This is a genomic window from Pseudoxanthomonas sp. SE1 (genome assembly GCF_029542205.1).
Lineage (GTDB): Bacteria > Pseudomonadota > Gammaproteobacteria > Xanthomonadales > Xanthomonadaceae > Pseudoxanthomonas_A.
Genome location: NZ_CP113783.1, coordinates 167,371 through 224,570, shown reverse-complemented (window position 1 = coordinate 224,570; position 57,200 = coordinate 167,371). Strand labels below are relative to the sequence as shown.

Genomic DNA, 57,200 nt, shown 5'->3' with positions numbered 1-57,200 from the left:
CCCAGCGAGGCGGCGATGTGGCGGTGCACCTGCTCACGCCACGCCTTGTGCGTCTCGAATGGCCGGATGTCGCTGGCCGCGTGCGAAGCGGCTTCGTTGACCGCGCCCGGCCACGCGGCGCGGCCATAGCAGGTGGGCCAGTCGGGGCAGCTCAGGCCGGCATCGGACAGGCGCACGAAGGCGCCGAACACCACGACGCACAGCGTCAGGGCCACCGCCAGCCAGGCGATTCTATGGAAATGTCGGTAGATCACGGGACGTGCGACAGCGTTCATCATCATCTGCAGTTCGGGCGAGCGCTCAGATGAGCTTGATCAGTTTCGAGACATCCGTGCGCAGGCCGGCCGGGTCGAAGCCCGGGGCGTAGCGCAGGATCACGAAACCGTGCGGGTCGATCACGTACACAGGCGTGCCGGCCGGATCGTCCACCTGCGGCAGCAGGCCACGCAACGGGCCATCCGCGCGAACCAGGCGCAGCGCACCATGCCGCGGCGCTCCGTCCGGATAGTCGCCGATCCACAGGATGTCGACTTCGTCAGCGTTGTGGCCGAACAATTGCCATACCTTGTCCAGGTCCTGCGCCAGTTTCAGGCAGACCTCCGCGCACCCCGGTGCCGGCGCGGCGACGATGCGCCAGCGGCGTTCGCCCGGCCGCCAGTCGTAGGCGCTGCCATCGGCGAGCATCGGCACGATGCCTCGCGCATCCGCAGGCGGCTGCAACATCAGGCCATGGTTCTTGTGCGCCGCCGGCTGCCAGCCGGAGAACCGCAGGATGCCGGCACCGAACACGGTACCGAAGAACAGGGCGAACAGGGCGACGAGCATCCACCGCCCGCGACGCCGCTGGGCGGGATCGAATGGTTTTGGGTCCATGGCCGCATTTTCTCACGCCCGGGCGATCATTGCCCCTATGGCAACGCTGGGCTCTATGCCGCCCAGCGACCAAAGCCCCTTGCATGGCGTTCAAAGCCTCTTGAATGCCGTTCGTGGTGAGCCTGTCGCACCACGCTTTTCACGCCGAGGGGGGCCGTTGTGACGGGTCGATCCATCGCAAAGAACGTGGTTCGACAGGCGCACCACGACCGGATCGGGTATCCAGCGCGTTCCTGCAAGGCGTGTCCAGAGGACGCCTATCTGCTCTTCCGACGGCTGCGCCAGGTCAGGATCAGCGCGGTGACGAACACCGCGCCTGCCAGTCCGAACCATTGCACGGCATAGCCGATGTGACGCTCCGGCGGCAGCGTGTTGGGCAGGACGTCCAGGTCGCGCGCGTAACCGAGCGGCAGGTCGGGGTCCAACTTCAGGACGCGCGGCGACAACGCAGGCAGCGCAAGCGCCTTGGCCAGCGCATCCGGCTGCAGCGCGATCACCAGCAGGCTGCCATCCGGTTGCGCGGCAGCGGCGGCGCTGGCAATACCTTCCGAGGGCGGCGGTACCAGCAGCCCCGCCATGTGTTGGCGACCCGGCAACGGCGGCACCGCCGGCATGGTGCGGTCACCGGGCACGGCCTGCCAGCCAAGCTCCACCAGCAGTGGCACACCGCCCTCGATGGGCTGAAACACCCGATAGACACGGACACCGGGCTGCCGCTCGCGCGTCTGGTTGTCCAGCAGGATCGCGCGGGCAGGCAGGAATTCACCCTCGCCCGCCACCCAGTCGTACGCCTGCGCCCGCGCGGCATCGGCTGCCACCGCCAGCGACTGGGCCTGTCGTTCGGCCAGCACGCGCGCTGTCTCGGCCAGCAGGGCTTCCTTCTGTTCCGCCCGCCCCCACTGCCAGGCGCCCAGGCTGCCGAACAAGGACATGGCCAGCACGGCCAGCGTCCAACCGACCGGCAGCGGCATGCGCCGGCTCACGGCATGCGTCCGAATGTCGCACCCACCATCGGCTCACGCCACCGGGGCGATAATGCGCGCCTCACTGCCGGCCCCGTCGAGGACGCCATGAACGATTCGCTGAAAACCCTGCTGATCATCGCCTTCCTCATCCTCATCGTGTGGAACCTCGGCGCAGGCCTGTACTACATGCTGGTGGACAAGGGCGGGAGCAAGCGCACCGTCAACGCGCTGACACGCCGCATCGCGCTGTCCGTGGGCCTGATCCTGCTGGTGGTGCTGGCCATCAAGATGGGCTGGATCCAGCCGCATGGCATCAATCCGGGCTGAGCGGGCATTGTCCCGCGCGCGGCCCGCCGCGCCAACCGGGCAAAAGAAAAGGGCCGGCATTGCCGGCCCTTTCTTCGCTACGGTGTCGCCCGCGCTTTACAGCACGTAGACGAACAGGAACAGGCCCAGCCACACCACGTCGACGAAATGCCAGTACCACGCCACGGCTTCGAAACCGAAGTGGTCGTCCTTGGTGAAGTGGCCCTTGGCGCAGCGGAACCAGATGATCGCCAGCATCAACGTGCCCAGCGTCACGTGCAGGCCGTGGAAGCCGGTCAGCATGAAGAACGTGGAACCGTAGATGCCGGAACCCAGCGTCAGGTTCAGCTCCTTGTAGGCGTGGATGTACTCTTCGGCCTGGTAGTACAGGAACGTGCAGCCGAGCAGCACCGTGGCACCCAGCCAGATCAGCAGCTGCTTGCGGTCGCCGGCCTTCAGCGCATGGTGCGCGATGGTGATGGTGACGCCCGAGGTCAGCAGGATCAGCGTGTTGATCAGCGGCAGGCCCCATGCCGGGATGGTCTGGAACTGACCGCCCACCTGGCCCGGACCGGCGCTCGGCCATGCCGCCGAGAAACCTTCCCACAGCAGGCTGTTGGTCATCACGCCATCGCCTTCGCCCCCCAGCCACGGCAACGCGAGCGTGCGGGCATAGAACAGCGCGCCGAAGAAGGCTGCGAAGAACATCACTTCCGAGAAGATGAACCACACCATGCCCATGCGGAACGACACGTCCACCTGGCGGTTGTAATGGCCGCTCACCGATTCGCGGATCACGTCGCCGAACCACATGAACAGCGTCGCGCTCAGCATCACCAGGCCGGCATAGAAGACCCACATGCCCCAGGCCGCGTCATTGAGCCAGCTGGCCACGCCCACCATGGTGACGAACATGGCGATGGAACCCACGAACGGCCACTTGGAGCTGTGCGGCACGAAGTAGATGTTGGCGTCTGGCGAATGGGTTTGTCCCATGGCGTGGCTTCCGGTTGCTAAGCGTGATCAGGGTGCCGCGAGCGGCGAGGGCGATGCATTGCCCGTGCCGATCTGCGCGGTCAGTGCATCGTTCTTGAAGAAGGTATACGACAGGGTGATGGTCTTCACTTCCGCCGGCAGGTCCGGGTCCACGATGAAGCGGACCGGCATGTCGCGGCTTTCGCCGGCCTGCAGGGTCTGGGCCGTGAAGCAGAAGCACTCGGTCTTGGTGAAATAGCCCGAGGCTCGCGCCGGCGCGACGGACGGCACCGCGCTGCCGACGACGGCCCGCTCGCTGTCGTTGCGGGCGAAATACTTCGCCTCGTACAGCTCGCCGGGCACCACTTCCATGGTCAGCTGTTCCGGCTGGAACGCCCACGGCAACTTGGAATTGACACCACCATCGAACTGCACGGTCACCGTGCGCGCAACCTTGGCTGCCGCGACCGCAGCCGCCTGGCCGGGCCCTTGCTCCAGGCGGATGCCGAACACCTTCTCGCAGGCGATGCGGTACAGCGGCACCAGCGAGAACGTCAGCACGAATACCGCCACCGCCACGCCCACCAGCTTGAACAGCCCGGCCGAGTTGGACTTGGCCGCGCTCATGCGCTCAGCACCGCGCGGCCGATGAAGGCCACGAAGATCGCGAGCGCGATGCCGCCGATCACCCACGCCGTCCGCAGCACCGCCTTGCGGCGGCGCGCGAGTTCCTCGGGGGTCAGCACGGGGGCGTTCATGGTGCGATGCTCAGCCGTTTCAGTGCGTCACGTCACCGTGCGCCAGGTCGCCGTCCTTGATGACCGGCGGCGTGGTGAACGTGTGGTGCGGCGCCGGCGACGGCACGGTCCATTCCAGGCCCCTGGCGTTTTCCCAGGCGCGCGCTTCGGCCTTCTTGCCGTTGCGCAGTGAGGCCCACAGGATCGCGGCCATCATGAACGGCGTCAGGAACATGCCGAACGCGCCGATCGAACTGATGAGGTTCCAGTCCGCGAACACCGGGTTGTAGTCCGGGATGCGGCGCGGCATGCCGGCCAGGCCCAGGAAGTGCTGCGGGAAGAACAGCAGGTTGACGAACACGATCGTCCACCAGAAATGGAACTTGCCCCAGAACTCGCTGTACATGCGGCCGGTCCACTTCGGCCACCAGTAGTAGGTCGCCGCGATGATGGAGAACAGCGCGCCGGTCACCAGCACGTAGTGGAAGTGCGCCACCACGAAGTAGGTGTCGTGGTACTGGAAGTCCGCCGGCACGATGGCCAGCATCAGGCCGGAGAAGCCGCCGATGGTGAACAGGATGACGAAGCCCACCGCCCACAGCATCGGGGTTTCGAAGCTCAGCGAGCCCCGCCACATCGTGCTGACCCAGTTGAACACCTTCACGCCGGTCGGGATGGCGATCAGCATGGTGGCGAACATGAAGTAGATCTCGCCGCCCAGCGGCATGCCCACCGTGAACATGTGGTGCGCCCACACGATGAACGACAGGAACGCGATCGAGGCGGTCGCGTACACCATGGCCTGGTAACCGAACAGCGGCTTGCGGCTGAAGGTCGGGATGATTTCCGACACCACGCCGAACGCCGGCAGGATCATGATGTAGACCTCGGGGTGTCCGAAGAACCAGAAGATGTGCTGGTACATCACCGGGTCGCCGCCGCCGGCCGCGTTGAAGAAGCTGGTGCCGAAGAACTTGTCGGTCAGCAGCATGGTCACCGCGCCCGCCAGCACCGGCATCACCGCGATCAGCAGGAACGCGGTGATCAGCCAGGTCCAGCAGAAGATCGGCATCTTCAGCAGGTCGATGCCCGGTGCGCGCATGTTGAGCACGGTGGCGATGATGTTGATCGCGCCCATGATGGAGCTGATGCCCATCATGTGGATGGCGAAGATGGTCAGTGCCACGTTCGCGCCGCCCTGCAGCGACAGCGGCGGGTACAGCGTCCAGCCACCGGCCGGCGCGCCGCCCGGCAGGAACAACGAGCTGAGCAGCAGGGTGAAGGCGAACGGCATGATCCAGAAGGACCAGTTGTTCATGCGCGGCAGCGCCATGTCCGGTGCGCCCACCTGCAGCGGGATCATCCAGTTGGCCAGGCCGACGAAGGCCGGCATCACGCCACCGAAGATCATGACCAGCGCATGCACCGTGGTCATCTGGTTGAAGAACTCGGGGCTGACCAGCTGCAGGCCCGGCACCATCAGCTCGGCACGGATCACCACCGACATGCCCGCGCCGATGATGAACATGATGAAGCTGAAGATCAGGTAGAGCGTACCGATGTCCTTGTGGTTCGTGGAGAAGAACCACCGCTCGATGAAGCTCTGCTGGTGACCGTGGTGATCGTCATGATGATCGACGGCGGTGTTGGCCATGTGCGTAATCTCTTGCAGCTGATGCGGGCGGTCGATCAACCCTGCGCCGACGGCGCGGGGGTCTCGGCGGTGGGGGCGGCTTCAACGGCCGGGGCCGTCGTGGCGTCGGCCGGCGCGGCCTCTTCCACCGGCGCGGCCGGAGCGGGTGCGGCGGCCGGGGCGGGCTTCTTCGAGGCCAGCCACTGCTCGTACTCGGCCTTCGGCACCGCCTTCACGACGATCGGCATGAAGCCGTGGTCCTTGCCGCACAGCTCGGCGCACTGGCCGCGGTAGATGCCCGGTTCCTTGATGTCGGTCCAGGCCTCGTTGACGATGCCCGGGATGGCGTCCTGCTTCCAGCCCAGCGCCGGGACCCACCACGCGTGGATGACGTCGTCGGCGGTGATCACGAAGCGGATCTTGGTGTTGGTGGGCAGCACCAGCTGGTTGTCGACGTCCAGCAGGTAGTGCGGGTGCGCCTTGATCTCTTCCTGCGTCGTCGCCTTGTTCTGGCGCAGGCGGTCGGATTCGCGGTCCAGGCGGCTGGTGAACTCCACGCCCTCGCCCAGGTATTCGTACTTCCACATCCACTGGTAGCCGGTGACCTTGACGGTCATCTCGGAGTCGCGGGTGTCGTACATGGCGATCAGCTTGGCGGTCGCCGGCCAGGCCATGACCACCAGGATCAGCACCGGGATGACGGTCCAGATGATCTCGGCCGTGGTGTTGTGGCTGAACTGCGCCGGCACCGCGCCCTTGGAGTGGCGGAACTTGAACATCGCGTAGCCCATCGCACCGAACACGATGACGCCGATCACGATGCAGACCCACAGCGCGATCATGTGCGCGTCATAGGCATGCTGGGAGGACGCAGTCACGCCCTTGCCCATGTTGAGCTGCCACGGCTTCGGGTCCGCCGACTGCGCCCAAGCCAGCGCCGGCATCGCCAGCAGCGTGCACGCCGTCACCAACCGCTTCCACATCCCATTCACTTGCGTCATTGCCTAGACCCCAATGCGTCATCGGTTGCGGCCACTCGCGGCCGCCAGTAAATCCTGCAATCTGTCCGCCAGCTCCCGGCGTTCGGCCGGTCCCAGGAAGTTGCCAACCTGGACCTGCCTGCCGCTGGAGGCCAGCGAAATCCTTTCGCCATCCCGCTCGATGCACAGGCGCACCCAATAGGGATGCGCCCGGAACACCGCCCCAGACACGGAGGTGGTGACCTCCACCGCGTCGGGGCCGATGCTGATGTCTTCCCTCCGGTCGCCACTGCGCCACAACGCGCGCAGCGCCGTGGCCACGATGGCCGAATGGAGGAATGCAAAGGCTGGCGCGAAGGCATTGCCTCCCCACCAGCCCAGCATGGCGACGATCCACATCGCGCCCGACAGCACCACGAACAACATCACGAACTGGCGGCGCGTCAGCGCCCGCGGCGGCCGCAGCCTGAGCCGCGCGCCGTGTCCGTCCCACGATGACGGCACCATTTCGATCATGTCGCCCGCCACACGATCCGGGCTGCGGAAAACCGTTAAATGGTAGCTCCCGGCACACTTTGCGGCAAGTTTCATTGATCCTGCACAAGGCGCGCGGGACACCCGCTCAGGCCGCACCGCGTCTTCGCGGGGCGATTCCGCGACCGCCGTCACCGCTCCGCCGACGCGCTCCACCGACACCCTCTGATCCGGCGCGGCAGGCATACCCGGCCTGCCCGCACGGCCCTAAACTAGTGGACTGCCTTTGGACTGCCCTGCCGTCATGTCGACTCCTTCACCCGCTCCGTCGCCCGCCGCTCCGCCGGCCGGCAGCATCGTCGCCCCCGAACTCCCGGCACCGCCATCGCCGCTGCGCGCCGCCATCACGGCCGCCTGGCTGCGCGACGAGACCGGACATGTCCGCGAACTGCTGGAGCACGCGCGCCTGCCGGCCAACGAGCAGATCCAGGCCCAGAAGCTGGCCATGGACCTGGTCAAGCGGGTCCGCGCCCGCGCCCAGGACCAGGGCGCCATCGAAGCCTTCATGCGCCAGTACGACCTCGGCAGCGAGGAGGGCGTGCTGCTGATGTGCGTGGCCGAGGCGCTGCTGCGCATCCCCGACCAGGAGACCGCCGACAAGCTGATCCGCGACAAGCTGGGCGATGCGGACTGGGAAAGGCACCTGGGCCAGAGCGACTCCGTGCTGGTCAATGCCTCCACCTGGGGCCTGATGCTGACCGGCAAGCTGGTCAACCTGAACGACCTGACCCGGGCCGACGTGCCGGGCGCCTTCAAGCGCCTGGTCGGTCGCGTGGGCGAGCCCGTCATCCGCCTGGCCGTGCGCCAGGCCATGCGGATCATGGGCCACCAGTTCGTCATGGGCCGCACCATCGACGAGGCGCTGGCCCGCAGCCGCAAGGGCGAGAACGCCGACTACCGCTATTCCTTCGACATGCTGGGCGAAGGCGCGCTGACCACGAAGGACGCCGCCCGCTACCTGGAGGCCTACCGGCAGGCGATCCATGCCATTGGCCGCACCGGTCCCTTCGCCGACGTGCTGGCGGCACCGAGCATCTCGATCAAGCTGTCCGCGCTGCACCCGCGCTATGAGCACGCCAAGCGCGCCCGCGTGATGCGCGAGCTGGCGCCGGCCATCCTGGAGCTGGCCCAGCTGGCCAAGTCCTACGGCATCGGCTTCACCATCGACGCCGAAGAAGCCGACCGGCTGGAGCTGTCGCTCGACCTGATCGAGGCGACCTTCTCCGACGCCTCGCTCGACGGCTGGGAAGGCTACGGCCTGGCCGTGCAGGCTTATCAGAAGCGCACGCCGTACGTGATCAACTTCCTGGCAGACCTGGCCCGCCGCGTCGGCCGCCGCATGCCGGTGCGCCTGGTGAAGGGTGCGTACTGGGACGCCGAAATCAAGCGCGCGCAGATCGACGGCCACCCGGGCTACCCGGTGTTCACGCGCAAGCCGAACACCGACGTCTCGTACCTTGCCAATGCGCGACGCATGCTCGACCACGGCGACGCGCTGTATCCGATGTTCGCCACCCACAATGCGCAGACCATCGCGGCGATCCGCTTCATCGCCAACGGCCGTCCATACGAGCACCAGAAGCTGCACGGCATGGGCGACGACCTGTATGCCGAGGTGGTGCCGAAGCATCGACTGGACATCCCGTGCCGCGTCTACGCGCCGGTCGGTTCACACGAGGACCTGCTGCCCTATCTGGTCCGCCGCCTGCTCGAGAACGGCGCCAACAGCAGCTTCGTCAACCGCATCACCGACGAGAACGTCGCCATCGAGGATTTGGTGCGCGACCCGGTGCAGACGGTGTCCGAGTTCGAATCCATCCCGCACCCGCGCATCCCGCTGCCGGTCGATCTTTTCCGGAGCCAGCCGGCTCCCATCGCCTCTTCTGACAGGAACAACTCCATGGGCGCCAACCTCGCCAACGACAACGACCTGCGCGCGCTGGCCGAGCGCATCAACGCGGCGGTCAAGCCGTGGCGCGCCGCGCCGCTGGTGCCGGGCGCCGTCGTGTCCAGCGCTGCGTTGCCGGTGACCAACCCGGCCGACCGCCGCCAGACAGTGGGCGAATGGCAACCGGCCGACAGCGGCACCGTCGAGAAGGCGCTGGCGAATGCGGTGGCCGCGCAGCCGGCCTGGGACCGCACGCCGGCCGCCAGCCGCGCCGCCATCCTCGAGCACGCCGCGAACCTGCTGGAACAGCGCCTGCCCGACTACATCGCGCTGTGCGTGAAGGAAGCGGGCAAGACCATCCCCGACAGCGTGGCCGAAGTGCGCGAAGCGGTCGACTTCCTGCGCTACTACGCCGCGCAGGCGCGCGCGCAGTTCGGCGCGCCCGAACAGCTGCCCGGCCCGACCGGCGAATCCAACCAGCTGCAGCTGCAGGGCCGTGGCGTGTTCGTCTGCATCAGCCCGTGGAATTTCCCGCTGGCGATCTTCCTGGGCCAGGTCAGCGCCGCGCTGGCCGCCGGCAACAGCGTGATCGCCAAGCCGGCCGAACAGACCAACCTGATCGGCCACGCCGCGGTGAAACTGCTGCACGAAGCCGGCATTCCCGAAGCCGTGCTGCAGTTCCTGCCCGGCGACGGCGCCACTGTCGGCGCGGCGCTGACGAAGGATCCCCGCGTGGCCGGCGTGGCCTTCACCGGCTCCACCGAGACCGCGCGCGCGATCAACCGCGCGCTCGCCGGCCGCGAGAGCGGCCCGATCGCGACGCTGATCGCCGAGACCGGCGGCCAGAACGCCTTCATCGCCGACTCGTCCGCGCTGCCGGAGCAGCTGGTGAAGGACGCGATGGGTTCCGCGTTCACCTCGGCGGGCCAGCGCTGCTCGGCGGCGCGTGTGCTGTTCGTGCAGGACGACATCGCCGACAAGGTGATGACGATGCTGGCCGGCGCGATGGACGAACTGAAGATCGGCGACCCGGGCCTGCTGTCGACCGACGTCGGTCCGGTGATCGATGCCGATGCGCTGAAGATCCTCGACGATCACGCGACCCGCATGGCGAACGAGGCGCGCCTCATCAAGCAGGCCAACGCAGGCGAGGACACCGCGCACGGCACGTTCTTCGCGCCGCGTGCGTGGGAACTGAAGTCGCTCGACCAGTTGCACAAGGAAATCTTCGGACCGGCGCTGCACGTCGTACGCTGGAAGGCCGATGACCTGGACAAGGTCATCGACGCGATCAACGCCACCGGTTACGGCCTGACGCTGGGCGTGCATTCCCGCATCGACGAGACCATCGACCGCATCGCCGCACGGGTGAAGGTGGGCAACGTCTACGTCAACCGCAACCAGATCGGTGCGGTCGTCGGCGTGCAGCCATTCGGCGGCCAGGGGCTGTCCGGCACCGGACCCAAGGCTGGCGGCCCGCATTACCTTCCGCGTTTCGCCACCGAAAAGACGGTCACCGTCAACACGACGGCCGCCGGTGGCAACGCCTCGCTGCTGACACTCGGCGACTGAATCCGGGTGCTGCCGCGCATCGGCAGCCCTCGGCGTCGCACGCACAGCCCCGCTCCGGCGGGGCTTTTCGTTGGGCATGACCCACGGCACTGACGACGCCCGCTGCACGCGGCGATCCTGCGGGCTCCGCGGTTGCCGTCGCTGAACTGCCTCGGCGGTTGCGCGGCCCCCGTATCGCTCCCATGCCGGATTGCGCCTTATTCTGCGTTCTGGCATCGACAGGGAGCTCCAGCGCCAGCAGGGCGACGACGACGCATGACGACCGATTTCTACAACCTGCTGCTCAGCGACTGCGCGCTCGCCGCCGTGTTGCTGGCGCTGTTCTTCTACGTGGGCAAGGTATCGCGGGGCGTCCGTGGCATTGCAACGTGGGGCGTCGCGCATTTCCTGTACTCGCTGGGCGCGGCGATGCTGGACGGCACGGCACAGACACTGGTGCGGGCAGGCGATGAATCGCTTGCCGCCGGCATTGCCGGCGCAGGGGGCCTGTTGGCATGCGCCGGCCTGGTGGGGCTGGCGTGGTCGATCATCCAGTTCGTGCAGCAGCGCGCGCTGGCGTTGTGGGAACGCGCGCTGTTGCCGCTGTGCCTCGCTTTCTCGCTGGTCGGCGTGGTCCTGGGCGGCGGCGTGGATGCGCAGGGCGCGGCTATGAGCGCGACCGAAGTGATCGTGCTGCTGGTGATGCTGCGCCACCTGTTGGCGCTGCGCAGTGCACCGGACCACGTTCCGGCACGCCTGATGATCGTGGGCTGCCTGGTGCTGCTGTGGCTGTACGGTGGCGACCTGCTGGCGGCCCTGAGCGGCCGCTATGGCCCCAACCCGATGTGGGTGAACCTGGACCTGTCGATCTGGTTCCTGCTCAATTTCTGCATGCTGATGCTGGCCAGCTTCCGCGCCGCGGAGCCACTGCGGCGCAGCGCGCTGTTCGATCCGCTCACCGGCGCACTCAACCGTCGCGGCCTGGACAACGAACTGCAGGCCCGCGGCGGACGGCAGGGCGCCGAACACGGCCTGGCCGTGATCGCGCTGGACCTGGACCACTTCAAGGCCGTCAACGACGACCATGGCCATGAAGCCGGCGACCTGGTGCTGCAACGGTTCTCCGACGTGGTGCGCGGCTGCATCCGCGGCGACGACCTGTTCGCACGCCTGGGCGGAGAGGAGTTCATGCTGGTCCTGCGCGACACGCAGGCCGAGACCGCGCAGGCCCTGGCGGAACGCATCCGGCAGCAGGTGATGGGGCTGGAGTTCGCTCCGTCCGGTGCGGGAATCCACGTCACCGTCAGCCTGGGTGTTTCCTTCGCCGCCGACCGCAACGCGCCCTACGACACCCTGATGCGGCTCGCGGACGAGGCGCTCTACGCAGCCAAGCACAAAGGCCGCAACCGGATCGAGGTACGCTGGCTGCCCGCCTGACCCGAGGACCGCCATGCCGCGTTGCCGCCGCCTTGCCCTTGCCCTGCTTGCCAGCTTCGCTGCTCCGCTGGCCCACGCATCGGCCCATGCCTCCGTCTGCCCGGCCGATTCCGGGCGTGCGCCCACCGGCGACCTCACGGCCACACGAGTGTCTGCTGCGCGCGTGGACGACAGCGAAGATCGCCTCTACGAAGGCCCGGTGTGGCGCGATGGTGCGCTGTACCTGTCGGACTTCGTGCACAGCGGGACGTTTCCGTCGCGCATTCGCCGCTTCACCCCGCCGGATCGCTGGGAGACCGTGGTGGAAGACAGTGGCAGCAACGGGCTGACGCTGGACCTGGACGGCCATCTGCTCGCCGCCACCCACGACCGCAAGCAGATCGCGCGCGTGAGACTGGAAGACGGCACGCGCATGCCCCTGGTGTCGACGTTCGACGGCCTGCCGTTCAATTCCCCCAACGACCTGGTGATGGGCACCGACGGCAGCCTCTACTTCACCGATCCCGACTACCAGCGCAAGGCCGCGCCCGGCGGCCAGCCCCTCACCCGCGTGTATCGCCACCATGAAGGCGTGACTACGGTGGTCGACGACAGCCTGCGCAATCCCAATGGGATCGCCCTGTCGCCGGATGGCGACACGTTGTACGTGGCGGGTGGAACCGGCGATGGCGATGTATTGCGCACCTATCCGTTGCGCGAAGGCGTGCCCGGCGCAAGCCGCGACCTGGCGCGCATCACAGGCGGTGACGGCCTGACGCTGGATTGCCTGGGCAACATCTACGTCACCGAACACGGCCAGCAGCGCGTACGCGTGTTTTCCCCTGCGGGTGACGTGCTGGCCACGATCCACGTGGACGCCAACATCACCAATGCCGCGTTCGGCGGCAATGACCGGCGTACCCTGTTCCTGACCGGCGCCGCCAGCCTGTGGTCGATCGAACTGCCGGTCGCCGGCCTGCCGTATTGACCGAACAGGGCAGGAGGGGCTTCAGCCCCGATGCCGTTCGCGCAGAAGCCTCGGGGCTGAAGCCCTCCTGCAAGAGCGCCGACAACAAAAAACCCCGCCGAGGCGGGGTTTTTCGTGGTTCCGATGCGCGGGGCGATCAGAACTTGTATTGCATCGACACGCCGTACAGGTCGGCGCCGCCGTCGAACTCGCCGACCAGGCGCGCGCGGGTGCTGGTGGTCAGGTCGATTTCGGGCGTGTCGACGATGTCGATCTTCACGTAGCTGGCGTTGAGTTCCAGGTGCTCCGACAGCGCCCAGGTCAGGCCCAGCGAATACCACATGCGGTCCTGGTCGGGCAGGCGCGGGGTACGGTACGGACGGCTCACCGGGGAGTCGTCGCGCGCCACGCCGGCGCGGAAGGTGAACGCATCGCTGAACTTGTATTCGCCGCCGATCGAGTAGAACCAGTTGTCGCCCCAGTTGTACTCCTCGGCCGAATCCGGCTGGCCGGGGTTGTCGAACTCGATGCGGATTTCCTGCAGCGAGGTCCAGTCGGTGCGGCTGGCTTCGGCCATGACGGTGAAGCGGTCGGTGGCGTAGTAGGTCGCACTGAAGGTGTCCACGGCTGGCGTGGTCAGCTTGGCCAGCGCGCCGCCGTCCAGGAACAGCGGACGGGTCAGCGGGTTGGCGTCGAACGCGGTGCGCACGGCCGGCGGCACGGTGAAGTCGCCTTCGCCTTCCAGCTCGTGGTCGATCTCGGAACGGTGCGAATAACCCAGCGACAGCTTGTCGGTCGGGCGCCAGTTCACGCCAACGATCCAGCCGAAGCCGTTGTCGGTCCCGTTGATGTGGGCGATGCCGTCGTTGCGCTGCGGACCATAGGGCGAGCCCGGCGTGAGGCAGGCGGTCGGGTTCTGGCCGCAGATGACGGTGCCGAAGTCGACCGCATTGGACAGCGTGACGTCGGCGTGCTCATAGACCAGGCCGGCACCGACGGAGAAGCGCTCACCCAGCTCCAGCGAGGCCGCCAGCGTCAGGTCGATGATCTTCACGTCCGATTCCAGCGCGTGGTAGCGACCCACCCAACCCGCGTCGTAGTCGGTCTTCAGGCCGAACGGCGCGCTGATCATCATGCCCAGCGTGACGTATTCGAAGTCGCCGCTCAGCGGCAGGACGAACGAGGCGGCCGGCACGGCGGCCACGTCACCGGCGTCGCCGCCGTTGCCGCCGGTCAGCGGCTGCTGGAACGGGGTGCCGGTGGCGGCAGTGCCGCTGCCGCTGAACTCGTAGGACAGGTCGATCGCGGTGACGTCGGCCTGCAGGGTGCGCTCGGTGAAGGTGGACATGACGGCCGGGTTGTTGACCACGACCGAGGCGTCGCCCTTGGCGGAGGCCGCACCGGCCATCGCACGGCCCTGGGCCTTGACGCTGTTTTCCTTCAGCTGGAAGGCGGCGGCGTGCACATCGCCATAGGCGAGCACGCCTGCGATGCCGAGCGCCAGCGCGGACACGCGGGTGATGTTCTTTGCAAATTCCATGAATGGTTTCTCCGGAGACGTGGGTAAAAGCGCCTGCGTCGTCCATGGCCGCGGGTGTTGTGGTCCACCCGTTCGGCCTGCCGGAAGCCCCTCCCGACATACGACGCCGTATGCAGTATACCCGCTAACTAAACTCTAACAATCCGCCGTAAGTCATTGCCCCTATTCAGTTTCGCCGCATCGCACCATGGGCAGTCAGGCAGCGAGCGGGTACAGTGCCGGCGCATGTTCGTTTCCCTCCCGTCACGCCGGAAACCGCCCGTCCGCTGGGCCACGCCGACCCTGCTGGTGTTGCTGTCCGCCGCCTTTTGCTGGGCGTTGACCCTGGGGAACGCGGCCCAGAGCCACCTGCTGACCCAATGGGGGGCGCTGACCGGCGGCATGGTGGCGCCCGAGGTATGGCTGGCGTCATTGCAACGCGGCACGGTGCTGCGCCTGTTCACCGCCTTGTTCCTGCATGCGGACTGGGCCCACCTGCTGGGCAACCTGGTGTTCCTGCTGATCTTCGGCCTGCCCGCGGAGCGGGCGATGGGGCCTTGGCGTTTCCTGTTGCTGTTCCTGGTAGGCGGCGCGGTGGCGAACGTCGCCGCCGTGCTCAGCATCGGGACACCCGACCGCGTCATCATCGGCGCCAGCGGCGCCATCTCCGCCGTCATCGGCGCCTACCTGGCCCTGTTCCCTACCGCAAAGCTTGGCGTGGTGCTGCCGCTGGGCCTGTTCCTCGAATTCGTGAAGGCACCGGCCTCGCTCCTGATCGGCATCTGGGCACTGCTGCAGGTGGTCTTCGCCTACACGGGCCCCGCGTTCGGCACCGTGGCGTGGTCGGCGCACATCGCCGGCTTCCTGTTCGGCGTGGTGTTCGCGCTGTTCGTGCGCGCCGCGATCGCACGGCGGATGCGCAAGCGGCAAGGATATTGAAGGCAGGAGTGAGCGGGGAGGCGTGAGGAGTGAGCGACGGCCGCGGCTTCTACTCACTCCTCACGCCTCTCCACGCACTCCTATAATCGGCGCATGAAGAAGACGCTCTACAAGATCACCTTCCACAACCACACCAAGGTCTACGAGCTGTACGCACACAAGGTGGCGGCCAGTGGACTGTGGGGCTTCACTGAAGTCGCCGACCTGGTCTTCGACGTGCACGAGGGACTGGTAGTCGATCCCACCGAAGAGCGACTGCGCGACGAGTTCGGCAACACCAAGGTCCTGCACCTGCCGATGCAGAGCATCATCCGGGTGGAAGAGGTGGAGCGGAAAGGCCAGTCGGCCATCCGCGATGCGGCCACCGGCGAAAAGGTGGTGACGCCCTTCCCGATGCCGGCGAAGCCGCGCTAGGCGAACCGATCGCGCTTGCGGCAGCGACGTCAGCCGCTATCCGGCCGGTCGCGCCCGACGCTGCTCCCCGCACCTGCCAACGCTCAACGCCGCTGTGGGTTCAACGGCGCCCGCGCTGTCGCGACCACCTTCTTCAGTTCGACCAGCGCCGCCGTGATCGGCGCATCACCGTCGAGCACGTCACCGGGCGTGTAGCCGGCCGCACCTTCTTCGTCGCCGCGCAGGTGCCCGGGCAGCGTGGCCTCGGTGATGTAGGGCTGGCCATCAGGCCCGATGGGGGCGCCCGCCTTGGCATCCTGCTCTGGCCTGACCACCACGTCGGGCACGATGCCGCTGGCCTGGATCGATTTGCCGCTGGGTGTGTAGTAGCGCGCGGTGGTCAGCTTGACCGAATCGCCATTGTCGAGCGGCAACACGGTCTGCACCGAGCCCTTGCCGAAGGTGCGGCTGCCGACCACGCGCGCGCGCTGGTTGTCGCGCAGCGCGCCGGCCAGCACTTCCGACGCGCTGGCCGAACCTGCATCCACCAGCACCACCACCGGCGCGCCGTTCAGGCGGTCGCCGGGGGTGGCATCGAACTTGGAATCGCTGATCGACATGCGCCCGCGGGTGCTGACGATGTTGCCCTTGTCGAGGAGGTCGTCGGCCACCTGCACCGCGGCCAGCAGCAGTCCACCCGGATTGCTGCGCAGATCCAGCACGAGTCCCCGCAGCTTTCCGTTCTCCTGCAGCTTGTCCACCTGCTTCTGGAAATCGGCGGCGGTATCGGTCTGGAAGGCGCTGATGCGAACGTAGCCGTAGCCCGGCTCCAGCACGCGGCTGCGCACGCTGGTGATGCGGATGGTGTCCCGCACCAGGGTCACGTCGAATGGCTTGGGCGTGCCATCGCGCAGGATCGTCAGCACGATCCGGCTGCCCGGCGCGCCACGCAGCGGCTCCATGCCGTCTTCGGCGCTGATCGGCTTGCCGTCGATGGCGGTGATGACGTCGCCGGACCTGATGCCTGCCTTCGCGGCGGGCGTGTCGTCGATCGGCGACACCACCAGGAGCGTCCGGTCGGGTTGCTGCTGCAGTTCCACGCCGATGCCTTCGTAGGCGCCGGTGGCCTGTTCGTCAAAGGCGTCGGAATCTTCCTTGTCGAAGTACGTGCTGTGCGGATCCAGGTCCAGCAACAGGCCACGGATCGCGGACTGCATCAGTTCGCGGTCTTCGACCGGTTCGACATACGCTTCCTTGACCGCATTGAACACCGCCACGTAGCGGCGGATCTCGTCCAGCGGCACCTTCGACGGTGCGTTTTCCGCGGCGTCGGGATCGTCGCTGGGCGCGACCACAGGCGGCGTTTCCGGCAGTGGCGCCTGCTGTTGCGCCCACGCCGGCATGCAGGCGGACAGGGCGACGGTCAGGGTGGCCAGGGAAAGACGCAGCGGCATGCAGACGCTCCAGATGGGGCAAGGGGGACTTCGCGCACGGACGCGAAGTTCACCGGATTATGCGCGAAGCCACCTGGCCTGTTTGTTCAAGCCGGGTTAGGGCCCGGCGCCCTGTTCATCGCCGCTGCAGCCACGATGCCGGGTCGACCGGCTGGCCGTTGCGGCGCAGTTCGAAGTACAGCGCGGCCTGGCCCTGTCCACCCGACGTGCCGACGCGCGCGACCGCATCACCGCGCTTGACCCGATCGCCACTGTCCTTCAGCAGGCTGTCGTTGTGCGCGTACAGGCTCATGTAGCCGTTGCCGTGATCGAGGATCAGGATCAGGCCGTACCCCGTCATCCATTCGGAAAACACCACCGTGCCGTCCGCCACCGCCGTGACCGGCGTGCCAGAGGGCGCGCCGATCAGCACGCCGGTACTGGCGCGGCCGTCGGGCAGGCGCCCGCCGTAGTGCGCCAACAGGCTGCCCGACACCGGCCAGCCCAGACCGCCCACTTTCAGCGGAGGTGCGGATGCCACCGCCGGGCGGGGTGCAGGGGTGGTCCGCGTGCCGCGCGATGCGCCGCCGGCACTTTCGCGTTTCTGTGCCGCTGCGGCCGCCGCCTCGTGGCGCGCGGCGGCACGACGTTCCGCCTCCGCACGCGCAGCGGCGGCGCGCAGGTTGTCCAGCAGGCGTTGCAGCGAACGCGCATCCTGGCCCAGCGCCTTCTCCTTCGCCGCACGATCCTGGTATCGCTCGTCCAGGTCCGCGACCAGGCTCGCGCGGGTCCTGCGGGCCTTCTCCAGTTGCGCGACCTGGTCGCGCTGCCTTGCCCGCGCGGTATCCAGTTCGGTGCGACGGGCCACGATGTCGCGCTCCACCTGGTCCAGCGCTTCCAGCTCGGCGTTCAATGTCGCGATGCGTCGCGTCTGGTCGCGCTGCACGTAGCGGTGGTAGGCCAGCAAACGGTTCGCATCGGCCACGCGTTCCTGCGACAGCAGCACCTTCAACGGGGCATCGTCGCCCTGCTGGTAGGCGGCACGCACCAGCGCCGTCAGCTGTCGTCGCTGCGACGCCTGTTGCGCCTGCATGGCGTCGCGCTTGAGTTGCAGCTCCTGCAGCGCGGCGGCCTCGCGGCGCAGTGCCGCTTCGGTCTCGGAAAGCGACCGCGTCGTGCGGCCCACCTGCTCATCCGCATCGCGCAGTTGGCGCGATGCCGTGCCGCGCTCGCCTTCCAGCTTGCGTCGCTCCTGCGCGATCGACCTCAGCTCGCTGCGCACGCGCTCCAGCTTGCGCTCGGTTTCGCGTGGATTCTGCGCCGTCGCTACCGCCGCGGCGGCCAGGCCGGCGAGCAGGATCGCGGTGAACGCAGCGCGCCAGCGGTTCGGCATCAGGCGTCGATCAGGCTGCGGCCGGTCATGTCGGCCGGCTGGGGCAGGCCCAGCAGGTCGAGCAGCGTCGGTGCCACATCGCGCAATGCGCCGCCACTGCGCAGCGTGGCCGCGTGTTCGCCGGCGCTGCCGGGCAACACGAGGACCAGCGGCACCGGGCCGACCGTGTGCGCGGTGTGCGGCTGCCCGGTGGCCGGATCTCGCATCATTTCCAGGTTGCCGTGATCGGCGGTGATGATGAGGGCGCCACCGGCCGCGCGCACCGCGGCATCCACCGCGCCGATGGCCACGTCGACCGCCTGTGCAGCGAGGATGGCGGCCTGCAGATCACCGCTGTGGCCGACCATGTCGGGATTGGCGATGTTGCAGATGATGGCGTCGAAGCGGCCGGAGCCGATCGCCTCCACCAGCTTCGCGGTCAGCTCGGGGCAGCTCATTTCGGGCTGCAGGTCGTAGGTGGCGACCTTCGGGCTGGGGATCAGGATGCGCTCCTCGCCGGCGAACACGTCCTCGCGTCCGCCGCTGAAGAAGAACGTGACGTGCGCGTACTTCTCCGTCTCGGCGATGCGCAGCTGCGTCAATCCGGCATCGGCCAGCAGTTCGCCGAAGGTGTGCCGCAGGTCGTCCGGCGCGAACGCCACCGGCGCGGGGAGTCTGGCGTCGTATTCGGTCAGGCAGACGAAGCGGGCCAGCGCCGGCTTGCGTGCATCGAAGCCGTCGAACGCCGGCGACACGAACGCCGCGGTCAGCTGGCGCGCACGGTCGGCGCGGAAGTTCATGAAGACCACGGCATCGCCGTCCGCCATCGGCCGTGCACCGTCGATCACGGTCGGCAGCACGAACTCATCGTTCTCGCCGCGCGCGTATGCGGCTTCCAGCGCCCCCACGCCGCTGGCGGCATGGTGATCGCTGCTGGCTTCCACCATCGCGTCCCACGCCAGGCGCACGCGGTCCCAGCGCTTGTCGCGGTCCATCGCGTAGTAGCGGCCACTGACCGAGGCGATGTGCGCGTTGCCGAGCGTCGCGCACAGGTCCTGCAGCGCACGCAGGCTGGGTTCGGCCGACTTCGGCGGCGTGTCGCGGCCATCCAGGAAGGCATGCACCGCGACACGCGGCACGCCCTGGCGCTTGGCCAGGTCCAGCATCGCGAAGATGTGCAGCTCATGGCTGTGCACACCGCCCGGCGACAGCAGACCGAACACGTGCAGGGTCTTGCCGTCGGCCTTGGCCGCCTCGCAGGCAGCGACGAGTTCGGCATTGGCGAAGAAGCTGCCGTCCTCGATGGCGGCATCGATGCGGGTCAGGTCCTGGTAGACGATGCGGCCCGCGCCCAGGTTCATGTGGCCCACTTCCGAATTGCCCATCTGCCCATCCGGCAGACCCACATGACGGCCCTCGGTGTGGATCAGCGTATGCGGCGCGCTGGCGAGCAGGCGGTGCCAGTTCGGCAGCGTGGCTTGCGCCAGCGCGTTGTCGGCGGGATCTTCACGGTGCCCCCAGCCATCCAGGATCAGCAGCACGACGGGCTTGGGACGCTTCACGACCATATTGTCTACGGGCACGGGAGATGCGGACACGGCGGGGGGTTTCCAGTGACTTCAGGCAGGTGACGATTGTAGCGAAGCATGGTGCCATGGCACCCCCGATGACGGCCGGGCTAAACCTTTCCCTGCCCGTGCGCATCACAGTCATCAACACCACCCGAAGGATGACCCCATGACCCGTACCCGCACCGTCCTGCTGCTGACCCTGGCCCTGGCTGCCACGCCCGCGCTGGCCCAGCAGGAGATTTCCAAGGTGAACGGCAGCGTCACCGCCGAGGCCGGCCAGACCTATGCCGACCTCGAAACCGTCAACGGCAGCATCCGCATCGCCGACGGCGCCATCGCCGAGGACGCCAGCACGGTGAACGGCAGCATCAACGCGGGTGAAAAAGCACGCGTGGACTCGCTCGAGACCGTCAACGGCTCCATCCGGGTCGGCAAGGACGTGCAGGTTCGCAACGACATCGAGACCGTCAACGGCAGCATCTTCACCGACCGCGGCACCACCGTGGGCGGCAATGTGTCCACCGTCAACGGCGCCATCGGACTGGTCGCCACGCAGCTGGCGGGCAACATCGAGACCGTCACCGGCGACATCACGGTCGGCGTCGGTTCGCACGTCAAGGGCGGCCTCAAGGTGGAGAAGCCGCGCGGCGTCAACTTCTCGTTGAAGCCCAAGCGCGACCCGCGCATCATCATCGGGCCGAACGCGGTGGTCGAAGGTCCGCTGGTGTTCGAGCGCGAGGTGGTGCTGTACGTGCACACCAGTGCCAAGATCGGCCCCGTCACCGGCGCCACCGCCAAGCCGTACAGCACCGACACCGCACCCACGGAGTGAGCCCGGCGAAAGGCGGGACACGGCACAGGTCCCGCCCGGCCATTCCCGCTAGAATCGGGATTCCTTTCGTTGAGGAATCCCGATGTCCCGCAAGTTGATGCTGCTGCTTGCCGCTTCCGCCGCACTGACGGCATGCAAGCGCGAAGCCGAGGCTCCGGCCCCCGCGCCCGAAGCCGCCACGCCGCCCGCCGCGGCGCATACGTTTACCGCCGACATCACCGAGGGCGACTTCGCCGACATGGTGAACGCGCTGGCGTCGGACGAGTTCGAAGGCCGCGCGCCCGGCTCGGTCGGCGAAGAGAAGACCACCGCCTACCTCGAAGCGCAGATGAAGCGCATCGGCCTGCAGCCCGGCAACAACGGCAGCTACTTCCAGGACGTGCCGATGGTGGAGACCACCGTCGACGAGGCCGCGACCACGCTCTCGCTGACCACCTCCGCCGGCACCCGCGACCTGAAGTTCGGCACCGATTACGTCATCGGCACCCGCACCGGCGAGACCCAGGTCAAGCTGGACGCCAGCGAGCTGGTGTTCGTCGGCTATGGCGTGGATGCGCCGGAGCAGAAGTGGAACGACTACGCCGGCCAGGACTGGACCGGCAAGACCGTCGTGATGTTCGTCAACGACCCGGGCTTCCACGCCAAGGACGAGACGCTGTTCGGCGGCAACCGCATGACCTACTACGGCCGCTGGACGTACAAGTTCGAGGAAGCCGCGCGCAAGGGCGCCGCCGCCGCCCTGATCGTGCACGACACCCCGGGTGCCAGCTACGGCTGGGACGTGGTGAAGAACTCCTGGGCCGGCCCGCAGTACGACCTGCCCGCCAAGGACGATCCGGAAAAGCGCATCCCGATGCAGGGCTGGTTGAGCGCCGAGGCTGCGAAGCAGTTGTTCGCCGACGCCGGCCTCGACCTCGACGCCGCCTACGCAAGCGCCGGCAAGCGCGGCTTCAAGCCCGTCCCGCTGAAGGCCAAGGCCTCCGCTTCCTTGACCAGCACCATCACCGAGAAGACCTCGCGCAACGTCATCGGCGTACTGCCGGGCAGCAGCAAGCCCGACGAAGCCGTGCTGTACATGGCGCACTGGGACCACCTGGGCAAGCATGAAGGCGAAGAGGGCGACAACATCTACAACGGTGCCGTCGACAACGCGACCGGCGTGGCCGGCATCCTGGAGATCGCCGAGGCGTTCGCCCACCAGGATCCGAAGCCGGCGCGCTCGGTCGTGTTCGTGGCGGTGACGCTGGAGGAGTCCGGCCTGCTCGGTTCCAAGTACTACGTCGCCCACCCGACCTTCCCGCTCGACAAGATCGCCGGCGTGATCAACCTCGACGCGATGAGCGTGGGCGGCAAGTCGCGCGACTTCGTCGTCACCGGCAAGGGCAACTCGCAGCTCGAAGACATGCTGAAGGTCTACGCCGACCAGCAGGGCCGCGTACTCGCCGAGGAAGGCAACCCGGCCGGCGGCTACTACTTCCGCAGCGACCACTTCAACTTCGCCAAGGCCGGCGTGCCGGCCCTGTACGCCAAGGGCGGCAACGACCTGCTGGAAGGCGGCGTGGACGCCGGCAAGGCGGCCAGCGAGGAATACGCCAAGCGCTACCACCAGGCCAGCGACGAAGTGCACGCAGGCTGGAAGCTGGACGGCGTGGTGCAGGACCTGCAGGCGCTTTACGGCGTGGGCAAGGACCTGGCCGTGGAAGGCACGTGGCCGAACTGGTACGACGGCAACCCGTTCAAGGCCGCGCGCGACACGATGATGAAGGCGGAACCGGCGAAGAAATAAGCCGCCTGTTCCGATGCGACATGAAAACGGCGCCGAGAGGCGCCGTTTTTTCTTTCCAGCCGCGCGACCCACCATCGACCCCTAGCCGTGGGAGCGACGTAAGTCGCGATGAAGCGTTACCGGTGGCCCATCGCGACTTACGTCGCTCCCACAACAAGCTCGCCTCCGGCACGCATTCCGTTGCGACCCCTCTCATCCCACCTCCGGCACAGGCGGAAGAAGAGACGCAAGCATGGACGACCGCCCTCGCCACCCACTACCCTGCGCCATCCTAGGAGGGAAACGCTCATGTCCATCGCCTACTGGTGCATCCTGATCACCGCGCTGCTGCCGTACCTGTGGGTCTTCATCGCCAAGCGGTCCGGCGAGCGCTACAACAACCGCAACCCGCGCGCCTGGATCGCCAAACAGGAAGGCAACTACAAGGTGCAGCGCGCCAACGCCGCGCACCTCAACGGCTTCGAGGCGTTCCCCGCCTTCGTCGCGGGCGTGCTGATGGCGCAGCTGGCCGGCGTGCCGGAAGAAGCGGTGACACCGCTCGCACTGGGGTTCGTTGCTGCACGCGTACTGCATGGCGTGTTCTATTTGGCAGACAAGCAATCGCTACGCAGCCTGGTGTGGCTGCTCGGCATGCTGTGCGCCGTGGCGCTGATGGTGCTGGCGGCGATGCGGGTGGCGTGACGCTGCTCTCTGTAGGAGCGACGTAAGTCGCGACCGCACACCATGAAAGCCCGCTGGTGTTTCAGGGGCAAGGAGCCTCGCCGATACGACCGCTCTTGGTCTGACCATCCCGGCATTTCGCTTCTGCGGTCGCGACTTACGTCGCTCCTACAGAGAGCACCGCTCAGCGCAGATCCTCTTCCCATCCGAACAGCGCATACGCCTTGCGGAACTCGTCGTCCAGCGGTGCCACCGCTTCGATGCGTTCGCCCGTTGCCGGATGCGGGAACGACAGCCGCACCGCGTGCAGCAACATGCGGTGCACGCCCTGCATACGGAAATTGCGGTTGTGCCGACCATCGCCGTGGCTGGTGTCGCCGATCAGGTGATGGAATGCATGCTTCAGGTGGCGGCGGATCTGGCGGAAGCGCCCGGTCTGCGGCTGGCAGCGCAGCAGCGCATAGCGCGAGGTCTCGAAGCCGCCCGACGGCAACGGCAGTTCGCCCGTCGCCAGTCGCACGAAGCGCGTCACCGACGGCTTCTTTTCCGGCTTGCCCGGACCGCCGTCGAGCGGATGATCGACGATGAAATCCGGTTCCGGCCAGCCGCGGCACACCGCGAGGTAATCCTTTTCCACTTCACGCGACATCAGCACCTTGCCCAGCGTCGAAGCGCTCTCGCGATCGAACGCCACCAGCAGGCAACCGCTGGTGGCGCGGTCCAGCCGATGGATCAGGAAGATCGGCTTGCCGAACTGCGCGCGCAGCCGGTCGGCGACGAAATCCGTTTCCCCACCGGCCAGCTTGCTGTCGTGCGCCATCACACCTGCGGGCTTGTTGACCACCGCGATCTGCGCATCGGCATACAGCACGGGCACTGCGCCGTCATTCGCCTTCGTCTCACCGTAATCCATGAAGCTGCGTACCTTCCAAATCTGCGAAACTCGGGGTTCGCCGCACGCGATGGACGCACGCGGCCTTGAAGGAGGATTGAGGATGAAGTCACCCCGTTTCATTGTCGCATTCGGCCTGGCCGTGGCGCTCGCCCTGGGCCAGCCGGCCTGGGCGGACACCGTCGCGCTGCCGAAGGGCGTTGCTGCCGGTCCCAGCATCGAGGGCATCAGCGAGTACACGCTGGCCAACGGCCTGCGCGTGCTGGTGTTCCCCGACGCCACCAAACCCACCGTGACCGTCAACCTGGTCTACGGCGTGGGCTCGGTGCACGAGAACTACGGCGAGACCGGCATGGCCCACCTGCTGGAGCACCTGCTGTTCAAGGGTACGCCCACGCATGCCGACATCAGTGGCGAAATGAAGAAACGCGGCATCGACTTCAACGCCACCACGGGGCTGGACCGGACCAACTACTTCGCCTCCTTCCCGGCCAACGACAACACCCTGGAGTGGGTGTTGAAGATGGAGGCCGACCGCATGATCAACTCCCATGTCGCGAAAAAGGACCTCGACAGCGAGATGACCGTGGTCCGCAACGAACTGGAAGCCGGTGAGAACAGCCCCGGCGGCGTGCTGTTCCAGCGCATCCGCTCGACGGCGTTCCTGTGGCACAACTACGGCAACACCACCATCGGCGCACGCAGCGACGTGGAAGGCGTGCCGATCGACAAGCTGCAGGCGTTCTACCGGCAGTGGTACCAGCCGGACAACGCCACCCTCATCCTCGCTGGCCGCCTCGACACCGCCGACGTGCTGGCCCGCGTCGCGCGCCATTTCGGTGCGCTGAAGAAACCCACCCGCGCATTGCCGCGTTTCTACACGCAGGAACCCGCGCAGGACGGCGAGCGCGAAGTCACGGTGCGCCGCGTCGGCAACCTGCGGCTGGTCGCGGCCGCCTACCATGCCCCTGCGGTGGCGCATCCGGACAACGCGCCGCTGAGCGTGCTGGCCAACGTGCTGGGACACACGCCCGGTGGCCGCCTGCACAAGGCGCTGGTGGAGACCAAGCTGGCCGCCGGCAGCGGCGCCAGCAGCGAGTCCATGCGCGACCCCGGCCTGCTGACCGTGGTGGCCGTGGTGCCCAACGACGGCGATGCCGCGAAGACGGAAGCCGAACTGCTGAAGCAGGTCGAGCAGCTCGCCACGCGCCCGGTCACGCAGCAGGAAGTGGACGAGGCGAAGCAGCGCATCGGCAACGCCTACGACCTGTACTTCACCGACGTCAACGCCGTGGGCATGGGCCTGTCCGAGTTCCAGTCCGCCGGCGACTGGCGCCTGCTGTTCACCAGTCGCGATGCCATTGCGAAGGTCACCGCCGATGACGTCAACCGCGTCGCCGCGGCGTACCTGAAGTCGAGCAACCGCACCTTGGGCCGCTTCATCCCCACCCCGGCACCGGAGCGCGTGGAGGTTCCGGCCGCGCCCGCCGTCGCGTCGCTGGTGGACGGCTACATCGGTCGCGCCGCCGTGAGTGCGGGCGAGCAGTTCGATCCCTCGCCGAAGAACATCGAGGCACGCACGCAGACCTTCATCCTGGGCGACGGCCTGAAGGTGTCATTGCTGCCGAAGAAGACGCGTGGCGGCACGGTGGTGGTCGACGCCAATTTCCGCTTCGCCGATGAAGCCTCGCTCACCGGCCGCGAAGGTGCCGCCGGCATGGCGGGCGCCATGCTGATGCGCGGCAGCAAGACGATGACGCGCGAACAGATCGACCAGCGCCTGGAACAGCTGAAGACGCAGGGCAACGTGGGCGGAAGCCTGCAAGGCGCCAGCATCGGCCTGCAGACGCGCCGCGAACACCTGGCCGATGCCCTGGCGCTGGCTGCCGACGTCCTGCGCAATCCCGCGTTTACGGAAGCCGAGTTCGAACAGCTGCGCCTGCAGGCGCTGACCGGCATGGAAGCCTCACGGCAGGAACCGGGAGCCATCGCCGGCCGTGCGCTGGCGCAGTACTTCGATCCCTGGCCGGTCGGCCACCCGTTGCGAAACCGCACGCTGGATGAATCGCTGGCCATGATGAAGGCATTGAAGCTGGACGAAGTCCGTGCGTTCCACCGCGATTTCTACGGCACGGCCGACGGCGAGATCGCCATCGTCGGCGATTTCGATCCGGCGGCCGTGCGCGCGCAGCTGGAGCAGCTGTTCGCCGGCTGGAAGAGCGGCAAGCCATACGCGTCCATCGCCACCCGCTACACCAGCGTCGCTCCGAAGCAGGAGCGCTTCGAGACGCCGGACAAGCCCAACGCCGTGCTGTTGGCCCGCCACAACCTGTCGCTGAAGGTCACCGACGCGGACTACCCGGCGATGGTGATCGCCAACCGGGTGTTCGGTGGTGGTGCACTGAAGTCGCGCCTGGGTGACCGGATCCGCCAGCAGGAAGGCCTCAGCTACGGCGTCTCCAGCGGCATGCGCGCCGACGACAGCCGGACCGGCCAGGACGATGCCGGCAGCTTCAGCATCCAGGCCATCGCCGCGCCGGAGAACATGGCGAAGGTGGAAGCACTGGTGCGCGAAGAGCTGGCGAAGCTGGTCAAGGACGGCATCACGGCCGGGGAGCTGAAGGATGCGGTGGCCGGCACGCTGACCGAACGCCAGCAGGGCCGCGCCGAAGACGGCAGCGTCGCCGGCATGCTGACCGACCAGTTGTTCTTCGGTCGCACCATGCAGTTTACCGCCGACCTCGACGCCAAGTACGCCGCGCTGACGATGGACCAGGTGAACGCCGCGATCCGCAAGCACTTCAAGCCTGAGGCGCTGAGCGTGTTCCTGGCAGGCGATTTCGCCAAGGCGGCGGGCGTGCCGGCAGCGGCGCCCGCGAAGTAATCCGCACGATGCGACACGGAACGGCCCCGCAAGGGGCCGTTCCTGTTTCCAGGTTCACGCCATGCCCCGGAGCCCGACCTGCGTCCCATCAAGCGCCGCGCGCGAGTCTCCGCGGGCCATCGATGGGGCTCGGAGCCCCGCCTCTCTCACATTGAGCCTTGCCGGCGACGCTCCGAAAGCCAACGTCGGCGCTCGAAATGCGATGGGATGGCACTTCGAGAGCCATCGATGGCTCTCGGACACCCATCGATGGCTTCCGGAAACCCATCTGTCTCACATTGAGCTCTGCACGCGGGGCTCGGAAAGCCATCGATGGCATGCGGCGTGCGATGGGATGGCATTCGGAAAGCGATCGACGGGATTCGGCGTCCCATCTCTCTCACGTTGAGCCTCGCACACGGACCGCGGAGGGCCGACGATGACATTCCGCGCCTCGCACGCGATGTTCCACGTGTTGCGAACGACCGTTGGAGAGCGGTCTTCCGCCTACGGCAACCGCAGCGTCACCACCAGTGGGAAATGATCGGACGGGTAGCGGCCGCCCCAGCGGGTGTTTACCGAGGTCACCGCATCCACCAGCAGTCCCTTCACGAAGATCCAGTCGATGCGCTTGTCGGCGTTGCCCGTGAACCCATGGAACGTCGCGTCGCTGCCTTCCACCCGCGACGCGGTGGTCCACGCATCCTGAAGCGTCTTCGCCAGCACGGCATGCACTTCACTGTCGGGCGTGGTGTTGAAGTCGCCGGTCAGCACCACCGGCACACCGGCCGGCAGCGCGGCCAAGCGCTGCGCGATGGCATTCGCGCCTTTCAGGCGCGCGGCCTCGTCCTGTTCGCGGTACGGCAGATGCGTGTTGAACAGATAGAAGCGCTTGCGGTCGCTGCGGCGTTCGAACAGCGCCCAGGACACCATCCGGGGATGAGGGTGGTTCCAGCTGATGCTGCCGGGCACGTCGGGCGTGTCGGAAAGCCAGAAGTCGCCGGATTCGACCACCTTCAAGCGATCCCTGCGGTAGAACACGCCCATGTGTTCGCCGCCGCCATCGGCCTCGCGCCCACGCCCGAACCAGGCGTACTGCGGCAGTTCGCGCGCGAGATATTCGGCCTGCGACTTCACCAGTTCCTGCATGCCGATCACGTCCGGCGCCTCCTCGCGCAGCATGCGTACCGCCAACGGCTTGCGCGTCTCCCAGTAGTCCGCGCCATCGCTTTCTGCCGGCAGGCGGATGTTGAAGCTCATGATGGAAAGCGGATCGGTGGCGTGTGCCTGCATCGACGCGAGGCCCAGCAGGCTTGCCAGTACCAGACTCCAACGGCTCATGGGCGACTCCACGGTGGCGGGCCACCATTGTCGCGCAGGCGGCACTTGAACAGCGAGGCAATACGGAACGGGCCGGTATTCATCCACGACATGGAGTCATGCAAGATGCGTCCATCGGAATCGAAAAAGGAGCGCCATGGCTTCCATTGCCCTGATCGTGATGCTGGCCACTACCGCGCCTGGCCAGGCTCCGCCACCCGTGACCCTCATCGTCGACACGGGCACGCACGTGACTGCCGCGGATCCGGTGGACGCCTGCGTTGCCCGTCGCCTCAGGCCTTTCGTCGGCCCATATGGCGTGCAGCAAGCATGGCCGGTGATGGCGTCGCCGCCCACGGGGTTGCTTCACACGCTGGGAACACCGCTCTCTGACACGGGCATGGTTGCGGACGGCTACCAACAGTTCCTCCATGTCGATACCGATGCACGTGCGGTCTACGTGGTCGAACAAGGCGGCTTTGCCGGCACCTTCAAGGTGTATGGCCCCTTGCCGCTACCGCAATGCGCGCCCAGCGGCGATGCAACGGAAAACCCGGCGTCGCCGCACTGAGCGGCGACGCGATCTCCGGCTTGCGGTCTCCTCTCCGGCTTACGCCGAGCGCCGCTGCCCACCATGCTTGCCCTCGGCAATCTCTTCCACCAGCTTCGCGCAGAACGCTGGCAGGTCTTTCGGCGTGCGACTGGTGACGAGGCCCTTGTCGACGATCACTTCGTCGTCTTTCCAGTTGGCGCCCGCATTCTCCAGGTCCTTGCGGATGTTGGGTACCGAGGTGACGGTGCGCCCGCGAAGCACGTCGGCATTGGCCAGCACCCAGGGGCCGTGGCAGATCGCACCGACCGGTTTGCCGGCCTCGAAGAAGCCACGGGTGAAGGTCAGCGCCTGGTCGTCGACGCGGAGCGTGTCGGGATTGAACAGGCCGCCGGGAATGACCAGCGCGTCGTAGTCCTTGGCCGAAACTTCGGACAGCACATGGTCGACTTCGACCTGGTCGCCCTTGTCGAAGTGCTTGAATCCCTGGATGCGGCCGCCGTCGAGCGAGACGATGTCGACGTCGGCCTTGTGTTCACGCAACGCACGCAGTGGTTCGGTCAGTTCGGACTGTTCGAAGCCGTGGGTAGCGAGGATGGCGACGCGCTTTCCGGTCAGATGGCTCATAGGAAGACTCCCGTGCGAATGAAGGTCCACGGTAACGTGCGGAGCGCACACGGCATGCGAAGGAAATGTTGTGCATGCGTCAATGCGGCACACCCGCGTGTTTCAATGATCCCATCGTTCATGAGCGGGCAAGCCGGATGACGCCGGGTTACCTGAAGCATCCATTGCGCAGTGCGCTGGCCGTGCTGCTCGCCATCGCGACGATCCCGCTCGTGAACCTGGCAGGCGGTGGACTGGCCGCGATCCTGGCATTGCCACCCGGCGGCGATGCACGACTGGGCTACGACCTGTCGTGGGTGGTGTTGGCCGGTATCGCCGGCAGCGCACTCGCGGTGGCGGTCGCGACCGTGGCGAAAACGGCGCATGCCTGGGGGGTCTTCGTGCTCTACCTGGCCGTGGACCTGTACGTGACGGCAGCGGCCTGGGAGGACTTTCCTCGCTGGTTCACGCTGGCCTGCCTGCTGACGCTGCCCGTGCAGGTGTGGCTGGGCTGGTGGCTGGTGGTCGGGCGGAAGCGAGGAGTGGGCGCAGAGAAGTGAGAAGCGAGTGGGCCCTGGATATCGGGCTTTCGCTCACGCCTCGCTCCTCTCCCGTCGCTCCTGCCTCACCGCCGCGGCCACGCCGCCAGCAAAGCCCACAGGCCTCCGATGCCCGCGATCCATGCAGCGGCAGGCACATCGAACAGGCGCGGCCCGCCGGCTTCCAGCGCGTAGAGTACGGCGGCCACGATCAACAAGCCCACGCCGAGGATGGCGGCGACGACGCGGCGCTGCATGCCCTTCATCGTCTGCGCGAGGTCGGCGAGGTCCTTCGAGCGCATCGCCAGCTCGTGCCGGCCTTCGACCTGCTGGCTGAGCCAGGCATGCACGAGGCGGGGCATGTCTGGCGCGTGCGTCATGATCTCGGGCAGGCGCTTGCGGAACTCCTGCGCAGCGCGCTGCGGGCTGTAGCGCTCCAGCAGGATGCGCTCCAGCACCGGCTTGGCCACGGCCCAGATGTCGATCTGCGGGTCCAGCTGGCGGCCCACGCCCTCGATGTTCAGCAGCGTCTTCTGCAACAGGATCAGCTGTGGCTGCAGCGTCAGCTCGTAGCGCTGCGCGGTGCGGAACAGCTTGGCCAGCACCTCGGCCAGCGAGATCTCGCTGAGTGGCCGGGTGAAATAGGGCTCGCACACCGCGCGCGCAGCGGCTTCCAGTTCGTCGATGCGGATATGCGACGGCATCCAGCCGGCCTGCACGTGCAGTTCGGCGATGCGGCGGTAGTCGCGGTTGAAGATCGCCATGAAATTCTCGGCGAGCCAGTACTGGTCGTCGCGCGAGAGCTGGCCCATGATGCCGAAATCCAGCGCGATGAAGCGCGGATCGGTCTTCCGTTCCGGGTCGACCCAGATGTTGCCGGCGTGCGCATCGGCATGGAAGAAGTTGTCGCGGAACACCTGCTGGTAGAACACGCGCACGCCCTTGGCGGCGAGCGCCTTGCGGTCGATGCCCGCGGCGTCCAGCGCGACGATGTCGTCGGACGGGATGCCGCGCACGCGCTCCATCGTCATCGCGCGTTCGGCGGTATGCGACCAGATCACTTCGGGTACGTACAGGTCGGGCGAATCGGCCCAGTTGCGCCGCAGCAGGCTGGCGTTGCCGGCCTCGCGCTGCAGGTCGAGTTCGGCCGCCAGCGTGTTCTCTATCTCGGCGACGATCTCGCGCGGGCGGATCTTGTCGGCGTTGGGGTGCGCGCGGTCGACAATGGCGGCGACACTCTCCAGCAGCGCGATGTCGCCGGCGATCTGCTTGCGGATGTCGGGGCGCAGCACTTTCACCACCACTTCGCGCCCGCCGGGCAGCGCGGCCGCGTGCACCTGCGCGATGGACGCGGAGGCCAGCGGCGTGGTGTCGAAATGTTCGAAGGCCTCGATGATCGGACGACCCAGCTCCTGCTCCACCAGCGCACGCGCGACGTCGCCATCGAACGGCGCGACACGGTCCTGCAGCAGGGTCAGTTCCTCGGCGATGTCGGGTGGAATCAGGTCGCGGCGGGTAGACAGGATCTGGCCGAACTTGACGAAGATCGGGCCCAGTTCCTGCAACGCCAGCCGCAACCGGACGCCACGCGGCTGCGCGGCGATCTCGGCCGACGCGCGCGGGACGAAGGGGCGAGCCAGCTTCAACCAACGCTCGACCGGTGTGCCATCCAGCAGGTCGTCAAGGCGATAGCGGAGCAGCACCCGGCCGATGCGGCTGGCCCGCAGCACCGACTTCATGCGCGATGCTCCACGCGCGCAGCGAGGCGGCCGATGCGCACTGCGATGCGCTCGACATCGTCACGGATCGCGTCGACATCGTCATGGAAGGCATTGAGTTCCTCGCGGCCGACGACGTCGCGCGATTCCTCGGTGACGTACTCGGCGGCGCTTTCGGCCAGATTGCCTGCCGCAACGCGGGCTTGTTGCAGGCCGGCTCGAACGGCATTCGCCACCTGCACGCCGATGACGTCGCCGAACACCCGGGTGAAGGGCAGCGACCAGTCGGGATCGAAGCGCGTGACCAGCATCTGCAGGCGACGGGCGAGGTCGGCGTCGCCGGACACCTTGACCTTGCCGACCGGCGTGGCGTGGTCGCGACGGAAGAACGGCAGTTGTCCCAGCAGGCCGCCAAGCGTGCTGCGCACGGCGAGATCGGCTTCGAGCACTTCACTTGCCGGTCCCACCTGGAGCCGGCCGCCCCCGACCATGATGTCCATCGCCAGAGGCGGTGCATCGACGACCAGCTGGATGCGGCGGCCTTCGAGCAGACGCAGCGCGGCCGAGGTGTCGGGATCCAGCGCGATCGCGTGGTTGAGCGCGGTTTCCAGCGCACGACCGGCAAGGGGTTTCAAGGCATCGAACGGAGACAGGTCCATGCCGCCATTCTAGCGGCAAAGCCTGTACGCCCCGCCCGCCCGTCTGCCTGCATCGTGCGGGCTCGGGGCGGGCTCGACGGCATCCTGCCGTCCCGGCGGAGAGAGATGGTGACGCGTCAGACGCGCTTGCCGCGCAGCAGCGAGATGATCGCCAGGATCACGAAGACGACGAACAGCACCCACGCGATGTTGGTGGCGGCACCCGCGATGCCGCTGAAACCCAGCACGGCGGCGATGAGGGCGATGACGAAGAAGATGATGGCGTAGCGCAGCATGGAAACTCCTTTGGGCTGTGGCCAGCGATGCAGCCGGTAGTGGCGTGCGTCATGCTGGAACGCGGGGAGTCATCGTCGCGTGAGTGTCGCTCGGCGCGATATGGATACGCTTCAGTGTCGTGATTCAGGCGTGAAGGCAACGCTGCTGGTGCAGGAGGGGCTACAGCCCCGACAAGACCGTCGGCGCGCGCGGTCGGGGCTGAAGCCCCACCTACACAGGGTGATCGCGCAGCCAGGCACGCAGGCGTTCGAAGCCTTCCTCCATCGACACGCGCGGCACATAACCGAAGTCGCGACGCGCAGGCGCCATGTCGTACCAGTGCGCGGTGCTGAGTTGTTCGGCGAGGAAGCGCGTCATCGGCGGTTCGCCCTTCAGCGGCAGCACTGTCCACAGTGTTTCGCACGCGGCGCCGATGCGGTAGGCGGCCTTGAACGAGAGATGCTTGTCCACGCGCGGCGCGCCGGCCGACTCCAGCAGCGCATTGAGCAGCTTGCGCATCGGCCACGGCTCGCCGTTGGAAATGAAGTAGGCCCTGCCCGCGCAGGCGGCGCCAGGCGCGAGATGATCGAAGGCATCGAAGTGCGCCTGTGCGGCGTTGTCGATGTAGGTGGTATCGACGTGGTTCTCGCCGCTGCCGACGATGCGGAGGCGGCCGGCACGTGCACGCGACACCAGCCGCGGCAGGATCTGGTGATCACCGGGACCCCAGATCAGGCGCGGGCGCAGCGCCACCGTCGCCAGCGACGTATCGTTGGCGGCGAGCACGGCCTTCTCGGCGATCGTCTTGGTAGTCGCGTAGGGCGCCTTGAAGCCCTCCCCGTACGGCACGCTGTCGGCGGTGCCGCCTTCGACCGGGTGGGTGGCGCGATGCGTCACGCTGGGCGTGGAGGTGTAGACCAGGCGTGCGATGCCGTGCGCGCGGCAGGCATCGAGCACGTTCTGCGTGCCGACCACGTTGGCATCGTGGTAACTCTTGTAGCTGCCCCAAGCCCCGGCCTTCGCGGCGTTGTGGAAGATCGCACCTACGCCATCGGCGGCGTGCATGACAGCGTGGGCATCGGCGAGGTCGCCCTGCACCTGGCCGACGCCGAGTTCGCGCAGCACGGGATAGTAGCCGCGGTTGAGGCTGATGACCTCGTGCCCACGTTCGACCAGGCCGCGGCACAGCGCTTGGCCCAGGAACCCACCACCGCCGGTGACGAGGATCTTCATGCGTGGTGTCCTTGCTGCGTGCGTGCCCATGCGGCCAGCGTCTCACGGCCGATCTTGGCGTTGTGGCGGATGTCGACGGGAAAGCCCGGATGCGGCAGGAAGGCCGCGATGCGCGCGGTATGCGGATGACGTACGCCGATGGCGCGCAACTCGGCCTCCAGCTGCGTGCGGTCGGCACTGGCATCGGGCCGCCGTTCGTAGCAGAGCACGGGCGATTGGCGTCCGGGCTCGCCGACCCCGACCAGCGCGGTACGACGGATCTGCGGATGGGTGTTGAACACGGGTTCGACCTGCTCGGTATAGAGCGGGCCGTCGGCGGTTTCCACGCGCTGCGTCTTGCGGCCGCAGAACCACAGGCGGCCCTCGCCATCGAACCAGCCCACATCGCCCATGCGGTGCACGATGCGCTCACCGCCGTCGGGCAGCGTTTCGCGGATCTTGGCGATGCGGGTGGCGGCATCGCGGCGGAAATAGGTGTCGGTGGCGGTGGGGCCGGCGACGGTGATTTCGCCGACGTCGCCATCGGCCACCTCCTCCACGCCGCTCCAGTCGGCGATCGGGGCGTCGACGATGCGGATGATGCGCACCTCGTTCGGCGGCACCGCACGACCCACACAGGTACCGGCGCCGGCCTCGGTGGCCGCCCGCGTGGATTCCAGTTCGCGCCCTTCGATGACGGCGACGGGCAGGCATTCGGTGGCGCCGTACGGCGTCCAGAACTGCGCGCCCTCTGGCAGCAGCGTGCGGATCTTCGCCACCGTGTCCGGCGGTACCGGCGCGCCGGCGGAGGTCACGCGCTGCACGGTGGGCAACAGTTCGCCATGATCGGCCAACACCTTCATCAAGGCGGGCGAGCCGAACAATTGGGTGACGCCGAAGCGCGCGATGGCCGCGTGCAGCTTGTTCGGATCGGCGCTGGCCGGGCGCGTGGGATCCATGTCGGGGATCACCGAGGTGAGGCCGAGCGCGGGATCGAACAGCGCGAACGGCGGGAATGTCGGCAGGTCCACGCCACCGGGCTGCATGCCGAAGGCGTTGCGCAGCAGTTCGATCTGGGCGACGAAGTGGCGGTGACGGTAGACCACACCCTTCGGCACGCCGGTGGAGCCGCTGGTGAACAGGATGCCGGCGATATCGTCGGGCGCCGTGTACGCAAGCTGCGGGCCGGCACTCGCGCCGCGCGCCTCGATCTTCGCCAGCGTGGTGCCGCCCCAGGCCCAGCGCGTGCCGACGGTGACGATCTTCTTCGCCGACCTCGCCCAGCGCAGCACGCAGCGCGCGAACTGGGCCAGGGGAATGCCGATGAAGGCCTCCGGCTCGGCTTCGTCCAGGCACTGCTTCAGCGCGCGCCGGTCGATACCGGGGTCCACCAGCACCGGTACCGCACCGGCCTTGAACAGCGCGAACATCAGCAGGAAGAACTCCGGCGTGGGCCGCACCATCACCACGGTGCGGCTGCCGCGGCCGATGCCGTAGGCGCCCAGGCCGGCGGCGATGGCGTCGCTGCGGGCGTCGAGCTGCGCGTAGGTGAGCTCGCGGGTGTAGCGGCCGGCACCATCGGGGCAGCGCATGGCCACGCGGTCGGGTTGCTCGCGGGCCAGCCGGGGCAGGCTGGCGGCGATGTTGCACGGATCGGTCATCCCTGCATTGTCGCCGCTGGGCGGTACTTGCGTCAGCCCGCGGCGTTGGCAGAATGCGCGTCCCGCCCGCGCTCCGCCGCCAGCCCAAGCCAATGCACCCCTGCCTGACCTGCGGCGCCTGCTGCGCCCACTTCCGCGTCAGCTTCCACTGGAGTGAGGCGGACCCCGACCAGGGCGGCGTGGTGCCGATTGCACTGACCGAGCCCTTGCGCGTCCACGAGCGCGTGATGCGCGGCACCTCGCAGAAGGACCCGCGCTGCGTGGCGCTGGATGCCGACATCGGCCGCTACAGCCGCTGCACCATCCACGACCGGCGGCCGTCGGTCTGCGCGCTGGTGCCGGCCTCGCTGGAATTCGGCGAACGCAGCGCGCAGTGCGACAAGGCGCGTGTGGCGCATGGCCTGCCGCTGCTGGTGGACGCGGACTGGTTGGGTGTGGTGGACACCGACAAGAATCCGCTGCCGGAGCTTTAAGCCGCCTGTAGGAGGGCCTTCAGGCCCGACCGGAAAGCCTCGGGGCTAAAGCCCCTCCTACAGCGGATGACGATCCAGGAAGTCGCGGATCAGTGGCACCAGGATCTCGTGCTTGTCTTCCAGCACGTAATGGCCGGCGTCCTCGTACGCATGCACCTCCGCGTTCGGCAGCGCGGCGCGGAAGCCGTCGAGGAAGTGCTGGTCGAACACGAAATCCTTCAGACCCCAGCCCAGGAACGCGGGCCGGTCGGCGATCGACGGCAGCGCCTTGCCGGCGGCTTCGAGCAGCGGCCACGCCTTGTCCTGCGGGCCCAGCGGGATGTCCTGCATGAAGCGGATGGTGGAGATGCGGTTCGCCCAGGTGTCGTACGGCGACACGTAGGCGCGGCGCACATCGGGGGGCATGCGGCGCTCCACGCCGATCCAGGACGCCCCCGCAGAGAACGCGTTGAAGCCACGGACGATCCACTCGCCGATGGTCCAGTCGCGGCCAAGCGCGATCCGCCACGGCATCTTCTTCGCCGCGGGCATCGGGAACGCGGCCGTATTGGTCACCACCAGGCGCTTGACCTGTGCGGCGTGCGAGAGCGCCCAGCCGAAGCCGATCATGCCGCCCCAGTCGTGCACGGCCAGCGTCACCGGCCCGGTGATGCCCAGGTGCTCCAGCAGCGCAGCGACGTCGTCCACGCGCGACTGCAGGGTGTATTCGTAGCGGCTGTCGTCAGGCTTGTCCGACAGGCCCATGCCGATGTGGTCGGGCACGATGCAGCGGTAACGGTCGGCGAGACCGGCCACCAGCGTGCGCCAGTAGTAGCTCCACGACGGATTGCCGTGCAGCATCACCACCACCTCGCCATCGCGGGGACCTTCGTCGAGGTAGTTCATCGACAGGCCAGGACGGACTTCGAAGCGCTTCGGATGGGAGGGGTAGCCGGGAAGTTGCACGTGGGTTCCTTTCATTTCAATAGCGGCAGCTGGCCGCCCTGTTCGTCGCGCAGTACCTCTGCGCGGCGGATCATCTGTTGTACTTCAGGCGTCGCGTGCACATGGAGCAATTCCACATCGGGATGCGCATTGGCGAACACACGGAAGATCTCATCGGCGAATGCCTGGCCTATACCCGCGACTTCGGCGAAGTCCAGCACCACATGGCGGAAATTCTCCACGCGCTGCAGCAATCGCTTGGCTTGAGAGCGCGACACCAGGTTCTCGTCGCCCACCTTGGCCAGTCGCACCGGCACCACGGTGCGCGCGAATGCATAGTCGTCAGGACCACTGGAATACTGGTCGAACACGGACTCCACCGTCCGCGCCGAATCCGTGGCGATCTGCATCACAACCTGTGTCCCTGTTATTTCCTGTGCATCGTCCAGCAGGTCGAGAGCGTACTTGGCGTCGTGATCGAAGATCAGGCTGCCAGATTCGATCCGATAAACATCAAACATGCGTGATGTGAAGAAAATTCCTTCACCGCTATGCCGTTGCGGATCGGTAGTCAGCTTTCCTTTCGAAAGCTCCAGCAAAGCAAGCCGTTCGTCCGGGAGATCGAGCGCGCGCGTGATTTTCCGGAAGATACCGATGCCGTTGTCCACCACGGAGAACCGCAGGCAGCCGCCGCTACATTCCATCCACACGGACACATCAGTTGCTTCGGAATGATCCACCGCGTTGTTGACCATTTCGGTGATGCCGTGGTGCGCAATGTCCAGGACGTTGCGAGGCAGATGGATCAGCAGCGGCAGCAGATCCGCATACCAGACCCGATCCTCTGCCAACCCTGCACGTGCATAGTCACGCGCGAACCGCCGGTTCTCCCCGAGCGCGTACGTCGGACGAGTGCTGCCCTGCTTGACCAGATAGCCGCCTGCCACCAAGGCCCGCACCTGCATGCTGATCCGAGAAGGGCTGAGTCCCAACTGGCCCGCCACCATGGCCACGAGGTCACGAGGATGCTCGCCTACCGCCTTCAACAAAGCGATGTCGATTTCAGGAGAACGGTCAGGTCTGGCCATGCCGGGATTCTAGAATTAAAACGCCGGATTCGCGAATTATTCGGCTGGAATTCGCGAATCTTGTCGCCCAAGAGTAGGTCGTCTGTCCGGATCGTCCTTCCGAAAGTGCACGCAATGGATATCCCGACAGTGCCAGCCCAGAGACGACAAAGGCCGGCAGCGAGCACTGCCGGCCCTGATGATCAAGGGCATGGATCTGGGAGGACGGTTACGCCAGCGACCGTCTTACCACTCCACCTCGGCCATCGTGCAGTTCAGGCCCGAGCCGATGCCGAGCAGGGCGATGCGGTCGCCCTTCTTCAGCTTGCCCAGTTCCTTCAGCTTGCTCAGCACGATCGGCACGCTAGCCGGGCCGATGTTGCCGTGCTCGGTGAAGATGGTCATGACCTTCTTCGGGTCGATGCCGAAGGACTTCACGAACGCCTGGGTGTGCGGGCGGCTGACCTGGTGGATGACGAACTGGTCCAGTTCGTCCACGGCCCAGCCGAGCGCGATCTTGGCGGCGGCGAAGGTCTTGGTGGCCAGCTTCATGCCTTCGATCAGCAGCATGCGGGTGTCGGTGACCATGCGGTCCAGGTTGCCGCGGCAGAGCTTGTTCCACTCGGTCGCCGAGCGGGTCACGCCACCCTTGTAACGCGGGGCATCCGGCGCCAGCTCGCGGCGCGTCATCACCATCGCCACGGCACCGCAACCCAGGGTCAGGGCCGCCAGCTCATCACGGAACTGCTGTTCGGTCACGTCCGGCGCATTGAGGCGTTCGATGGTCTTGTCGTAGACCAGGTTGGCGGTCTCGCCATCGACGACAAGCGCGTAGTCGATCTCGCCGCGTTCCAGCATGCGAGCGGCGATGTCCATGCCGTTGATGAAGGCCAGGCACGCATTGGTCACGTCGAAGGTCTGGCAATGATCGCTGACGCCCAGGTTGCCGCAGACGATGCTGGCCGTGGATGGCTCAAGGTAGTCGCGGCTGACCGAGGTGTTGACCACCAGGCCGATCTTGTCGGCACCGATGCCGGCGTCGAGCAAGGCCTTCCGTGCCGCCAGCGTGGCGGCGTCGGAGGCCTGCACGTCGTCGTCCCACAGGCGGCGGGCATGCACGCCGGCGACGTCGTTCAACACGTCGGTCTTGATGCCCAGGCGGTCGAGCGTGGGCTGGAGGCGGGCGTTGATCTCGTCGGACGTCAGCGTGTGCGGCGCATCGATATGCGCCAGTCCCGCGATGGAGACATTCTTGAAGAGCATCGAGGTTAGCGCCAAGGCTCAGGCAGAGGGGGCCGACAAGGGTACTCACTTCCCGCCTTCACCGCATCTTTACGCAGGATCGCGCCAGACGCGCCTCAGTTTAAAATGTGATGCACGTCACATTTTATCGGCCGCAGCGGAACGCGGCGAAACGCTGCTCGCCGTTGGCCGGATCGCCCAGGGGTTGCAGGGTGTCGGCCTGAAGGCCTGGCGCCTCGTTCCGCGCCAGGGTTTCCAGCTCGTCGCGCACGCGCAGGGCGTTGCGCTCATAGAAGGCCACGCTGTCCTTGACCGATACCGATACCTCGCCGCGCTTCTCGCAGCCGGCGGGAACGGCGCCCGCGCCGACCACGCGGACGTCCCGGGCCGTGGGCGCCAGGTGCACCCAGGTGCAGGCGGACAGCAGCACGGTGGAAGCGGCGGCAAGAAGGGCGAGTCGCATCGAAGTCACCTTGAAGTGTGAGTCGCGGCCATTCTGGCCCACGCGGGATGAATCGCTCCGGGCACGCGCACCGCTCCCCACGTGGAGGAGCGGTGCCTTCCGGGTCTTACGGCTTCGGTTTGCCGTCGGCATCCAGTTCCACCGCTTCGCCCAGTTGCAGCGCGCGGACCGATTCGCCGACCTTGGACAGGTCACCCACCACCACCCAGGTCAGCGCGGACGGCGACAGGGTGGATGCCGCCTTGGCGACATCGGCGGCGCCGATGGCTTCGTTGCGGGCCTTGTATTGCACGATGTAGTCGTCCGGCCGGCCATAGCGCTGGTTGGAGGCGATCTGGCCGAGCACGGCGGAGGCGGTTTCGTACGCGCCCGGCAGTTCCAGCGTGTTGGCCGCACGGATCTTGGCGATCTCCTCCGGCTTGGCCGGCGCCTCCCCGGTGGCGAACTGGCTGATTTCCTTCTGCAGCTCCTTCATCGAATCGGCGGTGCGGTCGCTCTGCACGGCGGCGCTGGCCCACCAGGGACGCTGGCCGAGCGCATTGCGGGCGCCACTGTAGGAACCATAGGCCCAATGTTTGTCCTCGCGCAGGTTCATGTTGAGGCGCGAGCTGAACTGCCCGCCCAGCACGCCGTTGGCGAAGTCGAAATCGATGGTGCCGGCATCACCGGTCGGCGGCACCAGCTGGGCGGCGTAGACATTGGACTGGATCGCACCCGGCTGGTCGATCAGGAACACGCGCGGCTTGGCGACATCGGGCACCTTCGGTACCGCCGCCAGCCTGGGTGCGTTAGGCGCGGCCTTCCAGTCGCCCAGGCGGGCTTCCAGCAGCGGGACGATCTGCGCCAGCGTGGTGTCGCCGACGATGGTGATGCGGGCCTGCGAGGGCTGCAGCCAGTCGCGATGGAACGCGACCAGGTCGTCGCGGGTCAGTGAGGCGATCGACGCTTCCGTGCCCGAGCCGGTGAACGGGATGGCATACGGATGGCCAGCGCCGTACAGCAGTGGCGGCAGCGTGCGCAGCGCGGCGGTCTGCGGGCGCGCCTTCTCCTGTTTGATGCCGGCGATCCAGGTGGCCCGCACGCGCTCCACTTCCGCCGGGGCGAAGGTCGGACGACGCAGCACGTCGGCCAGCAGGTCCAGCGAGGGCGCCAGCTTGTCGGTCAGCGCCGACAGCCCGACGGACGCCGAATCCAGGCCGGCACCGGTGGTCAGTTCCGCACCGAGCGCTTCCTTGCGAGCGGCGAAATCGAGCGCGCCATACTGACCCGCGCCTTCGTCCATCATCTGCAGCGCGAAGCTGGCGGTGCCGAGCTTCTTGCCGACATCGGCCGCGTAGCCACCCGGGAATTCCACGTTGATCTGCACCACCGGCGTCTCATGGCGTTCCGCCAGCACGACCTGCATGCCATTGGACAGCGTGGCGCGCTGCACGGCGGGGAACTTCAGGTCGGGGAAGGTGGTGGTCTTCGGCACGCCCTGGCTGCGGTCGACCGTGCTGGCGACGGTATTGAACTTGGGGTCGACCTTCGGCGTAGCCGCCGGTGTCGTTGCGGGTGCCGCGAAGACGGTTTCCGGCAGGGCCGAAGCAGGCGTCTCGCTGGGCTGCACAAGGATGGTGTGCGAGGCGCCCGTCAGCCACTTCTTCGCCACGGCCTGCACGTCGGCCGGCGTGGCGTTGGCGAGGATGTCCAGCTCTTCCTGGTAGCAGTCCGGCGTGCCCTGGTAGACGGCGCACGAGGCCAGCACATCGGACTTTCCGCCAAAGCCGCCGATGCGTTCGATGCCGCGCACGAACGCTGCGCGCCCGGAGACCTTGGCGCGCTCCAGTTCCTCGGCCGTCGGGCCCTGGGTGACCAGGCGCTTGAGCTCCTCGTCCAGCGCCTGTTCGACCTTGGCCGGCTCCACGCCTTCCTTCACGGTGGACATCAGGAAGAACGTACTGCTGATCTCGCTGCTCCACTGGAACGCGCTGGCCTGGTCGGCGATCTTGTCGCCGTGCACCAGGCGGGTGTCGAAACGCGAGGCCGCGCTGCCACCCAGCACCTGTGCGAACAGGTCGAGCAGGGTGGCGTCCTTCGTGCCCATTTCCGCCACCGGCCAGGCGCGGTAGACGCGCACCTGCGGCACGCGGTCGGGGATCGTCTCGCGGGTGTCCCGGGCGTGCTTCGGGATGTTGGTCTGCATGTCCGCCAACGTGGCGCTGGCCGGGATGTCGCCGAAGTAGCGGGTCACCTTTTCCTTCGCAGTGGCCACGTCGATGTCACCGGCCAGCACCAGCACGGCGTTGTTGGGGCCATACCAGCTGCGGAACCAGGTCTTCACGTCGTCCAGCGTGGCGGCATCGAGGTCCGCCATCGAACCGATGGTCTGCCAACTGTAGGGATGCCCGGCCGGGTACAGCGCCTCGAACATGCGCGCGAAGATGCGGCGGCCATACGGCTGGTTCTCGCCCTGGCGCTTCTCGTTCTGCACCACGCCGCGCTGCTCGTCGAGCGCCTTCTGGTCGATCGCGCCCAACAGGTGGCCCATGCGGTCGGACTCCATCCACAACGCCATGTCCACGGCGGTGGTGGGCACGTTCTGGAAGTAGTTGGTACGGTCCTGGTTGGTGGTGCCGTTCTGGTCGGTGGCGCCGACCAGCTCGAACGGGGTGAAGAACTCGCCGTCATGGTTCTCGCTGCCCTGGAACATCAGGTGTTCGAACAGGTGCGCGAAACCGGTGCGGCCGGGAGTCTCGTTCTTGCTGCCCACGTGGTACCAGACATTCACCGCCACGATCGGCGCCTTGCGGTCGGTGTGCACGATCACCCGCAGGCCGTTCGGCAGGGTGAACTCTTCATACGGAATCACCACGTCCATGCCTGCCGGCTTCGCATACGTGGACGCCGGCGCGTAGGCCAGTCCCCCGAGTGCGGCGGACAGGGCGATGGCGAGCAGGGCGGCGCGCGGCCGGCGGGAAACATGCATCGGACACTCCTTTGAATGCTGAATGGGCCTGGAGAACCCCCGATGCTAACCGCCGCCTGCGGTCATTACACTAGGCCACAAGCCATGACGAGTGGCCCACCCGCCGCCCTGCCGCGGCCCGCCAATCCTGTTGCGCGGAGGTGCCATGGACCGCAAACACTGCCTGGTGACCGGGGCCAACCGGGGCCTGGGTCTGGAACTTGTCCGGCAACTGCTGGCCCGCCACTGCCACGTCATCGCGACCTGCCGGCAGCCCGGCAAAGCGACCGCATTGAACAGCCTGGCCGGCGAGTACCCGGGCCGCCTGCACGTGCTGCCGCTCGACGTTGCCGACGCACGCAGCCGCAACCAACTGCTCCACGAGGTGTCGCTGGTCACCGATGATGAGCCCTTGCACCTGCTGGTGAACAATGCCGGCGTGCTGCGCGGCGGTGAGCGTTTCGGCCACGTGACCGCTGCCGATCTCGACGCCAGCTTCCATACCAACGCCGCCGGCCCTTTCCTGCTGGTCCAGACGCTGGCTGCACGTCTGGCGGAGGGCGGCGTGGTGGCCAATATTTCATCCGAGGTCGGATCGATCGGCCTTCGGCAGGAATTCCGCACCCCGAGCTATGCCATCGGCAAGGCGGCGCAGAACATGGCCACCTCGCTGCTGTCGCAAGCTCTGGCCGCACGCCGCATCACGGTCGTCGCCCTGCATCCGGGCTGGGTACGCACCGACATGGGGGGCGACAGCGCGGCGCTGTCCGTGCAGGAATCCGCCGCAGGACTGCTTCACGTGATCGACCATCTCGGGGCAGAGGACAGTGGCCGCTTCCTTGACTGGCAAGGCGCCTCGCTGCCCTGGTAAAGCTGAATGCCGGCTGCGCCGGCGCCGGTGGACCGCAACGGTTGCTGGTTGAACGGCATCCAAACCAGAACACACCGCATTGACCGGGATCGGGCCGAAGCGGCGTGTTCGCAGTCACAACGCACACCCTGGCGCGTCTTGTTGCATGCAGGACGGACACCTGGGCGGACATGCACTCGGACACCGGACACGCAGGACAGAAGCCTAAAACCCTATTGGATCAACAACTTGCGATTGGCACGGTTTCTGCTCTATCCATAACAAGCCTTCCGCTGTCCGACGTCAACCTGACTGAACCCTGAATCAACTCACCAAAACTAACGGTTTTGCTTGATCTGTCTGTCTAGGTGTACTACCTTACTACCACACCACACAACAACATCACTACAGAGGCATGACAATGAACACCAAGAACCTCCTCCCGCTGACCGCCGCCGCCGTGTTCGCCCTGTGCGCCGGGTCCATGGTCGTTTCCGCCACCCACGCCGACAACGCCCGCAACACCGCCGAAGCCACCCACATCGTCAACCTGCCCGCCGTCACGGTGAAACCCGATGCGGCCGACCTGGCCCACTACCTGACCTACAAGGACACCAAGATCGTCGACCTGGCCACGATCACCGTGAAGCCCAGCACCGAAGACCTGGCCTACTTCGTTGCCCAGCAGGCAGTGCGCGTGGTCGACATGCCGGTGGTCACCGTGCGTCCGTCCGCCGAGGACATGCAGCAGATCGCGGTGCAGGCGGGCGTGCTGGCCGGCCAGCTGGCTTCGCGCTGATACGCAGGCAACACTCCACGTTCCACCTGCGTTTCCACGCAAGCCGGCAACCGCCGGAGTTCCACCGCACCACATGCCCGTGAGGCCATGCAGCGCCGCGTAGAATGCGCGCCATGACCGACACCCTGGACATCGATGTCCTGCTGTACCAGCCGGAAATTCCCCCGAATACCGGCAACGTCATCCGCCTCTGCGCGAACACCGGCGCGCGGCTGCACCTGATCGAACCCCTCGGGTTCGCATTGGAAGACAAGCAGCTCAAGCGCGCCGGCCTGGACTACCACGAATACGCGACGTTGCAGGTCCACGCTTCGCTGGAAGCAGCCCTGCAGCGGATCCGGCCCACACGTCTGTTCGCATTGAGCACCCGCGGCACCCTCCGATACGACCAGCCTGCCTACCAGCCCGGCGATGCGTTCCTGTTCGGCCCCGAGACCCGCGGCCTGCCGCAGGACCTGCTGGACGGCCTGCCCGAACGGCAGCGCCTGCGCCTGCCGATGCGCCCCGACAACCGCAGCCTCAACCTGTCCAACACCGTCGCCGTCGTCGTGTTCGAGGCATGGCGGCAAGCGGGGTTCGGCGGCGGCGCTTGAGGCTAGGTGTACTTGTGGGAGCGACGTGAGTCGCGAATGCGCACCGCAAGAGGTCCAGATCCCGGACTCGGCACTGATCAGTGCCGGTGCGGCTTCCGCATTACATGGAACCCGCGTCTTGATCGAACCAACGCATACCACCAGCGCGTGCAATCGCGACTCACGTCGCTCCCACAACAATCGGAAAGTGATTCAGCCAAACCGTGCCAGCCCGTAGGGCGCCAACGGTATATCGGTCGCTTCGCCCGCCATCATCTGATCGAGCAGCCGTCCCGTGACCGGGCCCTGCGTCAGGCCGAGATGGCCATGCCCGGTGGCGACGAAGATATCCTCGCCCGGCACCCGGTCGATGATCGGCAGCGAATCGGGCGTGCATGGCCGATTGCCCGCCCATTCCGACACCGGTTCGGCCGTGATGCCCGGGAACAGCTTGCGTGCCTCCGGGTCGAGCCGGCGGATCAGGTGGTAGTGCGGGTCGCGGCCCAGCGCCGTCAGCTCCTTGATGCTGGTCATGCGGATGCCGGCCTGCATGGGCGACACCACCATGTACCGCTCCGCCCACAGCGTCGGCCGACGCACGATGACATCCGTCTGCGGATACATCAGGTGGTATCCGCGTGCGGGAATTACCGGGATCTTCATCCCGAACGGACGCAGCAGGGCGTTGCTCCACGCGCCCGCCGCCACCACCACGCGGCCGGCATGCACGGCGCCGTGGTCGGTGTCGAGGCGGTAGCCGCCGTCCTGGCGGATAATCGCCGAGACGCTGGCGATCAGCGGCGTCGCACCGCGCGCGCTCAGGTGATTGAAGAGGCGGCGGCAGAAGTCGCCGGGATCGCGCATCGCCAGCGATTCGCGCTGGAAGACCGCCCGCTGGAAGCCCGTTCCGATGCCGGGTTCGAGCTCGCGCAGCTGGCCGGCGTCCAGGACGTCGAATGCCACGCCGCGATCACGCATCAGGCCGCGCTCCCATTCGCCCTTCGCGAAACTGGCCTCCTCGCTGTAGACGTGCAGGTAGCCGGTGTGCGCGATGAGGTCCTGTGCGCGGATCCGCTCGCCCAACCCGAGCCACGCGGCGCGCGAAGCGATATTGATCGCGCTCAGCGCATCGATGATCGGCAGCACGTGCTGCATGCGGCCCTGGTCCAGGAACTGCAGCAACCAGCGTGCATAACTCGGACTGACGCCCCAGTCGAGTTTCAACGGCGCCAACGGATTGGCGAGCATCCGCAACGCCTTCATGACGATGCCGGGCGTGGACTGGGGCATCACGTTGCCGACGGAAATGGAGCCCGCATTGCCGAACGATGTTTCGCCAGCCGGCCCCTTCGCATCGATCAGCGTGCACGACAGCCCGCGATCCAGCAGGTGATGGGCGGCGGACAGGCCGACGATGCCACTGCCGATCACCGCGACATCGGTGGTCCGCGGTGGCGTGGAGGAAGGGGAAGCACTCATCGGATCGGGACGTCGTAGGCGATCTTGGGGGTGGGTTCGGGGCGGAAGGTGAAGTGCCACCATTCCATCGCATAGTTCTGGAAGCCGTGCCGCGCCATGGCCTGCACCAGGTGCGCGCGGTTGCGGCGCTGCTCGTCGCTTATCGAGGGATGCGCGGTATTGGCGCGCGGATCGAAGAAGTCGAACGGCGTACCCATGTCCAGTTCCGTGCACGCGCCGCCACCGCAACGCACCAGCGTCAGGTCCAGCGTCGCGCCCCGGCTGTGGCCGGAGGATTCGGCGATGTAGCCATCGAGCAGGCGCGCCTTGTCCAGGTTCGGGTAGTACGCCGCCTTGGTCCGCTGGTCGGCGGGGTCGCGTGCCCAGGCGACGAAGTGCTTCACCGCGCGTACCGGGCGATAGCAGTCGAACACCTTCAGCGACAGGCCTTCGCGCTGCACGTCCTGCTGCACGCGGGCGAGCGCTTGCGCGACCGGTGCCAGCAGCAGGCACTTGGGCGCCTCATAGCCGACGACCGGCACCCCCACGAAATTGTCCTTGCCCGCATAGCGGATTTCCTGCTGCAGACCGGGCACGACCGTCGCCGCATCGACCAGGTCCGCCTGCGCCGCTTCCTGTGCCGGAGACACCTGTACGCCCGGCGCGGACGCGCAGGCGCCGAGCAACGGAAGCGTACTCAACAGGAGCAGCACCATGCCTCGCACGTCAGCGGCAGGCCTGCGTGCGGTGGAAATCGAGATCGGCATAGTCGTAGCTGAAGTCTGCTTCGGGATCGACGTGCGACAGTTTAAGCCCGGCGTCGCTGCCTGCCTGGGCGGCGGTGAAGTGGAGCCACGGCTCGGCATCCACACTGTCGTCGTCCCAATCCACCAGCCAGCGCTCGTCCACCCGCATCACGGTACCCGTCAGCATGGGTGAGCGCGCGGCGGAAAAACGTACGCGGTCGCCTGCCGCACACAACACCACGTCACCGAACCATGGATCGCGGTAATGCCCCATCCATGGCGCCATCGCCTGTGGCGTCGCACTTGCGCGATGGCGCGTGTCGGCCTTGGGCTTGGCGGCGCGCTCGCCGGCGCGCTCCTTGTCCAGCAGCGCGGCGTAATGCGCGACGGTGGGCGATGTCCCTGGCGCGGTGAAGTGCTTGGTGAGCACCTGGCCCAGCACGGTCCGCGCGGCCTCGCCTTCGCCATTGATCAGGATGACGATGCCGGTGCGCTGGTCGGGCAACAGGATCACCGACGAATACATACCCGCCAGCGTCCCGGTATGCGCGACCTTCCAGACACCATCCACGTCGGAGAGGCGCCAGCCGTAGCCATATGCGGAGAAATGGCTATTGTCCCAGGCACGCATGCGCGCGTTCACCGGCATCGGCATGTGCGCGGTCCACACGGCCCTGCGCTGCGCGGGGGACAACCATGCTGGAGCGCGCTCCGGCGACAGCCACATGTCAACCCATGCCAGCATGTCGCCGAGGCTGCAGCGGATGCCGCCGGCCGCCATCGAAGTGACGTCCGGCACCAGGTCGGCGTCTTCGCGGATCACGCGATTGCCCTGCTCGGTGCGCATGTGCGGTTGCGCCACATTGCCGACCTGCGCGCGGTTCCACTCGCCGACCTGGCACCTGCGCATGCCGAGCGGCTGGAACAGTTCCCGCTTCACCAATGCGTCGTAAGGGGCGCCACCCGCTGCGGCCGCGACCTCGCCGGCGACAACGTAGAGCAGGTTGTCGTAAGCGTAGTTGGCGCGGAAGCTGTGCGTCGGCTTCAGGTGCGCCAAGCCGGCGATGATGTCCGCGCGAGTGAACCGATTGGGCTCCGGCCACAGCATCAGATCACCCGCACCCAGGCCCAGGCCGCTGTTGTGGATCAGCAGGTCGCGCACCTGCATCTGCTGCGTGACCCACGGGTCGTGCATGCGGAACTGCGGCAGGTATTTAGTGACCGGGTCGTCCCACTTCAGCTTGCCCGCGTCGACCAGGCGCGCCAGCACGCCCGCGGTCATCGCCTTGCTGTTGGAGGCGATCTTGAACAGCGTGTCGTTGTTGATCTTCTCACCGCCGCCGGCACTTACCTCGCCCAGCGTGCGCGTGTAGACGATCTCACCATCTTCGATGACTCCAACCGCCAGGCCGGGCAGCCGGTAGTGCTCGAAGGTCTGCTCCACTGCTTCATCGAAGGTTTCGTTGCCGGGTGCGGCATGCGCGAGCGGCACGACCAGGGCGAGACAGACGAGGAGATGTTTCATGGCGTGACTCAGGGCTCCGCGGAATCGCAGGCGAGGCATCCCGCATGCGGGCGGGCCGCCACCGGCAAGCCGGCGACGGCCCGAACCTTCAGATGGTCCGACAGCGGATCAGGTCAGTCGAACTTGTACTCGACCATCAATGCGAACGAACGACCGCGCGGATCGGCGACACGCGGCTCCCAAGCGGCACCGGAAGCGAAGTCGTTCTGGTGCGCGGTGAACGGAGGATCCTCGTTGAGCAGGTTGCGCACGACGAGGGTGAACTTGGCGTTCTCCAGACCGGTCCAGCCCACGCTGTAGTTGTAGGTGATGTAGTCGTCCACATCCGGATTCCAGTCTTCCGGAATGTAGCTGCCATTCCTCACGCTGACCGGCAACTCGTCCTTGTAGCCGTCACGGTAGATCTGGGTCAGCGTATGCGACCAGTCGCCCTTCGCCCAGCTGAAGCCAAGCGTGTGCTTCCACTTCAGCGGCAGGCTGTAGTAGCGGACATACTTGCCCACCAGGTTGTCGCCGTAGGGCGAGCTTTCCAGCGCCTTCTCCTGGAAGCTGTCGATGTAGCTGCCATTGAGGTTGACCCGCCACGTGCCGCCGGCCAGTTCGCCGGTCAGGTTGGCGTCCACTTCCACGCCGCTGATCAGCGTGCCGCCCGAGTTGATGAAGCGGCGGTCGATCGCCACCACTTCGCCGCTGGCATCGCGGATCCAGTTGTCGACGAAGAGGTCGTAGTTGGAGATCAGGGTCGCCTGGTTGGGCGTGCGGATGGTGTTGGTGCGCTCGATCTCCCACCAGTCGAGGCTGATGTTGAAGCGATCATTGGGCGCGAACACCACGCCGAAGCTCTTCTGGTCGGACGTTTCCGGCTGCAGGTCGGCCTTGCCACCCGTGAGGATGGCGGGCTGGATGGCCTCGCAGCCCGGCACGGCAGGATTCGCCGCGCCGCCCGGGCAGGTCGCCGGATCGGCCAGGTCGAAGCCGGTGTATGGGCTTTCGGTCACGCCACTGAACAGCTTCGTGAACTCCGGAACCTTGAAGCCCTCGCTGATGGCGCCACGGAACGCCAGCGAATCGATCGGCTGCCACTTGAAGGAGAATTTGGGATTGACCGTGCTTCCGAAACCATCGTAGTCGTCGCGACGCACGGCCACGCTCACTTCCAGACTGTCCAGTACCGGCAGGAAGGCTTCCGCATAGACCGCCTTCACGTCGCGCTGCACCTTGGGCAGGTTGTTGGTCGCGTCGAACGGCGCGCCGAAGATGTAGCTGTTGTCCAGCACGATGCCGTCCGCGGTCGAACCGAACTCGAACTCCTCGCGACGCAGGTCCACGCCGACCGCCGCCATCACTTCGCCGCCCCAGAGGTTGAAGCCCAATCCGCCGGAGAACGCCGCATCCAGTGTCGTGACGGTGGACTCGCCGCCGTACAGGCGGACGCCCGCCGCCGATGCGGCCTGCAGAGCCGCCACGCCTGCCGGATCGTGCTGCTGGCCGGGCATCAGGAAGGGATTGAGCAGGCCACTGCCCAGCACCGCCTTGAAAGCCGGGGTGAAGTAGTAGCCGGTGCCCAGCACCGATTCGGCCTCGCTGGATGCACGCGACAGGCCGATGTCGTAGTCCCAGCTACCCAGCGTGCCATCGAAGCCCACCAGGAAACGGTATGCCTTGGTGGTGGTCTCGATCTGGCGCGGCCCGCAGATCTCGCAGCGCCAGCGATAGGGGATCGGGTTGCCGTAGACGAGGTTGGCTGGGCCGAAGTAGCTGGCCAGCGCGTTGTAGATCATGTCGTACGTGGCCTGCGTATTCGCATTCATGGGGTACCAGGTGCTGGGCCCCAACGCAGAGGCCGCCGTCGACGTGCTGGACGTGATCTGCTGCGCTTCGAACTGGCGGTTGGATTCCGAACGCGACGCCATCGCCTCGGCATAGAAACGATGGTTGTCGCTGATCTTGAAGGTGGCCCGGCCCAGGGCCTGGAGGCTTTCCTGTGGCTGTTGCATCACCTGCGCAGCCGGGTAGTCCCAGGCGCAGGCGTACTTGGAGTTCGCTACGCCCCACAACCGATAGGCATACGGGCCCATCATGTCGCCGCCGGCTTCGCAGCCTGCCGCACCCGGCAGGTTGAGTATGTTGATCAGGGCCTGACCGCCGCCGCCGTCAGGATCGGCCAACGTCCCGGTGATCAGGCCGCCGGCCGCATTGGTCACGGTGGCGAACGGCGTGCCGCGCGTGTCGGGCGACAGGCCGCGGTTCGGTTGGAAGGTGTTGGAGAAGTCACGATCACTGCCAAGCAGGATCTCGTTCTCGCGATAGTTCATCGTGCCCCAGACATTCCAGCCGTCGGTGTCGATGTCGCCCATGCCACCCAGCACGCTGTAGGTGAAGATGTTGCCGCCACCTTCCTGGGTCATGTCGAACCCGGCATTGACCGTGATGCCTTGATAGTCGCTGCGGGTGATGAAGTTGATGACGCCGCCGATGGCATCGGTGCCGTAGACGGCGGATGCACCATCGCGCAGCACTTCGACGCGGTCGATGGCGGCGAAGGGAATGGAATTCAGGTCCACCGCCTGGCCACGCAGGCCGTGGGTGGCGACACGCCGGCCATTCAGCAACACCAGCGTGGCGTCAGCACCCTGGCCACGCAGGTTTGCGCCTGACACGCCATTGTTGCCGCGCAGATCCGCCGGCGCGATGCCCGCGTTCGAGGCAAGACTGTCCGAGCCGTTGCTGGCGATGTTGAGGAACTGCAGCAGCTGTTCCGCCGAGGTGATGCCCTGCGCCTCGATCTCCGCCTTCTGGATGATGGTGACGGGCAGCGCGGCTTCCACGTCGGTGCGCTTGATGCGCGACCCGGTGACGGTGACGGTGTCCAGGGTGCGCGCGCCACCTTCCTGGGCAGGAGCTGCATCCTGTGCGAGGCCGACCGCGGGAAGGGCGAGTCCCAGCACGATGGCGGCGGCAAGATGGCTCGGCTTGAGCGGATGGGATCGAACGGGCATGCGGAATCTCCTGGATGAAAGAACGCTGCAATACGCGGCCACTACACTGTCGCTGCGATGCGCCAAGCGTTGTTCCAGGGGAGTTCGGTCGTCCTCGCGCGGCATCCGCGCCGGACGCCACGGGTGCCTTGCCTGTCATCTCCCCGGAGCGCACGGATCCCCACTGGCGCCTTCCGGCGCATCCGTCCCGGATGCGCACCGCAGTACGTTGTCTGATTGCTCGGATGTGCGCCGGCACCCCGCCGGCACCCATGGACGGACGATGCCACCGTCCGTCACAAAACCCTTGTACATCCGTGTAGCACGCCACCTGAAATGAGTCAATAAATTATTCTTGTTGCGCAGAAAAACTGACTTGAATATTCCTACTCAGGGCGACGCCGTGCCCGCCCGGCTTGCGGGCTCCCGGTAGGTCAGGGCATGCAGGATGCGCAGGTCCTCTGCGTCCAGCTCGGTTCCCTCGATGCCACGGAAGCGGTGATGGAACGCGCGCACGGTGGAACCCCGATCCTCGACGGAATAGCCCACCGCCTGCAGCGCGAGCCAGGGATCGAATCCTGCAGGAGGGTCGCCCGCCCCGTCGCCGGGCCAGATGCCGAAGCCGGCGTCGTACAAGCGCTTCCACGGAAACAGCGGGCCCGGATCGATCTTGCGCGATGGCGCGAGATCCGAGTGGCCGATGACCTGGCTCGGCGGGATGCGAAGGCGTTGGGTCAGGTCGCGCAGCAGCACCACCAGGTTGTCGATCTGCGCATCGGGAAAGGGACTCTTGCCGTCGTTGTCGATTTCGATCCCGATCGAGGCATTGTTGACGTCCGTGATGGCGCCCCACCGCCCGGCGCCGGCGTGCCACGCGCGCTGGGAATCCTTGACCAGCTGGTAGACCTTGCCGTCCTTGCCCACCAGGTAGTGCGAGCTCACGCGCCCACCGCTGTTGCGGCTGCGCAGCGTATCCAGCGACTGTTCGACCGAATCCTGCTCGGTGTAGTGCAGCACGATGACCACCGGGCGCCGCTCATCGAAGTTCTTCGAGGGCACCCACGTGGCCAGCGGGTTGCGCGGGCCGGTATGCGCGCAGCCGCCCAGCAGCATGACCAGCAGCAGCATGGCGACGCTGCGGCGCAGGGAGAGGGAAAGCATCGTCATGTCGGAGACCTCGCGATGGACGTGGGTACAGGAATAGCACGGACCGCGCTGGCGCGTGGCCATGCCGCGGGCAAAGAAAGGCCTGCCGCGAACGGCAGGCCATGGGAGAAACACCACTTCCACCACATGCAGCGTGCGGTCAGAAGTTCCAGGTCACCACGAGCTGTGCATAGCGTGGGGATTGCCACACCGTCCCTTCGCCGAAGTAAGGCATCTCGTTGCCTGGCGTACTTTCGTAGCGCGAGTGCACGTTGATCACCGTCTGTTCGTTGAGCAGGTTGTAGACCGACAGCCTCGCCTTGAGGTCGACCCCTTCGACCGGAAGCGTCCAGGTGACATTGGCGCCCACGTCGTAGACCCAGGGCATGCGGCCAAAAGCCCCGCGCCCGGTGTAGACAAGTTCGCGTGTCGTCCAGTCGCTGCAAGCCGAAACGCAGATCCAGCCCGAGCCGCCGCCACTGAACTCGCCAGGACCGCCCGCGCTCCGGTTGTCGTTGGGCCAACGCACGCCAAAGGCCGTGATGGGGCCGCCCGAGCGCGCCGAAATGGTCGTGCCGAAACTCCACATCTCGTTGAGCTTGTAGCTGCCACGCAGCTTGATCTGGTGGCGGAAATCATTGAACAGGACGCCGTAGCGCTCATTTACGGCCGGATGATCGTAGTACTGGACGAGATTGGTGTCGTTGTAACCCGTGTCGGAATTGACCGGCCCCTCGATGTTGCCTTCCGACTTCGACCACAGGTAGGACGCATTGAATGCCCACTTGTCGTCCCAGGCGCGGTCGATCTGGAATTCCACGGCCTTGTAGGTGCGCTTGGGCTTCTTGTAGCCCATGACCAGGCCGCTGCCGAGCGCGACATAGCCGTCCTGCGAGCTGTCGAACGTCACCCAGTCTTCGGTATCGGGACACCACAGCGTGGTCGTTTCTCCCGGATTGATGATGGGCCAATCACCCGAGTACCAGTCGCAGCCCTCGACGTGGTTGATGCGCGCGTCCTCGACCGCCCGGGTGACCTTCCGGTAGGTCGCATTGACGCCCCATGACCAGGCCTGATTGATCGCCTGCTGGAAACCGAGGATGTACTCATCCTGGAACACCTGCTTGAGGTTCTTCGCTACCGCGGTGCGGACATCATCGGGGGCGGGCACGTTGCCCTCGGTATTGACGGGCCCAAGCTGCTGGCCGACGTCCGGGAAGAGGTAGGACGCGCCGGTCACCGGGTCGGTGCGCTCGACCCAGCCGTTGAGGACATAGTAGGTATGCTCGTCCGTGGTCCCGCCACCGAAGTAATCCGTAAGCTTGTTGGTGATCGGAATGTAGTAGCGACCAGCGTTGCCGAAGATCTTCGTCGTGCCATCGCCCTTCATGTCCCAGCTGAAGCCCAATCGCGGAGAAATCATGTCGCCGAAGTCTGCTTTGGCGAAGGTGGCTCCCGACGCGAGCTTGTTGTGGAACTTGTCCGCGCGCAGACCGAGATTCAACAGCAAGTTGGGCGTGACGTTCCAGGTGTCTTCAATGTAGACCGCCTGCGCTTCCGTGGTTACGGGCGCACCGGTGATGTAGCGCCGGGCATCGATATAGGCCGTCACGCCAGCAGGCACGCTGGCGCCATTCGGAAGATCCCGATCATCCTCGTCGGCGGCGATGCCGATCGCGGTGTAGCTGACGCCGTCACCGGGATAGATGCGAGAGCTGGTGGAGTCCATGACCTCCTGATCCAGGCCGAAGCGGAGCAGATGATCGCCGAGTGCCCACTCGAAATCGAGACGCGCAGCTTCGCGCTTGTCGAAACGGCTGCTGACACTGGTATTGCTGGGGTGGCATCCTTCGCGCGTCGTCGCCGGCGGGAAGAGCGCGTTGTAGGTACTTGAGCGACTGACGATGCTGCAACCCGCATCCCAGGGACTTCCGCCGGTTGCGCTGCGCTCGTTCACGCCGTACATGGCCTTGGCGACAAAATTCTCACTCAAGTGGCCGGTGTACGTCAGCGACCAGTTGTCGCCGCCCGAGCCCACGTAGCTCTCGCCTGTCTTCTCGCCGCGCGCTTCCGCGTCCCAGTCGTAGTCGTAGGCACTCGTGCTGGATTCAGCCTTGTCCGAGAACGCCAGCAATTCAAGGAGATGATTGTCGTTGATCTGCCAATCGAGCTTGCCGCCCCAGAAATCATTGTTGCTGTCCGTGTACCAGGCCTCGATCGTATCGATGTCCCTGGGATTGCTGTCACGGTTCTCATACATCGCAAAGAAGAAGAGCTTGTCCTTCACGATGGCGCCTGATGCCCAGACATTGGCCTTGTAGGTCGATCCACCGTCCCGGCTTCGACGATCACGTTCGTCAATGGTGCCATCCGAATGGAACCGGTCTTTCTGATCCGACGCCCACGCCCTCGGCTGCATGGTGAGCTGGGTCCCCGCCCGGAATTCGTTGCTGCCCGATCGCGTCACCGCGTTGATGACGCCACCGGTTGTTCTGCCGAACTCCGCCGAGTAGCCACCCGTCTTGACCTGGAATTCCTCATAGAACGCAAAGGGCACTGAAGAAAAGCCCTGGCGCCGGTAGGGATCGGTGACGTTCAGACCGTTGATGTATACCGCGTTCTCCGCGACCGAGGATCCGCCAAACGTCAACCCACCGAAGGTGGCGCCCGAGGAAACAACACCGGGTGCGAGGAGCGCGACCGACTCAACGCTCTGGTCCACCGGCAACCGCGCCAGTTCCTCGCGCCGGATGTTCGTCGCCGACTCCGTCGAACGCACGTCCACCCGATTGATCACGCGCGAACCCACGACCTGCACCGCGTTGAGGTTCACCAGGTCGCCCTCGCTGCCGAGGTTGACGGTGGTGGTGCCGCCAAGCGCCACGCTGACACCTACGGTGTCGCCGAGGTCCGCTCCACCACGCTTGACCTGCAGCTGGTAGTCGCCGACCGGCAACTGGGTGACGCGGTAGCTTCCATCCGCACCCACGGTCACCGTGCGCGTCGCCCCGGTGGCGTTGTTGACGATCGTGATCTGGTCGCCTGCGCTCGCCCGTCCCGCGACCGCGCCGGTCGCGCTCTGCGCCATCGCCAGTGGCGCCATGGTCGCGATGCATGCCCCCAGCGCGATGCCCAGCGCCGCCTTTTTCAATACCTTGCCTTTCATCCCCGCTCTCTCCTGCTAAAGATGTTGGTTGAACTGTCTGTCGTGGTCAGTCGTGCCCGTCCTGCGGCAACACGGTCCATTCGAACCGGTAATCCCATTGATCGAAGTAGAGGTTCCCGCCCCGCCACTCCACTTCGCCGCGCTGCAGATCCACCGTCTCCGAACGCGTGTGCTGCTTGGCGGGAACGAACTCGCGCGAATAATCGTCGTTGAACGCGATGCGGTAGGCGTCCAGCCCACCCAGGTAGAACCAGCGCAGCGCGGGATCGTCCGACTGCAGCTGGCCGGTGGTGACATCCATCGGCACCCAGCCATAGGGCGCCAGGTATACCCAGCCCCAGTCGTGCATGTTGTCGTAGCCGACATCGTCGTCCGAGTAGACCCAGCCGGACTGCCAGCGCGCCGGAATGCCGTTCATGCGCAGCAGGGTGATCAGCAACAGGGTCTGCTGTCCGCAGTCGGCATGTCCGGCACGGAAGGCGTAGTCGCTGATGTTGCTGATGGTGGAGTACTCGCGTGCGCCCGCCCATGGAATGCGATCCACGGCGGCGAACAGCTTCTGCGCGATGCGGTAGGGATGCGTCTCGTCGCCGACGACACTGGCGCTGAAGCGGCGCAGGTCCTCGCTGAAGACCACATGCGGCGCGCGTTCGGCCACGAATGGCGCCAATGCCGGCGTGATGTCCGCAGGCACCACCTTTTCAGGGTCGATGCGGAAATGGCGTGCATGGACGGTCATCTCGTATGTCACCGAGAACGTCGTCGGCGCATCGGCCATGGCGGGCTGCTCAAGATAGGCCGTCCGCTGCAGCGCGGACGCCGGCGCGACCTGTGCACCCGCAGGCAGGCTGGCCAGCAGGCGAATGCCTTCCTGCTGGCCGGGGATCGACCTTGGATACGGGATCCAGGCGCGCACGATTTCACCCGCCGGCACTGCCCCGGGCTTCACCGTCAACGACTGGGTTACGCGGATGCGGCGCGCCGCCACGCTGCTCGATTGCGATGCTGCAGACGCACGTACCACTTCCCGATGGTGCGGATGCAGGGATTCGAATGGGCCTTCGACGAACGGCTTGACCGGCGGCGCGCGGCGCGCGGCCGCCTCCGGACTGAGCCGGAACAGGTTCGAGACCGAGCGGTTGAAATAGCGTGGCTCGCCATCGATATCCAGCCGCTCGATCAGTCCGGCACGATCCCAGCGCTGGAACTCGTCCTCGCGCAGGTCCGGTATCTGCGCAC

48 protein-coding genes and 1 pseudogene (2 of these 49 only partly in view) are annotated in these 57,200 nt (G+C 66.6%); 16 read left to right on the top strand and 33 right to left on the bottom strand.

The window, feature by feature from the left end; all coding sequences use genetic code 11:
- From OY559_RS01080 to OY559_RS01070, 3 genes are all read right to left on the bottom strand, one after another.
- Window positions 1–275 carry the 5' end (the start) of a COX15/CtaA family protein gene (locus OY559_RS01080; RefSeq protein ID WP_277728267.1) on the bottom strand. Its footprint begins 871 nt before the window's first position, so 275 of the gene's 1,146 nt are visible here — the first part of the coding sequence; the start codon lies at window positions 273–275; its stop codon lies beyond the left edge, outside the window.
- A 25-nt stretch (window positions 276–300) separates the two neighbouring features.
- Window positions 301–873, bottom strand: coding sequence for a redox-active disulfide-containing membrane protein (locus OY559_RS01075; RefSeq protein ID WP_277728265.1), 573 nt, complete (start codon window positions 871–873; stop codon window positions 301–303).
- A gap of 257 nt (window positions 874–1,130) precedes the next feature.
- Complete coding sequence (locus OY559_RS01070) at window positions 1,131–1,844, bottom strand: SURF1 family protein (RefSeq protein WP_277729877.1); 714 nt, start codon at window positions 1,842–1,844, stop codon at window positions 1,131–1,133.
- Between the two features lie 99 nt (window positions 1,845–1,943).
- Here OY559_RS01070 and OY559_RS01065 point away from each other — a divergent pair, with 99 nt between their 5' ends.
- Complete coding sequence (locus tag OY559_RS01065) at window positions 1,944–2,165, top strand: twin transmembrane helix small protein (protein WP_277729876.1); 222 nt, start codon at window positions 1,944–1,946, stop codon at window positions 2,163–2,165.
- A 96-nt stretch (window positions 2,166–2,261) separates the two neighbouring features.
- On the opposite strand, the gene OY559_RS01060 is transcribed toward OY559_RS01065, so the two are convergent.
- From OY559_RS01060 to OY559_RS01035, 6 genes are read right to left on the bottom strand one after another with little or no spacing between them, the layout of a single operon-like run.
- Window positions 2,262–3,140, bottom strand: a complete 879-nt coding sequence (locus OY559_RS01060) for a cytochrome c oxidase subunit 3 (RefSeq protein ID WP_277728263.1) — start codon at window positions 3,138–3,140, stop codon at window positions 2,262–2,264.
- 27 nt (window positions 3,141–3,167) lie between these two features.
- Window positions 3,168–3,746, bottom strand: coding sequence for a cytochrome c oxidase assembly protein (locus tag OY559_RS01055; protein ID WP_277728261.1), 579 nt, complete (start codon window positions 3,744–3,746; stop codon window positions 3,168–3,170).
- Window positions 3,743–3,877 carry a hypothetical protein gene (locus tag OY559_RS01050; RefSeq protein WP_277728259.1) on the bottom strand — a complete coding sequence of 45 codons (135 nt, stop codon included), beginning with the start codon at window positions 3,875–3,877 and terminating at the stop codon, window positions 3,743–3,745. Before OY559_RS01050 ends, OY559_RS01055 begins: the two co-directional genes overlap by 4 nt.
- Window positions 3,878–3,896: 19 nt before the next feature.
- Window positions 3,897–5,510 (bottom strand): cytochrome c oxidase subunit I, encoded by a 1,614-nt coding sequence (gene ctaD, locus OY559_RS01045; RefSeq protein WP_277728258.1) that lies wholly within the window; start codon window positions 5,508–5,510, stop codon window positions 3,897–3,899.
- Window positions 5,511–5,545: 35 nt separating this feature from the next.
- Window positions 5,546–6,490 carry a cytochrome c oxidase subunit II gene (gene coxB, locus OY559_RS01040; RefSeq protein ID WP_142123021.1) on the bottom strand — a complete coding sequence of 315 codons (945 nt, stop codon included), beginning with the start codon at window positions 6,488–6,490 and terminating at the stop codon, window positions 5,546–5,548.
- An 18-nt stretch (window positions 6,491–6,508) separates the two neighbouring features.
- Window positions 6,509–6,985 carry a DUF2244 domain-containing protein gene (locus OY559_RS01035; RefSeq protein WP_277728257.1) on the bottom strand — a complete coding sequence of 159 codons (477 nt, stop codon included), beginning with the start codon at window positions 6,983–6,985 and terminating at the stop codon, window positions 6,509–6,511.
- Window positions 6,986–7,247: 262 nt separating this feature from the next.
- Here OY559_RS01035 and putA point away from each other — a divergent pair, with 262 nt between their 5' ends.
- The 3 genes from putA to OY559_RS01020 all read left to right on the top strand — a co-directional run bounded on the left by putA (window position 7,248) and on the right by OY559_RS01020 (window position 12,846).
- The gene (gene putA, locus OY559_RS01030; RefSeq protein ID WP_277728255.1) at window positions 7,248–10,463 is read left to right on the top strand and encodes a bifunctional proline dehydrogenase/L-glutamate gamma-semialdehyde dehydrogenase PutA; all 3,216 of its coding nucleotides are present in this window, start codon (window positions 7,248–7,250) and stop codon (window positions 10,461–10,463) included.
- A gap of 255 nt (window positions 10,464–10,718) precedes the next feature.
- The gene (locus OY559_RS01025) at window positions 10,719–11,879 is read left to right on the top strand and encodes a GGDEF domain-containing protein (protein WP_277728253.1); all 1,161 of its coding nucleotides are present in this window, start codon (window positions 10,719–10,721) and stop codon (window positions 11,877–11,879) included.
- Between the two features lie 13 nt (window positions 11,880–11,892).
- Window positions 11,893–12,846, top strand: coding sequence for an SMP-30/gluconolactonase/LRE family protein (locus OY559_RS01020; RefSeq protein WP_277728252.1), 954 nt, complete (start codon window positions 11,893–11,895; stop codon window positions 12,844–12,846).
- 136 nt (window positions 12,847–12,982) lie between these two features.
- Here OY559_RS01020 and OY559_RS01015 read toward each other — a convergent pair whose 3' ends face one another.
- The gene (locus OY559_RS01015) at window positions 12,983–14,365 is read right to left on the bottom strand and encodes an OmpP1/FadL family transporter (RefSeq protein WP_277728251.1); all 1,383 of its coding nucleotides are present in this window, start codon (window positions 14,363–14,365) and stop codon (window positions 12,983–12,985) included.
- Between the two features lie 225 nt (window positions 14,366–14,590).
- On the opposite strand from OY559_RS01015, the gene OY559_RS01010 reads away from it, so the two are divergent.
- On the top strand, window positions 14,591–15,283 hold the full coding sequence (locus OY559_RS01010; RefSeq protein ID WP_277728250.1) for a rhomboid family intramembrane serine protease: 693 nt from the start codon (window positions 14,591–14,593) through the stop codon (window positions 15,281–15,283).
- Between the two features lie 93 nt (window positions 15,284–15,376).
- A complete protein-coding gene (locus OY559_RS01005; RefSeq protein WP_277728249.1) occupies window positions 15,377–15,697 on the top strand; it encodes a DUF1820 family protein in 321 nt (106 codons plus the stop codon).
- Between the two features lie 128 nt (window positions 15,698–15,825).
- Here the strand turns inward: OY559_RS01005 and OY559_RS01000 are convergent.
- From OY559_RS01000 to gpmI, 3 genes and pseudogenes are all read right to left on the bottom strand, one after another.
- A pseudogene (locus tag OY559_RS01000) lies at window positions 15,826–17,130 on the bottom strand (S41 family peptidase); the annotation flags it as partial.
- Between the two features lie 115 nt (window positions 17,131–17,245).
- A complete protein-coding gene (locus OY559_RS00995; RefSeq protein WP_277728246.1) occupies window positions 17,246–18,502 on the bottom strand; it encodes a murein hydrolase activator EnvC family protein in 1,257 nt (418 codons plus the stop codon).
- Entirely contained in the window at window positions 18,502–20,049 is a 1,548-nt protein-coding gene (gpmI, locus tag OY559_RS00990) for a 2,3-bisphosphoglycerate-independent phosphoglycerate mutase (protein WP_343228779.1), read from the bottom strand. Before gpmI ends, OY559_RS00995 begins: the two co-directional genes overlap by 1 nt.
- Before the next feature lie 169 nt (window positions 20,050–20,218).
- Between gpmI and OY559_RS00985 the strand changes: the two genes are divergently transcribed.
- The 3 genes from OY559_RS00985 (at window position 20,219) to OY559_RS00975 (ending at window position 23,351) form a co-directional block, all read left to right on the top strand.
- Window positions 20,219–20,884 carry a DUF4097 family beta strand repeat-containing protein gene (locus OY559_RS00985; protein WP_277728243.1) on the top strand — a complete coding sequence of 222 codons (666 nt, stop codon included), beginning with the start codon at window positions 20,219–20,221 and terminating at the stop codon, window positions 20,882–20,884.
- A gap of 82 nt (window positions 20,885–20,966) precedes the next feature.
- Window positions 20,967–22,670 carry a M28 family metallopeptidase gene (locus tag OY559_RS00980; RefSeq protein ID WP_277728242.1) on the top strand — a complete coding sequence of 568 codons (1,704 nt, stop codon included), beginning with the start codon at window positions 20,967–20,969 and terminating at the stop codon, window positions 22,668–22,670.
- A 288-nt stretch (window positions 22,671–22,958) separates the two neighbouring features.
- Window positions 22,959–23,351, top strand: a complete 393-nt coding sequence (locus OY559_RS00975; protein WP_277728241.1) for an MAPEG family protein — start codon at window positions 22,959–22,961, stop codon at window positions 23,349–23,351.
- Between the two features lie 163 nt (window positions 23,352–23,514).
- Here the strand turns inward: OY559_RS00975 and OY559_RS00970 are convergent, their stop codons facing one another.
- A complete protein-coding gene (locus tag OY559_RS00970; protein ID WP_277729875.1) occupies window positions 23,515–24,243 on the bottom strand; it encodes a pseudouridine synthase in 729 nt (242 codons plus the stop codon).
- Between the two features lie 82 nt (window positions 24,244–24,325).
- Here OY559_RS00970 and OY559_RS00965 point away from each other — a divergent pair, with 82 nt between their 5' ends.
- Window positions 24,326–27,106: a M16 family metallopeptidase gene (locus tag OY559_RS00965; RefSeq protein WP_277728239.1), complete on the top strand. Its 2,781-nt coding sequence runs from the start codon at window positions 24,326–24,328 to the stop codon at window positions 27,104–27,106.
- Between the two features lie 486 nt (window positions 27,107–27,592).
- Here the strand turns inward: OY559_RS00965 and OY559_RS00960 are convergent, their stop codons facing one another.
- A complete protein-coding gene (locus OY559_RS00960) occupies window positions 27,593–28,426 on the bottom strand; it encodes an endonuclease/exonuclease/phosphatase family protein (protein ID WP_277728237.1) in 834 nt (277 codons plus the stop codon).
- Between the two features lie 199 nt (window positions 28,427–28,625).
- Between OY559_RS00960 and OY559_RS00955 the strand changes: the two genes are divergently transcribed.
- Window positions 28,626–28,976: a hypothetical protein gene (locus OY559_RS00955; protein WP_277728235.1), complete on the top strand. Its 351-nt coding sequence runs from the start codon at window positions 28,626–28,628 to the stop codon at window positions 28,974–28,976.
- Window positions 28,977–29,015: 39 nt separating this feature from the next.
- On the opposite strand, the gene OY559_RS00950 is transcribed toward OY559_RS00955, so the two are convergent.
- Window positions 29,016–29,582, bottom strand: a complete 567-nt coding sequence (locus OY559_RS00950) for a type 1 glutamine amidotransferase domain-containing protein (RefSeq protein ID WP_277728234.1) — start codon at window positions 29,580–29,582, stop codon at window positions 29,016–29,018.
- 137 nt (window positions 29,583–29,719) lie between these two features.
- Between OY559_RS00950 and OY559_RS00945 the strand changes: the two genes are divergently transcribed.
- Entirely contained in the window at window positions 29,720–30,121 is a 402-nt protein-coding gene (locus tag OY559_RS00945) for a hypothetical protein (protein ID WP_277728233.1), read from the top strand.
- A gap of 65 nt (window positions 30,122–30,186) precedes the next feature.
- Here OY559_RS00945 and ubiB read toward each other — a convergent pair whose 3' ends face one another.
- The 5 genes from ubiB to oleC form a co-directional block, all read right to left on the bottom strand.
- A complete protein-coding gene (ubiB, locus tag OY559_RS00940; protein WP_277728231.1) occupies window positions 30,187–31,839 on the bottom strand; it encodes a ubiquinone biosynthesis regulatory protein kinase UbiB in 1,653 nt (550 codons plus the stop codon).
- A complete protein-coding gene (locus OY559_RS00935) occupies window positions 31,836–32,477 on the bottom strand; it encodes a ubiquinone biosynthesis accessory factor UbiJ (RefSeq protein WP_277728229.1) in 642 nt (213 codons plus the stop codon). The genes ubiB and OY559_RS00935 overlap by 4 nt, the downstream gene beginning before the upstream one ends.
- A 116-nt stretch (window positions 32,478–32,593) precedes the next feature.
- On the bottom strand, window positions 32,594–32,752 hold the full coding sequence (locus OY559_RS00930) for a DUF1328 domain-containing protein (protein ID WP_082563134.1): 159 nt from the start codon (window positions 32,750–32,752) through the stop codon (window positions 32,594–32,596).
- 211 nt (window positions 32,753–32,963) lie between these two features.
- Window positions 32,964–33,965: a 2-alkyl-3-oxoalkanoate reductase gene (gene oleD / locus OY559_RS00925; protein ID WP_277728226.1), complete on the bottom strand. Its 1,002-nt coding sequence runs from the start codon at window positions 33,963–33,965 to the stop codon at window positions 32,964–32,966.
- The gene (gene oleC / locus OY559_RS00920; protein WP_277728224.1) at window positions 33,962–35,605 is read right to left on the bottom strand and encodes an olefin beta-lactone synthetase; all 1,644 of its coding nucleotides are present in this window, start codon (window positions 35,603–35,605) and stop codon (window positions 33,962–33,964) included. Before oleC ends, oleD begins: the two co-directional genes overlap by 4 nt.
- A 92-nt stretch (window positions 35,606–35,697) precedes the next feature.
- Here oleC and OY559_RS00915 point away from each other — a divergent pair, with 92 nt between their 5' ends.
- Window positions 35,698–36,078 (top strand): YkgJ family cysteine cluster protein, encoded by a 381-nt coding sequence (locus OY559_RS00915; RefSeq protein WP_277728221.1) that lies wholly within the window; start codon window positions 35,698–35,700, stop codon window positions 36,076–36,078.
- 57 nt (window positions 36,079–36,135) lie between these two features.
- Here the strand turns inward: OY559_RS00915 and OY559_RS00910 are convergent, their stop codons facing one another.
- The 5 genes from OY559_RS00910 to OY559_RS00890 all read right to left on the bottom strand — a co-directional run bounded on the left by OY559_RS00910 (window position 36,136) and on the right by OY559_RS00890 (window position 42,742).
- Window positions 36,136–37,038, bottom strand: coding sequence for an alpha/beta fold hydrolase (locus OY559_RS00910; RefSeq protein WP_277728219.1), 903 nt, complete (start codon window positions 37,036–37,038; stop codon window positions 36,136–36,138).
- Window positions 37,035–38,090: an STAS-like domain-containing protein gene (locus tag OY559_RS00905; protein ID WP_277728217.1), complete on the bottom strand. Its 1,056-nt coding sequence runs from the start codon at window positions 38,088–38,090 to the stop codon at window positions 37,035–37,037. The genes OY559_RS00910 and OY559_RS00905 overlap by 4 nt, the downstream gene beginning before the upstream one ends.
- A 225-nt stretch (window positions 38,091–38,315) precedes the next feature.
- On the bottom strand, window positions 38,316–39,332 hold the full coding sequence (locus OY559_RS00900) for a 3-oxoacyl-ACP synthase III (RefSeq protein ID WP_142122995.1): 1,017 nt from the start codon (window positions 39,330–39,332) through the stop codon (window positions 38,316–38,318).
- Between the two features lie 124 nt (window positions 39,333–39,456).
- Window positions 39,457–39,774, bottom strand: coding sequence for a DUF4156 domain-containing protein (locus tag OY559_RS00895; RefSeq protein ID WP_142122994.1), 318 nt, complete (start codon window positions 39,772–39,774; stop codon window positions 39,457–39,459).
- 106 nt (window positions 39,775–39,880) lie between these two features.
- Window positions 39,881–42,742 (bottom strand): M16 family metallopeptidase, encoded by a 2,862-nt coding sequence (locus OY559_RS00890; protein ID WP_277728216.1) that lies wholly within the window; start codon window positions 42,740–42,742, stop codon window positions 39,881–39,883.
- Between the two features lie 145 nt (window positions 42,743–42,887).
- Here OY559_RS00890 and OY559_RS00885 point away from each other — a divergent pair, with 145 nt between their 5' ends.
- The 3 genes from OY559_RS00885 (at window position 42,888) to trmL (ending at window position 44,963) form a co-directional block, all read left to right on the top strand.
- Window positions 42,888–43,592, top strand: coding sequence for an SDR family oxidoreductase (locus OY559_RS00885; protein WP_277728215.1), 705 nt, complete (start codon window positions 42,888–42,890; stop codon window positions 43,590–43,592).
- Between the two features lie 394 nt (window positions 43,593–43,986).
- Window positions 43,987–44,370, top strand: a complete 384-nt coding sequence (locus tag OY559_RS00880) for a hypothetical protein (protein ID WP_277728214.1) — start codon at window positions 43,987–43,989, stop codon at window positions 44,368–44,370.
- A 113-nt stretch (window positions 44,371–44,483) separates the two neighbouring features.
- A complete protein-coding gene (gene trmL, locus OY559_RS00875) occupies window positions 44,484–44,963 on the top strand; it encodes a tRNA (uridine(34)/cytosine(34)/5-carboxymethylaminomethyluridine(34)-2'-O)-methyltransferase TrmL (protein WP_277728212.1) in 480 nt (159 codons plus the stop codon).
- Between the two features lie 192 nt (window positions 44,964–45,155).
- Here the strand turns inward: trmL and OY559_RS00870 are convergent, their stop codons facing one another.
- The 7 genes from OY559_RS00870 to OY559_RS00840 form a co-directional block, all read right to left on the bottom strand.
- Window positions 45,156–46,421, bottom strand: coding sequence for an NAD(P)/FAD-dependent oxidoreductase (locus OY559_RS00870; protein ID WP_277728211.1), 1,266 nt, complete (start codon window positions 46,419–46,421; stop codon window positions 45,156–45,158).
- Window positions 46,418–47,116: a M15 family metallopeptidase gene (locus OY559_RS00865; RefSeq protein WP_277728209.1), complete on the bottom strand. Its 699-nt coding sequence runs from the start codon at window positions 47,114–47,116 to the stop codon at window positions 46,418–46,420. The genes OY559_RS00870 and OY559_RS00865 overlap by 4 nt, the downstream gene beginning before the upstream one ends.
- Before the next feature lie 10 nt (window positions 47,117–47,126).
- On the bottom strand, window positions 47,127–48,671 hold the full coding sequence (locus tag OY559_RS00860) for a serine hydrolase domain-containing protein (RefSeq protein ID WP_277728208.1): 1,545 nt from the start codon (window positions 48,669–48,671) through the stop codon (window positions 47,127–47,129).
- 113 nt (window positions 48,672–48,784) lie between these two features.
- Entirely contained in the window at window positions 48,785–51,670 is a 2,886-nt protein-coding gene (locus OY559_RS00855; RefSeq protein WP_277728206.1) for a TonB-dependent receptor domain-containing protein, read from the bottom strand.
- 369 nt (window positions 51,671–52,039) lie between these two features.
- Complete coding sequence (locus OY559_RS00850; RefSeq protein ID WP_277728205.1) at window positions 52,040–52,816, bottom strand: N-acetylmuramoyl-L-alanine amidase; 777 nt, start codon at window positions 52,814–52,816, stop codon at window positions 52,040–52,042.
- A 139-nt stretch (window positions 52,817–52,955) separates the two neighbouring features.
- Complete coding sequence (locus OY559_RS00845; protein ID WP_277728204.1) at window positions 52,956–55,883, bottom strand: TonB-dependent receptor; 2,928 nt, start codon at window positions 55,881–55,883, stop codon at window positions 52,956–52,958.
- Between the two features lie 124 nt (window positions 55,884–56,007).
- A protein-coding gene (locus tag OY559_RS00840; protein WP_277729874.1) for a transglutaminase-like domain-containing protein crosses the window boundary here: on the bottom strand, window positions 56,008–57,200 show its 3' portion. Its footprint extends 229 nt past the window's final position; only the last 1,193 of its 1,422 coding nucleotides appear in the window; its start codon lies off the right edge, out of view; it ends in the stop codon at window positions 56,008–56,010.

Excerpts from the sequence above, each read along its gene's own strand:
- OY559_RS01015 (WP_277728251.1), bottom strand. The coding sequence starts at position 14,365 with ATGGAATTTGCAAAGAACATCACCCGCGTGTCCGCGCTGGCGCTCGGC.
- OY559_RS01005 (WP_277728249.1), top strand. The coding sequence starts at position 15,377 with ATGAAGAAGACGCTCTACAAGATCACCTTCCACAACCACACCAAGGTC.
- putA (WP_277728255.1), top strand. The coding sequence starts at position 7,248 with ATGTCGACTCCTTCACCCGCTCCGTCGCCCGCCGCTCCGCCGGCCGGC.
- OY559_RS00855 (WP_277728206.1), bottom strand. The coding sequence starts at position 51,670 with ATGCCCGTTCGATCCCATCCGCTCAAGCCGAGCCATCTTGCCGCCGCC.
- OY559_RS00880 (WP_277728214.1), top strand. The coding sequence starts at position 43,987 with ATGACAATGAACACCAAGAACCTCCTCCCGCTGACCGCCGCCGCCGTG.
- OY559_RS00965 (WP_277728239.1), top strand. The coding sequence starts at position 24,326 with ATGAAGTCACCCCGTTTCATTGTCGCATTCGGCCTGGCCGTGGCGCTC.
- OY559_RS01025 (WP_277728253.1), top strand. The coding sequence starts at position 10,719 with ATGACGACCGATTTCTACAACCTGCTGCTCAGCGACTGCGCGCTCGCC.
- OY559_RS00975 (WP_277728241.1), top strand. The coding sequence starts at position 22,959 with ATGTCCATCGCCTACTGGTGCATCCTGATCACCGCGCTGCTGCCGTAC.
- OY559_RS01055 (WP_277728261.1), bottom strand. The coding sequence starts at position 3,746 with ATGAGCGCGGCCAAGTCCAACTCGGCCGGGCTGTTCAAGCTGGTGGGC.
- OY559_RS00865 (WP_277728209.1), bottom strand. The coding sequence starts at position 47,116 with ATGGTGCTGCTCCTGTTGAGTACGCTTCCGTTGCTCGGCGCCTGCGCG.
- OY559_RS00960 (WP_277728237.1), bottom strand. The coding sequence starts at position 28,426 with ATGAGCCGTTGGAGTCTGGTACTGGCAAGCCTGCTGGGCCTCGCGTCG.
- OY559_RS00905 (WP_277728217.1), bottom strand. The coding sequence starts at position 38,090 with ATGGCCAGACCTGACCGTTCTCCTGAAATCGACATCGCTTTGTTGAAG.
- OY559_RS00950 (WP_277728234.1), bottom strand. The coding sequence starts at position 29,582 with ATGAGCCATCTGACCGGAAAGCGCGTCGCCATCCTCGCTACCCACGGC.
- trmL (WP_277728212.1), top strand. The coding sequence starts at position 44,484 with ATGACCGACACCCTGGACATCGATGTCCTGCTGTACCAGCCGGAAATT.
- OY559_RS00930 (WP_082563134.1), bottom strand. The coding sequence starts at position 32,752 with ATGCTGCGCTACGCCATCATCTTCTTCGTCATCGCCCTCATCGCCGCC.
- OY559_RS00995 (WP_277728246.1), bottom strand. The coding sequence starts at position 18,502 with ATGCCGAACCGCTGGCGCGCTGCGTTCACCGCGATCCTGCTCGCCGGC.
- OY559_RS01010 (WP_277728250.1), top strand. The coding sequence starts at position 14,591 with ATGTTCGTTTCCCTCCCGTCACGCCGGAAACCGCCCGTCCGCTGGGCC.
- OY559_RS00885 (WP_277728215.1), top strand. The coding sequence starts at position 42,888 with ATGGACCGCAAACACTGCCTGGTGACCGGGGCCAACCGGGGCCTGGGT.
- OY559_RS01035 (WP_277728257.1), bottom strand. The coding sequence starts at position 6,985 with ATGATCGAAATGGTGCCGTCATCGTGGGACGGACACGGCGCGCGGCTC.
- OY559_RS01065 (WP_277729876.1), top strand. The coding sequence starts at position 1,944 with ATGAACGATTCGCTGAAAACCCTGCTGATCATCGCCTTCCTCATCCTC.
- OY559_RS00985 (WP_277728243.1), top strand. The coding sequence starts at position 20,219 with ATGACCCGTACCCGCACCGTCCTGCTGCTGACCCTGGCCCTGGCTGCC.
- OY559_RS00945 (WP_277728233.1), top strand. The coding sequence starts at position 29,720 with ATGACGCCGGGTTACCTGAAGCATCCATTGCGCAGTGCGCTGGCCGTG.
- OY559_RS00870 (WP_277728211.1), bottom strand. The coding sequence starts at position 46,421 with ATGAGTGCTTCCCCTTCCTCCACGCCACCGCGGACCACCGATGTCGCG.
- OY559_RS01060 (WP_277728263.1), bottom strand. The coding sequence starts at position 3,140 with ATGGGACAAACCCATTCGCCAGACGCCAACATCTACTTCGTGCCGCAC.
- OY559_RS00890 (WP_277728216.1), bottom strand. The coding sequence starts at position 42,742 with ATGCATGTTTCCCGCCGGCCGCGCGCCGCCCTGCTCGCCATCGCCCTG.
- OY559_RS00900 (WP_142122995.1), bottom strand. The coding sequence starts at position 39,332 with ATGCTCTTCAAGAATGTCTCCATCGCGGGACTGGCGCATATCGATGCG.
- OY559_RS00910 (WP_277728219.1), bottom strand. The coding sequence starts at position 37,038 with ATGAAAGGAACCCACGTGCAACTTCCCGGCTACCCCTCCCATCCGAAG.
- OY559_RS01050 (WP_277728259.1), bottom strand. The coding sequence starts at position 3,877 with ATGAACGCCCCCGTGCTGACCCCCGAGGAACTCGCGCGCCGCCGCAAG.
- ubiB (WP_277728231.1), bottom strand. The coding sequence starts at position 31,839 with ATGAAGTCGGTGCTGCGGGCCAGCCGCATCGGCCGGGTGCTGCTCCGC.
- OY559_RS00970 (WP_277729875.1), bottom strand. The coding sequence starts at position 24,243 with ATGGATTACGGTGAGACGAAGGCGAATGACGGCGCAGTGCCCGTGCTG.
- OY559_RS00915 (WP_277728221.1), top strand. The coding sequence starts at position 35,698 with ATGCACCCCTGCCTGACCTGCGGCGCCTGCTGCGCCCACTTCCGCGTC.
- OY559_RS00845 (WP_277728204.1), bottom strand. The coding sequence starts at position 55,883 with ATGGCGCAGAGCGCGACCGGCGCGGTCGCGGGACGGGCGAGCGCAGGC.
- OY559_RS01070 (WP_277729877.1), bottom strand. The coding sequence starts at position 1,844 with ATGCCGCTGCCGGTCGGTTGGACGCTGGCCGTGCTGGCCATGTCCTTG.
- oleD (WP_277728226.1), bottom strand. The coding sequence starts at position 33,965 with ATGAAGATCCTCGTCACCGGCGGTGGTGGGTTCCTGGGCCAAGCGCTG.
- ctaD (WP_277728258.1), bottom strand. The coding sequence starts at position 5,510 with ATGGCCAACACCGCCGTCGATCATCATGACGATCACCACGGTCACCAG.
- OY559_RS00895 (WP_142122994.1), bottom strand. The coding sequence starts at position 39,774 with ATGCGACTCGCCCTTCTTGCCGCCGCTTCCACCGTGCTGCTGTCCGCC.
- OY559_RS01075 (WP_277728265.1), bottom strand. The coding sequence starts at position 873 with ATGGACCCAAAACCATTCGATCCCGCCCAGCGGCGTCGCGGGCGGTGG.
- OY559_RS00850 (WP_277728205.1), bottom strand. The coding sequence starts at position 52,816 with ATGACGATGCTTTCCCTCTCCCTGCGCCGCAGCGTCGCCATGCTGCTG.
- OY559_RS00980 (WP_277728242.1), top strand. The coding sequence starts at position 20,967 with ATGTCCCGCAAGTTGATGCTGCTGCTTGCCGCTTCCGCCGCACTGACG.
- OY559_RS00860 (WP_277728208.1), bottom strand. The coding sequence starts at position 48,671 with ATGAAACATCTCCTCGTCTGTCTCGCCCTGGTCGTGCCGCTCGCGCAT.
- OY559_RS01020 (WP_277728252.1), top strand. The coding sequence starts at position 11,893 with ATGCCGCGTTGCCGCCGCCTTGCCCTTGCCCTGCTTGCCAGCTTCGCT.
- oleC (WP_277728224.1), bottom strand. The coding sequence starts at position 35,605 with ATGACCGATCCGTGCAACATCGCCGCCAGCCTGCCCCGGCTGGCCCGC.
- OY559_RS00935 (WP_277728229.1), bottom strand. The coding sequence starts at position 32,477 with ATGGACCTGTCTCCGTTCGATGCCTTGAAACCCCTTGCCGGTCGTGCG.
- coxB (WP_142123021.1), bottom strand. The coding sequence starts at position 6,490 with ATGACGCAAGTGAATGGGATGTGGAAGCGGTTGGTGACGGCGTGCACG.
- gpmI (WP_343228779.1), bottom strand. The coding sequence starts at position 20,049 with ATGGTCGTGAAGCGTCCCAAGCCCGTCGTGCTGCTGATCCTGGATGGC.